Annotated in this window: 52 protein-coding genes and 1 pseudogene (2 of these 53 running past the window's edge); 28 read left to right on the forward strand and 25 right to left on the reverse strand. The window is 39.3% G+C overall.

The window, feature by feature from the left end; all coding sequences use genetic code 11:
- The 3 genes from gcvT to gcvP all read left to right on the forward strand — a co-directional run.
- A protein-coding gene (gene gcvT / locus HII17_RS05980; RefSeq protein WP_169074447.1) for a glycine cleavage system aminomethyltransferase GcvT crosses the window boundary here: on the forward strand, positions 1-1,036 show its 3' portion. 50 nt of this gene lie to the left of the window's left edge; 1,036 of the gene's 1,086 nt are visible here — the last part of the coding sequence; the start codon falls outside the window, past its left edge; its stop codon occupies positions 1,034-1,036.
- Between the two features lie 114 nt (positions 1,037-1,150).
- Entirely contained in the window at positions 1,151-1,540 is a 390-nt protein-coding gene (gene gcvH, locus HII17_RS05985; protein WP_169074448.1) for a glycine cleavage system protein GcvH, read from the forward strand.
- Positions 1,541-1,779: 239 nt separating this feature from the next.
- On the forward strand, positions 1,780-4,668 hold the full coding sequence (gene gcvP / locus HII17_RS05990) for an aminomethyl-transferring glycine dehydrogenase (RefSeq protein ID WP_169074449.1): 2,889 nt from the start codon (positions 1,780-1,782) through the stop codon (positions 4,666-4,668).
- 323 nt (positions 4,669-4,991) lie between these two features.
- On the opposite strand, the gene HII17_RS05995 is transcribed toward gcvP, so the two are convergent.
- The 8 genes from HII17_RS05995 to HII17_RS06030 form a co-directional block, all read right to left on the reverse strand.
- A complete protein-coding gene (locus tag HII17_RS05995; RefSeq protein ID WP_169074450.1) occupies positions 4,992-5,405 on the reverse strand; it encodes a nuclear transport factor 2 family protein in 414 nt (137 codons plus the stop codon).
- A gap of 65 nt (positions 5,406-5,470) precedes the next feature.
- Entirely contained in the window at positions 5,471-6,655 is a 1,185-nt protein-coding gene (locus tag HII17_RS06000) for an MBL fold metallo-hydrolase (RefSeq protein ID WP_169074451.1), read from the reverse strand.
- Positions 6,656-6,729: 74 nt separating this feature from the next.
- Positions 6,730-7,197, reverse strand: coding sequence for a nuclear transport factor 2 family protein (locus HII17_RS06005; RefSeq protein WP_169074452.1), 468 nt, complete (start codon positions 7,195-7,197; stop codon positions 6,730-6,732).
- Positions 7,198-7,335: 138 nt separating this feature from the next.
- A complete protein-coding gene (locus HII17_RS06010) occupies positions 7,336-8,517 on the reverse strand; it encodes a serine hydrolase domain-containing protein (protein WP_169074453.1) in 1,182 nt (393 codons plus the stop codon).
- Positions 8,518-9,132: 615 nt separating this feature from the next.
- Entirely contained in the window at positions 9,133-9,963 is an 831-nt protein-coding gene (locus HII17_RS06015) for a substrate-binding periplasmic protein (protein ID WP_169074454.1), read from the reverse strand.
- A gap of 122 nt (positions 9,964-10,085) precedes the next feature.
- The gene (locus HII17_RS06020; protein WP_169074455.1) at positions 10,086-11,033 is read right to left on the reverse strand and encodes a polysaccharide deacetylase family protein; all 948 of its coding nucleotides are present in this window, start codon (positions 11,031-11,033) and stop codon (positions 10,086-10,088) included.
- A 139-nt stretch (positions 11,034-11,172) separates the two neighbouring features.
- On the reverse strand, positions 11,173-12,129 hold the full coding sequence (locus tag HII17_RS06025; RefSeq protein ID WP_169074456.1) for a TolB family protein: 957 nt from the start codon (positions 12,127-12,129) through the stop codon (positions 11,173-11,175).
- Positions 12,130-12,267: 138 nt separating this feature from the next.
- Positions 12,268-13,455, reverse strand: a complete 1,188-nt coding sequence (locus HII17_RS06030; RefSeq protein ID WP_169074457.1) for a serine hydrolase domain-containing protein — start codon at positions 13,453-13,455, stop codon at positions 12,268-12,270.
- Between the two features lie 297 nt (positions 13,456-13,752).
- Between HII17_RS06030 and HII17_RS06035 the strand changes: the two genes are divergently transcribed.
- The 5 genes from HII17_RS06035 (at position 13,753) to HII17_RS06055 (ending at position 18,811) form a co-directional block, all read left to right on the forward strand.
- Positions 13,753-16,041 carry a winged helix-turn-helix domain-containing protein gene (locus HII17_RS06035; RefSeq protein ID WP_169074458.1) on the forward strand — a complete coding sequence of 763 codons (2,289 nt, stop codon included), beginning with the start codon at positions 13,753-13,755 and terminating at the stop codon, positions 16,039-16,041.
- A gap of 485 nt (positions 16,042-16,526) precedes the next feature.
- Positions 16,527-17,561, forward strand: a complete 1,035-nt coding sequence (locus HII17_RS06040; protein WP_169074459.1) for a WD40 repeat domain-containing protein — start codon at positions 16,527-16,529, stop codon at positions 17,559-17,561.
- Between the two features lie 142 nt (positions 17,562-17,703).
- Positions 17,704-18,081, forward strand: a complete 378-nt coding sequence (locus HII17_RS06045) for a hypothetical protein (RefSeq protein WP_169074460.1) — start codon at positions 17,704-17,706, stop codon at positions 18,079-18,081.
- Positions 18,082-18,159: 78 nt separating this feature from the next.
- Positions 18,160-18,432, forward strand: a complete 273-nt coding sequence (locus tag HII17_RS06050) for a polysaccharide deacetylase family protein (RefSeq protein WP_169074461.1) — start codon at positions 18,160-18,162, stop codon at positions 18,430-18,432.
- The gene (locus tag HII17_RS06055) at positions 18,419-18,811 is read left to right on the forward strand and encodes a polysaccharide deacetylase family protein (protein WP_169074462.1); all 393 of its coding nucleotides are present in this window, start codon (positions 18,419-18,421) and stop codon (positions 18,809-18,811) included. Before HII17_RS06050 ends, HII17_RS06055 begins: the two co-directional genes overlap by 14 nt.
- Before the next feature lie 488 nt (positions 18,812-19,299).
- On the opposite strand, the gene HII17_RS06060 is transcribed toward HII17_RS06055, so the two are convergent.
- From HII17_RS06060 to HII17_RS06070, 3 genes are all read right to left on the reverse strand, one after another.
- A complete protein-coding gene (locus HII17_RS06060) occupies positions 19,300-19,815 on the reverse strand; it encodes an NUDIX hydrolase (protein WP_169074463.1) in 516 nt (171 codons plus the stop codon).
- A 329-nt stretch (positions 19,816-20,144) separates the two neighbouring features.
- On the reverse strand, positions 20,145-20,909 hold the full coding sequence (locus HII17_RS06065; protein ID WP_235938663.1) for a DUF4097 domain-containing protein: 765 nt from the start codon (positions 20,907-20,909) through the stop codon (positions 20,145-20,147).
- A gap of 202 nt (positions 20,910-21,111) precedes the next feature.
- The gene (locus tag HII17_RS06070) at positions 21,112-21,735 is read right to left on the reverse strand and encodes a peptidylprolyl isomerase (RefSeq protein WP_328824480.1); all 624 of its coding nucleotides are present in this window, start codon (positions 21,733-21,735) and stop codon (positions 21,112-21,114) included.
- A gap of 166 nt (positions 21,736-21,901) precedes the next feature.
- Here HII17_RS06070 and HII17_RS06075 point away from each other — a divergent pair, with 166 nt between their 5' ends.
- The 4 genes and pseudogenes from HII17_RS06075 to HII17_RS19035 all read left to right on the forward strand — a co-directional run.
- A complete protein-coding gene (locus tag HII17_RS06075; RefSeq protein WP_169074464.1) occupies positions 21,902-22,369 on the forward strand; it encodes a CreA family protein in 468 nt (155 codons plus the stop codon).
- Between the two features lie 96 nt (positions 22,370-22,465).
- Positions 22,466-22,645, forward strand: a complete 180-nt coding sequence (locus HII17_RS06080) for a hypothetical protein (protein WP_211185270.1) — start codon at positions 22,466-22,468, stop codon at positions 22,643-22,645.
- A gap of 60 nt (positions 22,646-22,705) precedes the next feature.
- Complete coding sequence (locus HII17_RS19190; RefSeq protein WP_268969135.1) at positions 22,706-22,840, forward strand: hypothetical protein; 135 nt, start codon at positions 22,706-22,708, stop codon at positions 22,838-22,840.
- A gap of 24 nt (positions 22,841-22,864) precedes the next feature.
- Positions 22,865-23,293, forward strand: a pseudogene (locus tag HII17_RS19035) (cytochrome b); the annotation flags it as partial.
- Between the two features lie 49 nt (positions 23,294-23,342).
- Here the strand turns inward: HII17_RS19035 and HII17_RS06090 are convergent.
- Positions 23,343-24,923 carry an AbgT family transporter gene (locus HII17_RS06090; protein WP_169074465.1) on the reverse strand — a complete coding sequence of 527 codons (1,581 nt, stop codon included), beginning with the start codon at positions 24,921-24,923 and terminating at the stop codon, positions 23,343-23,345.
- Between the two features lie 343 nt (positions 24,924-25,266).
- Positions 25,267-25,923 carry an NAD(P)H-dependent oxidoreductase gene (locus HII17_RS06095; RefSeq protein ID WP_169074466.1) on the reverse strand — a complete coding sequence of 219 codons (657 nt, stop codon included), beginning with the start codon at positions 25,921-25,923 and terminating at the stop codon, positions 25,267-25,269.
- Positions 25,924-26,111: 188 nt separating this feature from the next.
- On the opposite strand from HII17_RS06095, the gene HII17_RS06100 reads away from it, so the two are divergent.
- The 4 genes from HII17_RS06100 (at position 26,112) to HII17_RS06115 (ending at position 31,187) form a co-directional block, all read left to right on the forward strand.
- Positions 26,112-26,450 (forward strand): zinc ribbon domain-containing protein YjdM, encoded by a 339-nt coding sequence (locus HII17_RS06100; RefSeq protein WP_169074467.1) that lies wholly within the window; start codon positions 26,112-26,114, stop codon positions 26,448-26,450.
- A 262-nt stretch (positions 26,451-26,712) separates the two neighbouring features.
- Positions 26,713-28,848: a TonB-dependent receptor plug domain-containing protein gene (locus tag HII17_RS06105; RefSeq protein ID WP_169074468.1), complete on the forward strand. Its 2,136-nt coding sequence runs from the start codon at positions 26,713-26,715 to the stop codon at positions 28,846-28,848.
- A 14-nt stretch (positions 28,849-28,862) separates the two neighbouring features.
- Positions 28,863-29,381: a TlpA family protein disulfide reductase gene (locus HII17_RS06110; RefSeq protein ID WP_169074469.1), complete on the forward strand. Its 519-nt coding sequence runs from the start codon at positions 28,863-28,865 to the stop codon at positions 29,379-29,381.
- Positions 29,382-29,546: 165 nt separating this feature from the next.
- The gene (locus tag HII17_RS06115; RefSeq protein ID WP_169074470.1) at positions 29,547-31,187 is read left to right on the forward strand and encodes an AMP-binding protein; all 1,641 of its coding nucleotides are present in this window, start codon (positions 29,547-29,549) and stop codon (positions 31,185-31,187) included.
- Positions 31,188-31,277: 90 nt separating this feature from the next.
- On the opposite strand, the gene HII17_RS06120 is transcribed toward HII17_RS06115, so the two are convergent.
- From HII17_RS06120 to HII17_RS06130, 3 genes are all read right to left on the reverse strand, one after another.
- Entirely contained in the window at positions 31,278-32,399 is a 1,122-nt protein-coding gene (locus HII17_RS06120) for a zinc-binding dehydrogenase (RefSeq protein ID WP_169074471.1), read from the reverse strand.
- A gap of 171 nt (positions 32,400-32,570) precedes the next feature.
- Complete coding sequence (locus HII17_RS06125; protein ID WP_169074472.1) at positions 32,571-33,740, reverse strand: nitrilase-related carbon-nitrogen hydrolase; 1,170 nt, start codon at positions 33,738-33,740, stop codon at positions 32,571-32,573.
- Positions 33,741-33,843: 103 nt separating this feature from the next.
- Positions 33,844-34,749, reverse strand: coding sequence for a haloalkane dehalogenase (locus HII17_RS06130; RefSeq protein ID WP_211185271.1), 906 nt, complete (start codon positions 34,747-34,749; stop codon positions 33,844-33,846).
- Positions 34,750-34,862: 113 nt separating this feature from the next.
- Between HII17_RS06130 and HII17_RS06135 the strand changes: the two genes are divergently transcribed.
- Both HII17_RS06135 and HII17_RS06140 read left to right on the forward strand, forming a co-directional pair.
- Positions 34,863-35,687, forward strand: coding sequence for a M90 family metallopeptidase (locus tag HII17_RS06135; RefSeq protein ID WP_169074938.1), 825 nt, complete (start codon positions 34,863-34,865; stop codon positions 35,685-35,687).
- Between the two features lie 293 nt (positions 35,688-35,980).
- Entirely contained in the window at positions 35,981-36,709 is a 729-nt protein-coding gene (locus tag HII17_RS06140; protein ID WP_169074473.1) for a substrate-binding periplasmic protein, read from the forward strand.
- A 32-nt stretch (positions 36,710-36,741) separates the two neighbouring features.
- On the opposite strand, the gene HII17_RS06145 is transcribed toward HII17_RS06140, so the two are convergent.
- From HII17_RS06145 to HII17_RS06155, 3 genes are read right to left on the reverse strand one after another with little or no spacing between them, the layout of a single operon-like run.
- Positions 36,742-37,794 (reverse strand): 2-oxoacid:ferredoxin oxidoreductase subunit beta, encoded by a 1,053-nt coding sequence (locus tag HII17_RS06145; RefSeq protein WP_169074474.1) that lies wholly within the window; start codon positions 37,792-37,794, stop codon positions 36,742-36,744.
- Between the two features lies 1 nt (position 37,795).
- Positions 37,796-39,694 carry a 2-oxoacid:acceptor oxidoreductase subunit alpha gene (locus tag HII17_RS06150; RefSeq protein WP_169074475.1) on the reverse strand — a complete coding sequence of 633 codons (1,899 nt, stop codon included), beginning with the start codon at positions 39,692-39,694 and terminating at the stop codon, positions 37,796-37,798.
- Positions 39,695-39,697: 3 nt separating this feature from the next.
- The gene (locus HII17_RS06155; RefSeq protein WP_328824482.1) at positions 39,698-41,500 is read right to left on the reverse strand and encodes an FAD-dependent oxidoreductase; all 1,803 of its coding nucleotides are present in this window, start codon (positions 41,498-41,500) and stop codon (positions 39,698-39,700) included.
- A 308-nt stretch (positions 41,501-41,808) separates the two neighbouring features.
- Between HII17_RS06155 and HII17_RS06160 the strand changes: the two genes are divergently transcribed.
- The gene (locus HII17_RS06160; RefSeq protein WP_211185273.1) at positions 41,809-42,495 is read left to right on the forward strand and encodes a cupin domain-containing protein; all 687 of its coding nucleotides are present in this window, start codon (positions 41,809-41,811) and stop codon (positions 42,493-42,495) included.
- Between the two features lie 84 nt (positions 42,496-42,579).
- A complete protein-coding gene (locus tag HII17_RS06165) occupies positions 42,580-43,167 on the forward strand; it encodes a hypothetical protein (RefSeq protein WP_169074477.1) in 588 nt (195 codons plus the stop codon).
- Here the strand turns inward: HII17_RS06165 and HII17_RS18955 are convergent.
- Positions 43,164-43,325 (reverse strand): hypothetical protein, encoded by a 162-nt coding sequence (locus tag HII17_RS18955; protein ID WP_211185274.1) that lies wholly within the window; start codon positions 43,323-43,325, stop codon positions 43,164-43,166. The genes HII17_RS06165 and HII17_RS18955 overlap by 4 nt on opposite strands.
- A gap of 331 nt (positions 43,326-43,656) precedes the next feature.
- Here HII17_RS18955 and HII17_RS06175 point away from each other — a divergent pair, with 331 nt between their 5' ends.
- Together HII17_RS06175 and HII17_RS06180 are read left to right on the forward strand one after the other, a co-directional pair.
- Positions 43,657-44,076 carry a peptidoglycan recognition protein family protein gene (locus HII17_RS06175; RefSeq protein WP_169074478.1) on the forward strand — a complete coding sequence of 140 codons (420 nt, stop codon included), beginning with the start codon at positions 43,657-43,659 and terminating at the stop codon, positions 44,074-44,076.
- A gap of 129 nt (positions 44,077-44,205) precedes the next feature.
- On the forward strand, positions 44,206-44,742 hold the full coding sequence (locus HII17_RS06180) for a DUF6817 domain-containing protein (protein WP_169074479.1): 537 nt from the start codon (positions 44,206-44,208) through the stop codon (positions 44,740-44,742).
- Positions 44,743-44,831: 89 nt separating this feature from the next.
- On the opposite strand, the gene HII17_RS06185 is transcribed toward HII17_RS06180, so the two are convergent.
- Together HII17_RS06185 and HII17_RS06190 are read right to left on the reverse strand one after the other, a co-directional pair.
- The gene (locus tag HII17_RS06185) at positions 44,832-45,092 is read right to left on the reverse strand and encodes a hypothetical protein (protein WP_169074480.1); all 261 of its coding nucleotides are present in this window, start codon (positions 45,090-45,092) and stop codon (positions 44,832-44,834) included.
- Between the two features lie 627 nt (positions 45,093-45,719).
- On the reverse strand, positions 45,720-46,325 hold the full coding sequence (locus HII17_RS06190) for a DUF998 domain-containing protein (RefSeq protein WP_169074481.1): 606 nt from the start codon (positions 46,323-46,325) through the stop codon (positions 45,720-45,722).
- Between the two features lie 220 nt (positions 46,326-46,545).
- On the opposite strand from HII17_RS06190, the gene hutC reads away from it, so the two are divergent.
- The 3 genes from hutC to HII17_RS06205 are packed head-to-tail and all read left to right on the forward strand — an operon-like array spanning position 46,546 to position 50,810.
- Positions 46,546-47,247, forward strand: coding sequence for a histidine utilization repressor (hutC, locus tag HII17_RS06195; RefSeq protein WP_169074482.1), 702 nt, complete (start codon positions 46,546-46,548; stop codon positions 47,245-47,247).
- A gap of 20 nt (positions 47,248-47,267) precedes the next feature.
- Positions 47,268-48,794, forward strand: a complete 1,527-nt coding sequence (gene hutH / locus HII17_RS06200) for a histidine ammonia-lyase (RefSeq protein WP_169074483.1) — start codon at positions 47,268-47,270, stop codon at positions 48,792-48,794.
- Positions 48,795-48,809: 15 nt separating this feature from the next.
- Complete coding sequence (locus tag HII17_RS06205) at positions 48,810-50,810, forward strand: urocanate hydratase (protein WP_169074484.1); 2,001 nt, start codon at positions 48,810-48,812, stop codon at positions 50,808-50,810.
- A gap of 127 nt (positions 50,811-50,937) precedes the next feature.
- On the opposite strand, the gene HII17_RS06210 is transcribed toward HII17_RS06205, so the two are convergent.
- Positions 50,938-51,423, reverse strand: coding sequence for a VOC family protein (locus HII17_RS06210; RefSeq protein WP_169074485.1), 486 nt, complete (start codon positions 51,421-51,423; stop codon positions 50,938-50,940).
- 142 nt (positions 51,424-51,565) lie between these two features.
- On the opposite strand from HII17_RS06210, the gene HII17_RS06215 reads away from it, so the two are divergent.
- A complete protein-coding gene (locus HII17_RS06215; protein ID WP_169074486.1) occupies positions 51,566-52,459 on the forward strand; it encodes a LysR family transcriptional regulator in 894 nt (297 codons plus the stop codon).
- Here the strand turns inward: HII17_RS06215 and ltaE are convergent.
- Complete coding sequence (ltaE, locus tag HII17_RS06220; protein ID WP_169074487.1) at positions 52,431-53,459, reverse strand: low-specificity L-threonine aldolase; 1,029 nt, start codon at positions 53,457-53,459, stop codon at positions 52,431-52,433. The two genes, HII17_RS06215 and ltaE, sit on opposite strands and share 29 nt — an antisense overlap.
- 7 nt (positions 53,460-53,466) lie before the next feature.
- Positions 53,467-54,567 (reverse strand): c-type cytochrome, encoded by a 1,101-nt coding sequence (locus tag HII17_RS06225; protein WP_169074488.1) that lies wholly within the window; start codon positions 54,565-54,567, stop codon positions 53,467-53,469.
- 217 nt (positions 54,568-54,784) lie between these two features.
- Here HII17_RS06225 and HII17_RS06230 point away from each other — a divergent pair, with 217 nt between their 5' ends.
- Both HII17_RS06230 and HII17_RS06235 read left to right on the forward strand, forming a co-directional pair.
- Positions 54,785-55,849 carry an efflux RND transporter periplasmic adaptor subunit gene (locus tag HII17_RS06230; protein WP_169074489.1) on the forward strand — a complete coding sequence of 355 codons (1,065 nt, stop codon included), beginning with the start codon at positions 54,785-54,787 and terminating at the stop codon, positions 55,847-55,849.
- On the forward strand, positions 55,846-57,671 hold the 5' portion of the coding sequence (locus tag HII17_RS06235) for an efflux RND transporter permease subunit (protein ID WP_169074490.1). 1,300 nt of this gene lie beyond the right edge of the window; 1,826 of the gene's 3,126 nt are visible here — the first part of the coding sequence; the start codon lies at positions 55,846-55,848; the stop codon falls past the right edge of the window. The genes HII17_RS06230 and HII17_RS06235 overlap by 4 nt, the downstream gene beginning before the upstream one ends.

Genomic DNA, 57,671 nt, shown 5'->3' on the forward strand with positions numbered 1-57,671 from the left:
AATGGTCGACTTCTACGGCTGGGAAATGCCAATTAATTACGGCTCACAAATTGAAGAGCATCACGCAGTGCGTCAAGACGCTGGTATGTTCGATGTATCACACATGACTATTGTTGATGTTAAAGGTGCTGATGCAAAAGCTTTCCTTCGTCGTTTAGTGATTAATGATGTTGCTAAGTTAGACGTGGCAGGTAAAGCGCTGTACACAGGTATGTGTAATCACGAAGGTGGCGTAATTGACGACCTTATTGTTTATTTCTTCACTGATACTGATTACCGTTTAGTGGTTAATTCAGCTACACGTGAAAAAGATTTAGCATGGATTGCAGAGCAATCAGCAGACTTTGATGTAACAGTAACAGAGCGTCCAGAATTTGCCATGATCGCCGTGCAAGGCCCGCAAGCTAAAGCAAAAGTAGCAACATTACTTAATGCGGAGCAAACAGCGGCTGTTGACGGCATGAAGCCATTCTTTTCAGCTCAAGCGGGTGATTTGTTCATTGCAACTACCGGTTACACAGGCGAGAGCGGTTATGAAATTGCACTGCCTGCAGAGCAAGCGGCAGATTTATGGCAACAATTATTAGACGCTGGTGTTCAACCTTGTGGTTTAGGTGCTCGTGATACATTACGTTTAGAAGCTGGTATGAACCTTTACGGTTTAGATATGGACGAATCTGTGACCCCTTTAGCTGCAAACATGGCGTGGACTATTGTTTGGGATGAAGAGCGCGACTTTATCGGCAAAGAAAAATTAGCTGAGTTACGTGCAGCGGGAACAGAGCCAAAATTAGTGGGCTTAATTCTAGAAGAAAAAGGCGTACTTCGTTCAGGCTTAAAAGTGGTTACTGAACATGGTGAAGGCGTGATTACATCAGGCACTTTCTCGCCAACATTAGGTCACTCTATAGCAATGGCTCGTGTGCCACGTGCAGTAAAATTAGAAGATACTGTGCAAGTGGAGATGCGTAAAAAGTTGGTCGATGTGAAAGTTATCAAGCCTTCATTTGCGCGTAATGGTAAAAAAGCATTTTAATATAGATCAAATTAGGTACAAACACGTTTGATCTGTGAAGTAATTCCTCTATATTTCTATGTGGATACTTCACTTAATAAATAGAATTTAAAGTTAATAATTAGGAACATAAAAATGAGCAACATTCCTTCAGAATTAAAATACGCAACATCTCACGAGTGGGTACGTAACGAAGGTGACGGTATCGTTACTGTAGGTATTACTGAGCACGCACAAGAATTGTTAGGTGACATGGTATTTGTTGAATTACCAGAAGTTGGTGAAAGCGTATCAACAGGTGATGATGTTGCTGTAGCTGAGTCAGTTAAAGCAGCTTCAGACATTTACGCACCAGTTACAGGTGAAGTATTAGAAGTTAACGAAGACTTAGAAGACTCTCCAGAGCTAGTTAACTCAGACGCTTTCGGTGACGGTTGGATGTTCAAAATTAAACTTGAAGATGAAGGTGAATTAGAAAGTCTTCTTGATGCTGAAGGTTACGCGAACTCTATCGACGAAGACTAATTTAGCGTCGCAAATCTTGTTTATGCGGCATTGTCTGTGTTCAGGAATGCAATCACATAGGTAACTATGCTCATGCATTCCTTCACTTTGACAGATTTGCCTAAACAAAAATTATCTTAGCTAAATTTAGCTAAAACAAAGATTTATATTAAGCCTTGAACTGTAAATGAAGTTTAGGGCTTTCTTTTTTAAATACGTATAAGCAATCGTATTAAACCATTTTTAAGTGAAGCTGTTTTATGACTACTCAAACTCTTAAAGATCTTGAGCAAACACAAGATTTTATCCGCCGCCACATTGGCCCAGATGAAGCTCAAACTCAAGCAATGTTAAATGAAATTGGTGCTGAATCTGTTGATGCCTTAATTGACGAAATCGTACCAAGTAATATTCGTTTAGCGGACTTACCTGCAATTGAAGAAAGTAAAACAGAAGTTAAAGCATTAGCTGACTTAAAAGCAGTCGCTAGCCAAAATGTGGTCAACGACACTTACATTGGTTTAGGTTACTACGGTACTCATACACCGAACGTAATTTTACGTAACGTATTAGAAAACCCAGGGTGGTACACGGCATACACGCCTTACCAACCAGAGATTGCCCAAGGTCGTTTAGAGTCGCTTCTTAACTACCAACAAATGTGTTTAGATTTAACAGGTTTAGACTTAGCATCAGCGTCGTTACTTGATGAAGGTACAGCAGCTGCCGAAGCAATGGCACTCGCTAAGCGTGTATCGAAAAACAAAAAATCTAACTTATTCTTTGTTGCTGATAATGTATTCCCGCAAACAATTGACGTTGTTAAGCAACGAGCAGAAATGTTTGGGTTCGATGTAATCGTAGCAGCACAAGAAACTATTGAAGAGCACGATGTATTTGGTGCATTACTACAATACCCAAGCGCTTCAGGCGAAATTACCGACATTACTGCGCAAATTGAAGCAGTACATGCGAAAAAAGGTATCGTAGCCGTTGCTGCTGACATTATGAGTTTAGTGCTGTTAAAAGCACCAGGCGAATTAGGGGCTGATGTTGTAATTGGTTCATCACAACGTTTTGGTGTGCCAATGGGCTATGGTGGTCCTCACGCAGCATTCTTCACTACATCTGACAAGTACAAACGTTCAATGCCAGGCCGTATTATTGGTGTATCTAAAGATACGCGTGGCAACAACGCACTGCGTATGGCAATGCAAACACGTGAGCAACACATTCGTCGTGAAAAAGCCAACTCGAACATTTGTACGGCACAAGTATTATTAGCCAATATGGCTGCGTTTTACGCGGTATATCATGGCCCGCAAGGTCTAAAAACAATTGCTAACCGTATTCACCGTATGGCGGACATTTTGTGTTTAGGTACGGCAACCAAAGGTGTTCAAGCGGATCACGCTAACTACTTCGATACATTAACCTTCACAGTAGATAATAAAGATGAAATCGTTGCACGCTCAATTGATGCGGGTGTTAACTTCCGTACTGATGTAAACGGAAAAATTGGTGTATCAGTTGATGAAACAACAACACGTGAAGACATCGCAACGTTATTTGATGTGATTTTAGGCGAAGATCATGGCTTAGATGTAGCTGACTTAGACGCTAAGATCGTTGACTGTGGTCATTCGTCAATTCCAGCAGAATTAGTGCGTGAATCTGAATTTTTAACGCACCCGGTATTTAATTCTTACCATAGCGAAACTGAAATGCTTCGCTACATTAAAAAATTAGAAAACAAAGATTTAGCGCTTAATCATTCAATGATTTCGTTAGGTTCTTGTACTATGAAATTAAATGCAACTGCACAAATGATCCCTGTATCATGGCCAGAATTTGCAAACATGCATCCATTTGCACCGCTTGACCAAGCGCAAGGTTATACGCAAATGATCAACGAATTAGGCGACTGGTTAGTAGAGCTTACCGGTTACGACAACATATCAATGCAGCCAAACTCTGGTGCGCAAGGTGAATACGCTGGTCTAATCGCGATTCACAAGTACCACGAAAGCCGTGGTGATGCACACCGTAACATTTGTTTAATTCCATCTTCAGCACACGGTACTAACCCAGCTTCAGCGCAAATGGTTGGTATGAAGGTTGTGGTTGTTGATTGTGACAAAAACGGTAACGTAGACATGGCTGACTTAAAAGCCAAAGCTGAAGAAATGAGCGAGAACCTTTCTTGTATCATGATCACTTACCCGTCAACACACGGTGTTTACGAAGAAACAATTAAAGACATTTGTGACATTATTCATGCTAACGGTGGTCAAGTATACCTAGACGGCGCGAACATGAATGCACAAGTTGGTATTACTTCACCTGGTTTTATTGGTGCTGACGTATCGCATTTAAACTTGCACAAAACATTTGCTATTCCGCACGGCGGTGGTGGCCCAGGTATGGGCCCAATTGGTGTTAAATCTCACCTTGCGCCATTCTTACCAAGCCATGCGCTTGTCGATTTTGATGAAAGTATTACCGGTAACGGCGCGGTATCAGCGGCACCATTTGGTTCAGCAGGTATTTTATGTATTTCATACATGTACTGTGCAATGTTAGGTAAGCAAGGTGTGACTGATTCAACTAAGTATGCAATTACCAATGCAAACTACTTAGCGAAGAAGTTAAGCGAACACTTCCCAATTCTATATACTGGCGCGAATGGCCGCGTAGCACACGAATGTATCGTTGATATGCGTCCACTTAAAGAAGTATCTGGCATTACTGAAATGGACGTGGCAAAGCGCTTAATGGATTACGGTTTCCATGCGCCAACGATGTCATTCCCAGTAGCAGGCACGTTAATGATTGAGCCAACTGAATCAGAAGGCAAAGCTGAATTAGATCGTTTCATTGAAGCGATGACCTGTATTCGCGATGAAATTCGTAAAGTAGAGCAGGGTGAGTGGACGGTTGAAAACAATCCGCTTCACAATGCGCCACATACCTTAGCTGATATTACCGATGCTAGTTGGGATCGCGGCTACACAGTAGCTGAAGCGGTATTCCCAGTACCAGCTGCTGCAGCAAATAAATTCTGGCCAACAGTAAACCGTATCGATGATGTCTACGGTGACAGAAACTTAGTATGTACTTGTCCTTCGACAGATACTTACCGAGATTAGTTGTAGTTGTCAGTCGGGAATTAAGTTTGTGACTGGCTGCGGCAATTAAGAAAAAATGAAAAGCGAGTATTACGAAAGTGATACTCGCTTTTTTGATCCGTTGGTGATTGATGCTATTGCTTTCTAGGTCTCATTTGAGCGTTCAAGAGGCTGTCGATTCCAACCACTATTATTCCCTTAATTATCTATAGCGGCCTTTTAGGTAGCCCTTTGTAAGTTAGTTTGTTTTAGGCATTGATGCAGCAACTCAGAATGTAAGATTTTTAGACTTGTAAAAATACAATAAATCAACGCAGGGGAAATTTTATTGTATGGTCTTAGCGTTAATTTAGTTTTTGTTTTGTGAAAGTTTTGTTAGTAATCTTCCAGCCTGCTTCGAGTTTAAGTAGAAGTAAATAGTCTGTGAATAAGGTCTTGCCAGCTTTTATAGTAGCCTTAACCACAGCTGCGTTGCCAGTAACATCTATTGATACGATATTACCGATACGCCCATTGGTTTTACCTGGTTTAAAACGTGAAATATAGTCCGCTCCCTGCCACCTAACCAGTTTGCCTTCTTTTACATGCTGCAATTCTAAGCTATCTGTAAATGCTTCACTTAGCAGATGGGGTTTTCCTTTGGATGAGCCATCAAAGTATTTTTGTATGACGCCTGCAATTTTTTGATGTTCTGGATTAGCAAAACTACTGACACTGACCAAAAGTAAAGTTATGGATAAAATGACCTTATTTAACATCTTGTACTCCTATTTAAGTTGTAAGTATTGATTATTTGTATTTAGCATTTTTATAAGTGCTTCTATCATCTTTGTGCACTACTAAGTTTTTTATGTATAAGATCCGGGATTCTTTGTTCGTAATAACTGCCTTTTGGCATATGTGGCGAAAGGCCAGTTACTTGGCCACTCACAGAAAAGTGAAACAGCATGTGAGAAGAATCTGTACGACCTTTAAGTTCGAATTTTTCAGGTGATAGCGGATTGAGTGCAAAATTAAATTTACCTTCTTGCATCACAAACAAGAGGCCGTCGTTAAAACTAACATTGAGAATGTTACCGTCATGTGCTTGATATTGACCTTCATAATCTTGCAAGTCTTTACTGTCGATATCATAGACTGGCTGAAATTCTAGCTCGATCAATTGCGAGATATTATATTTTATTAACTCTGGCTGAACGCGGTAGATAGGGTAGATAGCTACCGCATCTAACAACTCTTGATCTTTTGTCATGTCAGCTACCGACATACCGTCACGATATTTTTCACCGACTATGCGAGCAAAGTTGCTTAAGGTTTCCCCTGCCTGTTTTAACTCTTTACGTTGACTGAAAAGTTTTAAATCTTTGTGTCCCGAAACAATTAATGTTTTATCATTGGCAATATCATATGCCTTGTTAAACCCATCTATGTGTCCTTGTACGCCGTGATAACCCGTGTACACTAATTTATTAGTACGAAAAGCATCACCTAGTAACATCACATTACTTTTTTCTAAATAAACAATAGTTTGAGCATTGTTATGGGCTAACGTGTGATGTGCAGTAAGCACTTCATCACCAAATGACATTGAAAAATAATCATCAAACAAAATATCTGTACGTGCTTGAGTGTATTTCAGCGCCTTATGGCCAATCAATTCAGCACCGCGCTCTTTAAAATAATCATTGGCGTTATAGTGAAAATAGTCAGAAGCGGGGTTAAAAATGTGAGTGATAGACTTATCTGTTAATTCTTTTATTTTTGCCTCAAGACTTGGCGCCACAGGTTCCATTTGCGCGGTAATTAAAAGAACTCCTTTATCCCCGATAACAATTGCGCTGTTGATAAATGATGTTTCACTATAGGCGGCAGATAGCACGTAAACCTGCTCAGTAACTTTTTCCGACGCTATTTCATATTGCTCAATTTTTGTTGGCGTCGATGCCACTGCTGAACGCGATAGAGTCAATAGGAAAGCTAATAATATTAGGCAAACATTTTTCAACATAATAGTTTTGTCCTTTTACGAGATAGAGGGGCGAATGCCTTCAATATTGTATTTTGTGTAGACACTTTTCGGATTTATTCGTGGTATTTACGAATAACAGCTACCTTTCCACCTTCCATTTCTAACACTTCCATCATTGTTCTTGTGTATTCAATTGACTGGTTATTTTGAGGGTGAACGCCTTTGGCATGGTGTTTATATCTTATTGCTATCGCGGATTGATTAAATATAAAAACGTTCAGTAGCTCAGCTTTGTATTCGGTGTGTGCGCCAAGGTAAAAAGTCATGCCTTTACGTTTAGCCTCTTTGCCATCAGGATAGCGGGTGTCGTCAACATCCCAAGGTAAATGAGAGTGACCTACATCATTAGAAAGTAAATCTAGGTACTCATCTAGCTCATTTTTAGTCGCATTCGGCATTTGCGTCGCAACCATTTTATCGAAGTACAATTTGGCAAAAGCATTTAGATCAATAGAAGATTCATTGGCTAATAACTTCGGTGGAAATAGCATAACTAGTGAGATAAGAAGTAACCATTTCATGATGAAATTCCTTTATCGGTCGTGTATCGCTTTAATGACTGTTTTATTAATAGCAAGGTTTATGAATCCCAGTAGGCAATATATTTCTCTAAGCCTTTAAGCCCCATAAGATTGGTTGAATCTTATGGGGCTTACTACTTATAAGAAGGCTGGTAGCACATATTTTGTAATTTGGTCAAAAATGACGTCTTCTGCGTCTTGGCCTGTAATGACTATTACTAAATCAAGCTCGTTAACCAAAATTATGCGGTTTCCACCAGCTCCCCACGCTAAGCTTATGTCGTAGTTTTTGTTATTTAACGCTGTATTTGTGTGATACCAAAAGTAACCATAAGAAAAATCTTCTGGATGCCAACTTTCTGTCGCTTTTGTATGTGCTCTAAATGCAACCATTAAGTAGCTTTCTGAGAGAAGTTGCTCATTTTCCCACTTTCCTTTGTTGATAAGCATTTCACCTATTTTGAGCATGTCGCGGGAAGTTAAATCAACGCCACTGTCTGCTACTGGCATTCCTTTCGGATCTAATTGCCATTTATAGTCTGTAATGCCCATTTTGCTGAAGAATTCTTTTTCTACAAACTCTTTAGCAGTTCCTGGTACAACAGCTTCAAGTACATGCATTGCCAAAATAGGATCAGATCCTTGATATTTAAACACCTGAGATTCTTTGGTTACTGGCTGAGTAAAGTCTAGAAAAGCTTGCACTTCAGCAATGCCTGAATACTTCTCTCGGTTTTCTCTGAAATCTTTGAGTTGCTCATCACTATATCTAAGGCCCGAACGCATTGATAAAAGGTGATGCAGGGTAACTTTGTCTATACCAACAGCCAGCTTACTGGTATCTACGTCCTTGAAAAAGCTCACCAAAGGCCTATGCAAATCAGCCATAGTGACATAACCTAGTTGCATAGCTCTAGCTACCATTAAACTCGTATATCCTTTGGTCGCAGAAAATTGAAAATGGGGTAAATCTATTCGACCACTATTGAAATAAGATTCAAATAACAACTTACCTTTATGGCTAATAAGCAAGCTATCGTATTTTCCATGCTTATTTTCAGCTAACTCTTTAACTAACGTTAAAATTGGGGTTTTGTTACCGCCATCAATACCAAGTTTCCCTACCTTTAAATTACCTGTTAATTTTTCTGGTGCGATGTTGATAAAGGCCTTTTCTAATGGTGCTATATCCCAAAAGTCCATTTTAACCTCTTCCGCAGTGGCTTTTGGAGCCTTAAGCTCAGTTTCATTTGAAAACCCCTCAACCGAAATAAACAGTACCAATACAGTTAGTAATTTGGCTCGATAATTTGCGAACATGTTAACTCCTATAAGATCGAAAATATTCTCGCGATTGGAAACTTATATTTAATTTCAAAAAACTCATTACCAAAACGCAAATAAAGTACACACAAGGTACATTTGAACTGCCCCATACCCAACTTAAATCATATTAAATGTTCTAAAATGAACTGTTAAGTATCTGAATTTATTGGTTTATATGGTTTTGAGGGAAAGTGCGTTTAGGCGTCGTTTGCGTGAGAGAAAAAGTAAATGTTAATCAGCACTGTTCAGTTGTAATCTATAGTAGCAGCTATAACTTTTCGGATATGTCTTTGCATAACAGTCATAAATACTAATTAGGACGAAAGGTAGCCTGTCCTATAACGAATACCCTCCAAGGCCCTGACGAGCAAAAGTTAATTGACACTAAAAGTATGCAAGTGCTTTTACTTCTCATACAAAACAAAACAAAACAAAACAAAACAAAACAAAAGAAAAAGTATTAGGAGGTAATGATCGTCAGCCAACGTTTATCAAAACGATACTCAATGTTGGCTATTGATTGAAAAGCGGACATTAGAAATAGTTCGTTATTACTCTAGGAGTGCGCTTAGATTATTATAACTTTCTATTTTTTCGTCATATATGTTCTTAGTTAATTTTATATTTCTTTAATATCTCTTCAATGACTCCATTTGAAAGGAGCTTCTTCATTTGAGCATCGAATTCATCGACTAAGCTCATAATACGTTTTCTTTTTTTAAGGTCAGGCGTAAATGCCATATATATATTAGCTTTGCTGACACAACCTGCCTCTCTTATTTCTGACTGCAAGTCTAACTGGTGTAATTCATAGTTTGTTGTTTGCTTGGTAAATACAAAAGCATCAAACCTTCCTTTCATTAATTTCTTGGCGCTTTGTTCAACAAATCTATCCAAATAGGTTTGAAATTGAAAACGTTCTCGGTTGTTACTCATAAACGAATTAAGCTCTTCAATAGAAGTATCTCTTGCGATACCAATATTTAGATTTTTTAGGCTGTTTACATCGCGAAAATTCCAGTTGCTGCTTTTTAAAACAAAGAAACACATTTGCTGCATACCGACTGCATTTTGGGGATATATTAAGTCAGGTGCTTCTTTCTTAGCGGGGGATAGAAGTGCATCATAAGCTCCTTCCCTTACTGCTTTTATGGCTCTTGACCATGGGAAATAATCTACTGTCACAAGATAGTGACTACTAGGATAAATCTTACTTACAATTTCATTAATATAACCTGGGTGTGGTTCATCAAGACACAGCTGTGGACACCAATCGATCGAGGCTATTTTGATGGTGATTTTTGACGTTTGTTTGTAGGACGCTGTTTTTTCCATTGCCATAAGATTGAAAGCGAGCAATGAAATACTAGTAGCGGCTATCAATAAGCGTAAACTTTTCACTTTTCTTTGTTTACCTTTATATGGAATGCTAGCTGCCAAAACTCTTCAAAGCATGACCTATCATCACTATAAAAAAAGCTAGATGACAGACTTATCAATAATTGGAGAAATCTCTGTTTTATGAATGTCCTTCCTTGTAACATACTTAATTCCTTGGCGTCTTAATCAGTGTTCTTAGTCACTTGATATATTGAAAAAAGTTTATCGATAAACTCGGTATTTTCGCTAGGGTGTCGCAATTTTCTTTTTTCTACACCTTGAGAGTCAAGAATCGCCGCAACTCTGCCTTGTTTATTAAAATGGAACTGTGCTGGTTTATAAGCTGATGATATTGGATCGTCAAAAGCTTCTTGAGGCGAAATTATCTCCCATCCCTGACTTCTAATATGCTCGATCATCTTGCCTAAATACAAAGCAGCAAGCTCATTTTCATGTAGCAACAACACATGCTTTGGTGAGCGTTTTAAGTGCTCTTTAGCCAAGTCATCGTAAAATTGAATGCCAGCCCATAAAGTTTCTACGTAAAGCTGTCCTAAATTGTCATAATTAATATTTAGGCCTGCTTTTTGTGCCGCTAAAAATTTTGAGTTGATATACCAATCGTAATTGTCAACGGTGACATAGCCAATTTTATAGTTATGTTTTGCTAAATGAGCGTGTATGGCTGTTCGTTTTTTTGCTGTCTCACCGTAATGAAGAAATGGAAATCGATGGTACTTCAATACGCCTTTGAAAGACTCCAATATACTGTTAGCTTTATCAAAATCTTCTAGATATTTTACAACGCTATTTTTATTTGCCGATAGGTGGCTATGACTATGGTGTGCTAAATGAAAGCCTGCATTTGCGTATGCAGCAAGTCGCTGCCTATCAGTATTAGAATTGATGTTTCCTGTAGTTACAAAAAACAAAGCATCATCAACTTGGTTATCAGTTAAATGAGCAATAATTTGATGAGTTTTTTGTAGCCCACTCATGTTTTTGTTACCAACTAGTGGCGCATCATCAAACGTAATAGCAATTTGTTTGGCGAACGAAGCATTTATCGAGAGTAAAAATAGGCAAGCAGCTATTAACAACGAATGCTCTTTAGAGACTTGTTTATTCATCTAAAATAAGAATTCCTATATTTAATTAAAAGCAATTTAATTAGCTGTTACTTGCAAGTTTATGCTTATTAAGTGGCTATTTTTAACTAAAACGATAACGACACCCTACCTAGACAATATAGAAGATATTCGTTACCAATTATTGATGGTTAATGTTACCCACTAAGGCTTCTAAAACACTACTGTTTACGCCAAATAATCCAGCTGCTTGAGAAGCGTTTTCTACCACTTTTTCGATCTGTGAACCGTCTTGATTCGCTTTGTAAATATCGTAAAATCCATGAACATTTTGTGATGAAAATAAAACTTTCGAACCATCTAACGACCAAGCGGGATCCCACTCGGAAATATAGTTTTTAGTTATACGTCTTTGATTACGGCCATTAATGTCCATAACGTAAACTTCTTGATTACCATCTCTGTTTGCCAAATAGGCTATATGTTTGCCATCAGGTGAAATTTTAGGGTGATAATTATTGGAATCGTCATTGGTTAGCTGGGTTTTCTCAGTACCATCAATATTCGCAATACTAATCTGATTTGGTTCTGTCATAGTTTGGTAAAGCAACCTGCCATCTGGCATAAACTCTGGAGAGCTACCTTTTAATGCTTTTATTTGTCGTTTATTAGTGCCATCGGCGTTCATCAGCCAGATCTCTCCGAGGAATTGACCGTCATCCCCTCTGTACTCTCTTGCAAACGCTATCATTTGGCCATTAGGTGACCATGTTGGCGAACTGTCCCATACGTTTTTCTTATGAGTTAAACGGCGAACATTTTGTCCATCTAAATCTACTGTATGTATTGACCACGTTTTGTACTTGTCGTACTTGCCGTAAAAAGCTAATTGTTTGCCCGAAGCTGAAACTGCAGGGTAACCGTCACTTAACGTCGCCCCAACGATTTTGATACGCCTTTTGCCTTCTTCATCGCTTATATAGATTGACTTATTTTTGTCTTGAGCGGTCTTTGATCCGTAAACAATAGAAAAAGGGAGTTTAGCTTCAGCGTCGTTAATTTTGCAGCCTGCAACTAAACTCACTGCAAAGACCGATAACAACGTAACTTTTAACTTTGAGTACTTATTATTGTGCATAGATAACCTCTAATCACTTACGCGTTAAGATGAAATATAATATATTAGAAAATCAAACCTGAGGTTTAGCTGATTTTTGTCTGAAAATTGGCTGCAGGTAACTAATCACTCCTTAATTAGATTACCTGCCTTTGTTAATTAGCCATTGATGAAGGCTGGCAATATTGCTTCAATCAGCGGTTCAAATACCTTGTCTTCCATATCTTGACCAGTAATGACGATGATTAAATCAAGAGCATTAACTAAGATAATGCGGTTTCCCCCACCTCCCCAAGTAAGAGTTACGTTGTATTTTTTATTATTTAATACGATGTCCGTCTGATACCACAAATAACCATAATTAAAGCCCTCTGGTTGCCAACTTTCTGAAGCTTTTGTTATCGGCTCGAAAGCCGCAGCTAAATATTCTGCCGAAAGAAGTTGCTCATTTTTCCACTTTCCATTGTTGGCAAGCAATTTACCTGTTTTGAGCATGTCACGAGAATTCAAATCAAAACCGTTGTCCCCAATAGGCATTCCTATCGGGTCTAATCGCCACTTATAGTTAGTAATGCCCATTTTGCTAAAGAACTCTCTTTCGACAAACTCTTTAGCCGAACCTGGTACAACAGAGTTAATAACATGCATAACCAGAATAGGATCTGACCCTTGATATTTATATACCTGAGATGCTTTGGTTACTGGCTGACTTAATTCAAGAAAAGCTTGTATCTGAGCTGTCCCCTTATACTTATCTCTGTTAGTCCTGAAGTCTTTAAGTTGTTCGTCACTAAATCTAAGACCCGAACGCATTGAAAGAGCTTGATGCAAAGTGACCAGTTCCGCACCAGCAGACAAATTGCTGGTATCTAAGTCATCGAAAAAGCTTACTATTGGCTTATGCAATTCAGCCATTGTGACATAACCTAATTGAATTGCTCTTGCTAGCACTAAGCTAGTGAAGCCTTTGGTAACAGAAGATTGGAAATGAGCTAAATCTATTCGCCCGCTATTGAAATAAGACTCGAATAATAACTTATCTTTATGGCTAATCAGTAAGCTATCGTATTTTCCATGTTCATTTTCCGCTAACTCTTTAGCAAGCTTTAAGATAGACGCTTTGTTACCGCCATCAAGACCAAGCTTTCCTACTTTTAATTTGTCTGTGAACATTTCTGGCTCAGTGCTGATAAACGCCTTTTCTAATGGTGGCAAGTCCCAAAAGTCCATTTTAACCTCTTCCGCTGTGGCTCTTGGGGCCTGATGTACATTCTCAGCGGAGATTAATCCAAAAGAAGCAAGTAAAAACGAAGTGGCCATTACTTTCTTTTTAAATCTTGTAAACATATTTACTCCTACAACACCAATAATTTTCTAACGCTTTAAAAGTCAATTTGATGTAAAAGCTAGCCACCAAATCGAAGATAATGTAGATGCAAGGTACTCTTTAACCACACCCCCTCCAACTTAAATCACATTAAATGTTCTTAAACCCATCCTTAAACGGCTGAATTTCACAAACTTTTAATGTGTTGAAGATTTTTTACCAAGATGCGACAAGGTGTCGTTTGCATAAGGTAAAAAGTGAATGTTAATTAGTACTGTTCGGTTATAATCCATTGCAGTAGAAATTATTTTTCGGATATGTCGTTGCATAACAGTCAGAAATATCAATTAGGACGATGGATTGTCTGTCCAATAACGAATACCTTCCAAGACGCTGACGAGCAAAAGTCAATTGATAACAAAAGCATGCAAGTGCTTTTATTTCTCATACAAAACTCAGGGCAAAATGTAACCAAAGAGCAAATTATTGAGCATGTATGGAATGAGAGTGTTGTCAATGAAGAAATATTGTCTGTAGCGATCAGTAAAATTAGAAAGGCATTAGAAGATAAAGCTCGTCAGCCAACTTTTATCAAAACGATACCCAATGTTGGTTATTGTTTGATTGCTGAAGTAAAACCGCTCGTTGAAAATACGCAACCACAAGAACCACCTTTAAATAAATTCAACCAGCAAATTAACAACCGCAAACCTTACATTATTGCTAGTACGCTAATTTTACTTGCCATCATTTTTATCGTTAGTTTCTATCGAGTGGATCAAGAACCGGAGAATCATAACCTTGCAGCTATTCGATCAATTGCGGTAGTGCCTTTCGAGGACTTAAGTGAAAAAAAAGACAGTATATATTTCATCGAGGGGCTCTCTGATGCAATAATCAATCAACTCTCTCAATCGAAACCTTTAAAGGTTATTTCTCGAGATTCTTCTTTCAATTTCAAGGGAAATAAAGATCCACACATAATTGGTAACTCACTAAAAGTAGAAGCAATATTAGACGGTAGTGTTCAGCAACTAGCAGAACACGTAAGGATAAACGTACAAATAATTAGCACGTTCGACGGACGCTTGCTCTGGGCTAAAAGCTTTGATAGCCAAAATACAAATGTATTTAACTTACAAGATCAAATAAGTCGAGATATTCTGCAAGCTATTCAGCCAACCTCACAACCTGAGGTTACCGTTAACACGAAGATCGACAGCCAAGCTTACGAATGGTTCTTAATGGCTCAGTATCATTGGCGACAAAGAACCCCAACCTCACTATCAAAAGCGGAGACTTATTTTAACCATAGTCTCGAGTTAGAGCCTAATTACGTAGACGCACTCATTGGGCTAGCTATTACTTATGGACAATTTCATTATTACGCAAATTGGACGGCGAAAGAATCGGTAGATAAAGGACTTCCTTATATAGAGCAAGCATTGGCATTGGCACCAAACTCGCCGTCTGCACTAGCAGCTAAAGGAATGCTATTGACGATAATGGCTGGCTACTCCAAAACCCCTCTACCTATCTTGAATGAAGCACAAGACATGTTTATACGTTCATTAGCATTAGAAGATAACGCAACAACACATCATTGGTACAGCTCATTACTCAACCAAATGGGAGAAGAAGCGTTAGTCGTTAAACATATAGAACGAGCCATTGCTTTAAACCCACTCTCAGCATCATTAAAAAGCATCTATAGCACATATTTAGCAATCAGAGGCAGGTTAGATACAGCGCAAAAAATGCATCGAAGAGCAATGATCTTAGATCCAGATAGAGTGTCAAATATTGTTGATTCCACCCATATATTTCGCAACACACCAAGTTCGATAATCGCCATCGCAGAATGGCACTTAAATAATAGTGACCTTTTTGAATTTTGCTCCAGTGACGAATATTGTGAACAGGTTGTTTTTTCCTACTTAAGTATCGAACAAACTGAAGAAGCCAATAAAATTTTGGCACGCATGACATCAAAACACGAACACTTTAAGCATTCATTAAAGCTAATAGATTACGGCTTAAAAGGTGAGTTAGCTAACGCAGTATCTTTACTAGATCAATTAAGTAAAAACCACCCAAATAACTATAAATACAAATACAGTTTAGCTATTGCGCAATATCGAGCAGGTTCGTATGAGCAAACCAGAGCTTCATTGTTAAACCTTTATCCTGACTGGCGTAATGCCCCCGCAGTTGACGTGACAACTGACAATTATCTAGCTTTGATACATTATGGCGCAACATTATTGAAGTTGAATGAACAAGAATATGCCAACGTTGTACTAAATAATGTCGAGCAATTTCTTCTTTTAGATAAGGTTCACGACAAAGCACAAGCAGAAATGGCGCTAGCTCAATTAAATGCTCAGCTGCATAACCTAAGTAAAGCTACAAAGCATTTGCGTAAAGCGTTAAATCATGGCTGGCTTGAAACCTTTGATCGAGAATGGTGGACTTTACAATACGATCATCTATTGAAACCTTTACAGCATCAAACTGAATTCAAAACTTTGGTACAGGAGCATCAAGAAAACGTAAACAAACTAGTGAAACAAATTAGTTTAAAACTGGAAGATTTGAAACGTTAAAGCATTATTTCTTTAACTTACTACTCATGTCGTCACCATTATCAAGTCATTTAAGTCAACAAATATATTGTGTTAATGCCCATTATTTTGCTCTGTTTATTAGTTTGAAGTTGAACGGCCTTTCTGAGCAACTTGCCGAAATTCTGTGTTGAACGCTCACCAGTCATACGAGCATTATATTTGTGAAGTCCGCTTCAAACATTTGTCCAAAAGTCATTCTTGCTGCTATCAACTATACACAAACAACCCAAGTCGAAACTACGTTTTATCCAGCTTAGGCAGATAGGTTATATATACTTACAGGTCTCAATGCCTATCTCCTTAATGGCAGATTTAATAAGATTTAATGTTTTTTAAGTTGGTTATAACATGCATCAAAGGTAACTTGCCGGAGCTTAAATAGTCGTTTGAATTAATTTCTACACAACAAGTTGTGATTAAAATTCGATGAAAATATATTTTTGGAGAAACTAATGAAATTACCTTTGTTTAAATCTCAAGGCTTTATGATTGCAGGGCTAAGCACCTTTTGTACGTTGGCGAGTCAACTTCCCGATCCACAAAGTCTGAATAAGCACTACAATTGCAACGTGACAAAAAATAGCTTTTGTCGGGCTGATATTCATCCAAACAATAGATTAATGGTAACGGGCAGCGATGATAGGTATGTTAAATTGTGGCGAAAAAGCACAGGTGAAGTCATTTCCAAACTCGAACATGAATATGGTGCGCCGGCAGTAGAGTTTAGTTCCGATGGAAAGTATCTAGCAACCGGCAGTTACGACAACCATGTTCGCCTTTGGAGACTTTCTGACAATCAATTGATTAATACTTTTCCCGGTGATGAGGGGTTTATAACAACTGTAACGTTTAGTCATGACAACCAATTAATAGCGAGTGCTAGTACGGATGATAAGGTTCGGATTTGGGACATAAAAACAGGCGATACGAAAGTTCTTTCTGGACATCAAGGAGATGTTTGGGGATTAATTTTTAGTCATGACAATAAATATATCATCTCAGGAAGTGAAGATGATTCAATTTTCATTTGGTCTACCGAAACAGGTAAAAAAGTCAGAGAACTAAAGGAACATTCTGGCGCAGTCTTACAATTTGCGTTAAGCAAAGATGGACGCACCCTTGCTTCGGGCGGCGATGATCACTCAATCAAACTTTGGGATACAAAAACTTGGCAACTGATGGATACTATAGAAGGTGGTTTTTACTCGGTATATGCCTTAGCTTTCAGCCCCAATGGCAAAGTACTTGCGAGCGGAGGGCGAGATAGGGGGGGTATAGGTGAGTTTTTTCAATATCATTTTGACAGAGTGAATGATGACAATGAACCAACAGTGTTCTTTTGGAATGTAAAAACTAAACAATTGCTGCAGACAATGAGTGATCATAGTGACGATGTTAACAAGATTACCTATAGCGATGACGGGCAATCTTTTACCAGCTCGAGCGTTGACGGTAATGTAAATGTTTACAGTGTTGTGCAGCTAGGAAATGAACCTTAATGAAAGATCTTCAACTGCGTCATAGAGCTTAGAAGGTAATATGACACTCTTATAAGATGAGGCTTGCGTAATATCCTAGATACTAGAGTAATTATTTATATGCGTCATGAACATCAACTATTGGATTTGAATCAGGAAAGAAATGAAATATCAATGCTGTGTTTGTATATCCAAATTTGAAGGAAACCAAATTAAAGATGGCTTCAATAATGGTGTAAAAGAAGGTTTCTTATGCCCTGTGTGCGGCACTAATATCAAAGACGATATGTGTGGTCAGACTGTATTCGTTCAAAAAGCAAAAGGCACATTTTTATTTTACGTAATATTATTAATAATTTTCTTCTTAGACACTAAAATCGAGCAATATTTAAGTACTCCACTGGATGCCAACAATTGGCTAGTTCTTAGTGCTCTACTTGGGTTAGCTGTTTCTATTTATGTTTTTGTTAATCGTAATTTGCTTAAAGAAACTAATATTTTAACAACACAGAGAGTGAGCACTAAGAGAAAATCAATATAGATTTAGCGGAAATTTATTTAACTTGAGTTTATGAGATAGGCATCCTCAAAAGTCTTCTAATTAAGTTAGGAAATAATAATGAAATGGGCACAGACCTTGGCGATTGCAGTTAGTGTGCTTTTGTTAATCCCTAGCTATTCAAAGCAAATTGCTATTACCTTCGATGATGCCCCACTTGATGGAAGTCACATCATGACGGGAGAAGAAAAAACGAAGCTAATTAAAAATCACTTAAAAGAAAATGAAGTATCAGACGCTTTATTCTTCGTTACGACAGGTCATATTAATACCGAGTCGGATAAAAGAGATTTTAAACTTACACTGAAGCGGGTTTTATTTGGCACATCATAGTCACAATCACTTATCTGCCAAAAAAGTTGAAACTCAGGCGTATTTAAATGACTTTAATAAAGCATACTCTATACTGCATACATATGACCGGATGTTGAAGTTTAATCGCCATCCATATCTACATTTTGGGCAGGGTTCAAATAAACGAAAAGCTATTGCACCTCACTTACAAAGTAAAGGTTATGAGTTTGGTTATATCACTGCAGACAATTACGACTGGTTTATAAATTCTAAATTAATTAATGCTCAAGCTATTGGTTTGGCAGTTGATTATGAAAAGTTAGGTCAGTTGTATGTTGATACATTAATGAAAAGTATTAAGTTCTATGACCATTTAGCACTTAAAATGTTCGCCCAAATATGTATTTTCATTGCATGAAAATGAAGTAGCGCCCTGTATTTAAGTAAGTTAATTCAAGAGTTAAAAGAAAAGGCGAGGAAAATTATTTCACCACGAGAAGCTTATACAGACCCGATCGCGAAGCACTATCGGCCAGAGAGTTCTGAATTTAATAAACAAGGTAGAATCGCTTCTATTTTATATTCACAAGGTGTTCCTAAAGAGAATTTACGTCATAAGAGTGAAAATAAGGATTAGCTTGATAAGATATTTGTTGAGTATCAAGTATTCAAATAAGGTAATTTAAAATGCGGTCATTATTATTCCAGTGTTTACCTTTAAATAGTTTTGTTGAGAAATGATTTGCTTGAACGTCGGCTATCTTGACTAGTTTGATGAAACTGTCATGAAGCCGTCCTGCTCAAAGTGGCACCTAGCGGAAGTTAATATTTAAGAGAGAACTAATAGCAATGCTCTTGCTAAGTCAGTTTGTTTTTCTTTCAACGATAAAGCTACAGAGCAACTTTTCACAGTAACTCTTGTTCAATAAGCTTTAACAAATAGGTTTCACGCTCAATAGACATACCTTTTTTGTCACTTGAAGCGATGGTTTGTTCATTATGAGCAATAGCCTGATGGATATTAACCCATTCAGGGTGCATACCGTTGTCTAGCTCGTGCATTTCTAATTCTGGTTCTAGTAATTCATCATCAATGTCGCACACAAAGCAATATGACAACATATGCACAATGTCGAAGTCTGCTTTGTACCAAGGCCGATATTCTTCATACAGCCCAAACTCACGAATATTCGTTACATTATGTGCGCCCGTTTCTTCTTTTAACTCACGAATAAGTCCTTCTATTTTACTTTCACCTTCATCTATACCGCCACCAGGCAAGCTGTAATCATGATAACGTTTTGTGTACAGCAACAATATATTTTCACCATTTAATACTATGGCGCGGGTAGCTTTTCGCGTAAAGCTATTGGCCGACAGATCATTAATTGCAGGGTGAATGGTTGATTTGATTAATCGCATATTGATACTTCTTAAATTCAATATAAAGGTATTAGGCGCGGTATTATACGCAAGTTACCTTGTATAAATAAAACTCGCTTAATTGGAGCTTTTCTGAACTTCAGGATTAGGTTTGATGGCAACGCTATTATGATAGCGAATTCAATAGGTAAGAGTTAGTTCTTGATGTTAAGAGTTAGCTTATTTGATAGTGCTTTTAATACTAAATGTTAAATTTAATGAGCACAGGTATCTTACTATCTAAGTTATTAATTTGCGTTAATGGGCAGAGTAGTGTGGTTGAAAATATTAACGAATTTTCGGGTAATATACGCTGCCCATATGATTGACTAAGAGTCGATATCAGTTTCGCCTTCAATATCTGAAATTGATAAACCACCCGAGCCAGCGTCTATTATTTTCAAAGCACCAGCACGTTTTACGCTAATGCCGCCTGAACCATCGTCAATAGTGACTTTACCTGATACGTCTTTTACAGATAACGAACCTGATCCATCATCAATTTCAACATTTCCAGTTACGTTTGAAACGACTAAACTACCAGAGCCATCTTCAAGTTCGATATTGCCTTGCACACCAGTGATCGTTAAACCACCTGAACCATCGTCAATTTTAACATTGCCTTTGATGTTCTCTATTGTTGCAGAACCAGAGCCATCTTTAAGGTTTAATGCATTGCCAATATTTGATACTTCAATTTCGCCAGAGCCATCATCAATGTCTAACATTAGGCTATCAGGCATTATAATAATCAAATCAATTTTAGGGGAAGAGCCGTACCAGCTGCCATTATGTGAATGATGCTTTGCTACTAAGCGAGCAGTGCTTCCTGATTGGTCTAATTCTAGCGTGTAGTTTTTGTCTTCGGTTGTGCGGATATTTGCTTGTACTTGTATTTCCGTTGATGACGCGTCTCCTCTAATTTCTAAAGAGCCTGCACCTGCTTCAATGTCGAATTTATTCAAAGAGCCAGCGTCAAGTGATAAGTTCTCTTGCAAAGTTACATCAGCACTTTTTGCATTTACCTGTATCATGCAGCCACTCAACACCACAGTTAAAATTGATAGAGAAAGTAAATTTGCCATGTTTTTCATTGTAATTATTCCATATTGTACGTTTTGTTTACTTATTGATTATCAAATATAAGGCCAACTTGTAACTAATTGATTAATAAGTAACTTGTATTTTGTCATTTGTTACCAAATGGTGGTTTTTACTAACTATTAGTCGTAAGCAAAGTACAAATGGTTTAAATGAAACTTTTTAAATATTTTTTGTAAGCTACTTTGAGGGGGCTTATGGCTCCGGTTCTTCATCAAGAATTACCATTCGGATGATGGTAATTTTGTTTTTAGGCACTGTTGGATAACCGAGCTCTGGGCTAACCCCCACTTCTACTTCGCCAATTGCTTCCACTATTTCAAGCCCTTCTACTACTTCACCGAAAACGGCGTAGCCCCATGAGTGGCCTGGGTTTAAATTAGTATTGTTATTTAAATTGATAAAAAATTGGCTAGTTGCTGAATGAGCGTCTGACAATGCTTTTGCCATGGCAATTGAACCTATTCTATTTTTTAAACCGTTGCCTGATTCATTGAAAATAGGCTTAAAGGGCGTTATTTCTGTGTAGTCGTTTTTATAGCCGCCAGCTTGAACAAGGTAATCTATCTCTACACGATGAATAATGGTTTTATCATAATCAGTGCTAATAACGTAACTTAAAAAGTTATCGACGGTAATTCTTGCCTTCATTCGGTCCAATTGAAGAATGAAATTACCCATTGAGGTTTCAACACGTACTTTAGGAAACAAATTGCTTGGCTGTACATATTGGCCTTTAGGTGATGCTGCTACTGAATGTAATGATAAAAATGCTGTAAATATAAATGTCGTAGCTATAAATACATAGTTTTTGAACACGCTTCCATCCTTTTTCTGTCGTTACAATTCGACAAGTAATTATTGAATAATCGATAGATTTTATCGAAAGGTAGCCGCTTTTGTTACTATTTTTATTAGTGCAGTATATCAGCACTTAAGTTAACCTATTCGCCAAATCAGCGAGACATTATTTTTGGAAGTTAAAATGAGAAAACTTATAGCACTAGTAACTCTTATGGCATTAACGGCTTGTAGTGAAGACGCAGGGAAGGTCAGTTTAGGGCTATTCACCACAAAAGATGTAGTAATTAAAGCTGAGCAGGATCCAAAGATCCCAGGAGTTACTTGTCATATCAGCCATGTGGAAGCTGATTTAGACTTTTCTGATCCTTCAGATATGTCGATAGCGTGTCTTCAAACTGGACCTATTCTGGCTGAACATTTAGCTAAAATTGATTTGTCCAAAAATGGTGAAGTTGTTTTTCGAGAGTCAAAAAGTATTTTATTTAAAAGCTTAAAAGTACGTCGAATATATGACGGCAAAAGTAAAACCTTGATGTATCTATCATACTCTACCAAAGAAACAAGTGGCAGCCACCATCATGCGTTGTCTACGGTGCCACTATATAATACTCAAGCATGGGATTGGGCAGAGCAACTTAAAATAAATTAACTGAAGATAAGTATTTTAAAAAGAAGCTTACTACTTCATTTGGCTTTATATGCGACAGGTGATTGTTACTTTATGCTGTAAAAGTAACTCGATTACATGTTCCAATTTACCCAATATATGGGTTATTTAAGAGAGTTATATCAATATCAAGGAGTAGCAGCTACTGTAGCTCTAGACTATATCAAATTGCATTATTATGGCAGTCACGAGACCATTAACCCGACCAGAATAATGCCTGCAGGCCCGCTCATTGATTTTAATGAACCGAATGGCTGAGAGCAGGTATAGCAACTAGCGGTTACTGTGCATTTACGATTCTAATTTTAAGGAACCATAATGAGTTTTAAAAACACCAAAGAAAATTATGGGCTAATTGCTAAGGCACTGCATTGGCTGACTGCTTTATTGTTTATAGGCGCTTATGGCAGTTTTTATTATCGACAGTGGTTTACTGAGGCTAAAACGCCGTAAAATTGGAATGCACTTCAGCTTCACCTATCAATAGGCGTGTCTATTGGGGTGCTAGTGTTATTAAGAATTATCTGGCGGATGATGAGTATACAACCTGCCGATGAACCTGGTACACCAACAGAGCATAAAGCAGCTAAAGTCGGGCATTACTTGCTGTATGCAATGATGATAATTATGCCTGTAACAGGTTATTTAGGTACAGGCGCCAATACTGATTTTTTCTTTTTATTTGAAATAACCAAATTTCCCGATACTTGGATATTTTCGCAACTTGTTGATTTAGGGTTGGTTGTTGATTTTAAAACGTTTGAGAAGCCAATAGACTTTATTCATAAAGACGTTCTTGGTGCTTGGTTAGTATGGATGTTAATTGCGGGTCATATAGCTGCAGCGTTGTACCATCACTATGTAAAAGGAGATCGCACGTTAACTAAGATGACACTTAGTAAGTGATTGTTCTAAGGCTATATATCTATAGATATATAGCCTTAAGTATTGCTGACTAAGGCGTGTAGTAAATTGGAGACGCCGGACCTACAGGTAAGCCAAACGCAAAGACCCAGATATAAAACAATGCGACCCAGCCGACAAAGAATGCCATTGAGTAAGGCAACATGGTGGCCACTAATGTACCAATGCCCATATCTTTTTTATATTTCGTAGCAACCGCCAATATCAAACCGAAATAGCTCATCATGGGGGTTATCAGGTTTGTGACAGAATCACCTATACGGTACGCCGCTTGAATAGTTTCTGGTGCGTAACCAATAAGCATTAACATAGGCACAAAAATTGGCGCAGTTGCAGCCCATTGTGCTGATGAAGAGCCTAGACTTAAGTTAATCAGGGCACACATAAAAATGAATAGTACGAATACTTCTGGGCCGGTTAAGCTTAATGCTTGTAAAAGTTCAGCACCGTTAATTGCCATAATGGTGCCTAAGTTGGTCCATTTAAAGAAAGCAACGAATTGTGAAGCAAAAAATACTAGCACAATGTACAAACTTAATGAGCTCATGCTTTTGCTCATCGCGTTAATAACATCAACGTCATTTTTCATTGTGCCAACAACTTTACCGTAAACAAAACCAGGTATGGCAAATACGATAAAGATAATAACGACTATACCTTTCAAGAAAGGCGAACCAGCGACAGCACCGGTTTCTGGGTGACGTAAAATACCATTTTCAGGTACTACGGTAAGGGATAACAGGGCAGCTAGTACTAAAAAGCTAACACCTGCCCATTTTAAACCTTTCACTTCAAGAGCAGATAAGTGCTCAATGTTTGAATTTAGTACTTCGCTAGCGTCATCTTCATTGTATTTACCTAGCCTAGGTTCAACTACTTTTTCGGTGATAATTGTACCTAACCCTGCAATAAGGAAGGTGGATATAATCATAAAGAACCAGTTAGCTTCAGGGCCTACCTGGTAGTTAGGGTCAATAAGTTGTGCAGCCGCCGAGGTAATGCCGGATAATAGCGGGTCGATGGTTCCTAGGAATAAATTTGCACTATAGCCACCTGAAACACCTGCAAATGCTGCTGCTAAGCCAGCAATAGGATGACGGCCAAGGCTATGAAATATCATTGCCGCTAGCGGAATAAGTACGACATAACCTAGCTCTGATGCAGTATTCGAAAGAATAGCTGCAAATACCACCATAAAAGTAACAAGGCGTTCAGAAGCTCCCATTACCATACCACGTAGTGCGGCTGATAACATGCCAGAGTGTTCGGCAACACTTACACCTAACAAGGCTACAAGCACTGTCCCAAGTGGTGCAAACCCGGTAAAATTAGTCACTAAACCTGAGAATATTTTTTGTAATCCTTCAGCGCTTAATAAACTTACCACTTCAATTACACCGTCAGGATCTCGACCTGCCGATCCTATTGGTCGAGGGTCGATTGCACTTAACCCAAAAAAGTCAGCGACGCCGCTAAATACAATGATGAATAAACAGAACATTGCGAACAATGTGATGGGATGAGGAAGAAGGTTACCTAAGAATTCAACCGTTGATAAAAAACGGTTAAACCAGCCATTTTTTTGTATTGGCTGACTAACATTTGCTGTCATAAATTAACGCCTTGCAGTCGCGAACAGATGTAAATTCTGTTTCTAATTTTGTTGGATATATTTTTTAGAGCAGCAAACATATCACTGAACTCCTTTAATTTGCAAGGCTTGTACCGTATTACAAGCTGTCGTTGTAACACGAGTTGTACGTTTTCAGTAAGCAATAGATTATTCGACGACCTTGTTATGCTCTTTTGCTTAGGTCGTTGTATGGTTTTAACAATATGTAATTGAAAATGAGCTATTTATAATGTGATATGTTAATTGATCGAGAAAAGCCACAAGCTATAAATGTAGATTATGGCTTAAAAGTTACGTTGCACTGATATGTTGTTGCTGGCGTTTATAGCACGCTAATGATGTCTTCGCGTGCCATGCGTGCTTTAGGTAGACCGTAGTTCCAATCTTCTTCGTCTTTACGGTAGCCAAGCGCTAAACCCACTTCACAAATATGGCCGTCTAGTTCATCTTTGAATATCTCGCCGATGAGCGCTGAATCAACGCCTTCCATTGGTGTTGACGCAATACCGAGGCGAGCAAGGACATGTAATATATTACCTAACGCGAGGTAGACCTGTGCTTTAGTCCAGCTGCCGTTATAACCAGTGTCATCGGTATTTGCTTCGGCAAAAGCATAAGCGCCCATAAATGAATCATACATATCGGCAGGCAAGTGACCAGAGCTTACTTCAGCATCAACACGCTTGCTAAATTTCTCTTTAGTAAAGTTAGGATCGTAAGCAAACAGAATTGTGTGCGATGCTTCTTTTGCATGTGGTTGATTAAACTGATGTTTGTTCGCATAGCTGTCATGAAGACGCTGCTTAGCTTCATCACTTTCAATGACAATAAACTTCCAAGGTTGCGAATTAATTGATGATGCAGATAAACGAAGTGCCTCAAGAATTATATCCATGTCTTGGTCTGAAATACGCTTGGTGGGATCATACTTCTTCGCGGTATATCGTGTATGAAGGTCTTTTATAATCTGGTGCGTCATCTTGTATCTCCAACAATTTTTATGAACTAATCAAGTATGTGCGCACTATACTTTGTATGAAGGTAAAGATAATCCACCTTGTAATCAAAACAGTTTATAGTTTTTATTGATAATAGCGGCGGGTTCATTTTATTGGTGGCAATTCGCTGATAAAATACGGTTAATTTCTACCAAAAAGTTTAAAACACATGAGTGAAAGTCTGCCAAATTGTCCAAAATGTGAATCAGAGTATGTTTACCAAGACCAGTCGTTGTTGATTTGCCCTGAATGCAGTTATGAATGGAATCCCCAAGAACCTGATGAAGATGAGTTTGTTGTTAAAGATGCTAATGGAGCGCAGCTTATCGATGGTGACAAAGTTACGGTGATTAAAGATTTAAAAATAAAAGGAAGCTCACAAGTCATTAAAATCGGAACTAAAGCCTTGGTAAGGCGCGTTCTAGATAAGAAAGATCATGAACTAGACTGTAAAGTCGATGGTGTTGGTGAAATGATGGTGACTGCTAAATTCGTTAAAAAAGCATAATAAACGAATGTTAAAAAGCTACTTAGATAAGTAGCTTTTTTGCTTTTATTGGCAGTATATTAACCTGCATCTAACTGCTTCCTTACTAGGTTATCGCGCTAATTATCACCAGCTTAATGCTAACTACCCACAATAAACTTATGTAATAAGTAGATTATTAGCATTTAATTGATGTCGATCAATAAAATGCTATTGATAATCATTCTTATTTAGATTTAAGATCATGCTTTAAATTTAAGTTACGAATGTTATTGAGTTGTAAATGAAATCCTTGTCTCCTATATCACTAGCTATTGCAGCTAGTTTCTCCCTTGCAACATCAACGGTTACTTTCGCAGAGCAAGCGACTGTTGATAACCAAGATATTGAAGTAATTGAAGTGCGTACTTTGCGTCAAAAGCTCGATCAAGCAGGTCGTTTGAAAGACGTAATCCAGCAAACTGAAATTCTAGACGCGTTAATGATCGAAAATAAAAACGCGTTAAGCCTAACAGCTGCCATTAATAATGAACCTGGCGTTAATGTATCGAATGAATGTTCTATGTGCGGTGTTAAGCGCATTATGCTTAATGGCATGAAAGGTGAACACACAACAATTCTTGTTGATGGTTTACCTACACATACACTTATTTCTGGTTTTTATGCGGTAGATGCAATTGCAACAACGGGTGTTGATCGTATAGAGGTTGCTCGTGGAGCGGGTGCGTCTTTGATTGCTCCTGAAGCTATTGGTGGTACAGTTAACATCATTACCAAAGAAGCGTATGAAAATACTGCAAGCTTTGATTTTGCCAAAGGTTCACATGACTTTACTGCAATGAAAGGCATGGCAACAGGTGTGTCAGAAGACGGTAAAACCGGTATTACTTTTATTGGTCAATACGACAAACAAGATCAGGAAGATCATGACGATAATGGCGTAAGTGAAGCACCTTTTATTGAAAACTTATCTTTTACCACGTTATTGACTCAAGACCTATCAGACTCGAGCAATGTTCAAGTACGTTTGTCAAAAGTGCAATCGGAAATTTTTGGCGGTCCGGTTATTGGCGACAAGGTAAAATCTATTGGTGCTGCAATCGCTGGCTATGATCAAATAGAATCAGAGCAACTGTTTGTTGATGACGATGTACGCAATGAATACATTGGTAAGCCATGGGAAACTACAGAATGGATTGATACTTCTCGTGATGAAGCTTATGTCAAATATTTATCAGAGCTAAGTGATAGCACGGTAGCGGAATTTGCCGTGAGCTATGCCAAGCATGAGCAAGACTCTTTTTACGAAGGTATTGATTACCAAGCAGAAGATACGATGTGGTACGTGCGAGGTAAGTTTGATATGGAATTGTCAGACGAGCATTTCATCACTTTTGGTGTTGATAGCCGTCAAGAAGAAATGCGTTCATCAACCGAAGCTCTTGAAGCTGTTGAAGCGTATCAAAGCGACGCGTTTGACTACAATACGGCGGGTATTTTCTTCCAAGATACTTGGACACCCAATGATAAAGTAGAAATTGCTATTGCTATGCGACTTGATCAAGTGGAAGCAGACTTTGTAGATCCAGAGAAACCAGGTACGGAAATTGATGAAACGTTCTTTGCGCCTCGCCTAGACTTACGCTATTTCCATACTGATGAATTAACCTCACGCTTTTCAACGGGCCGAGGCTATCGCGCACCATTATCATTCTTTGAAACTGACCACGGTATTCTGGACGCTGAACTTGGTTATCAAATTGATATTGACTCATTAGAGGAATCAGTATCAGCCAGTTACTCGTTAAATTACGACACTCAACAGCTTGCGATAACTGCGTCAGTTGCTCACTCAGAAGTAGATAACCTTGCAAGTCTAGAAGAAACTGCTGAAGGTGTACCACTTCTTACACAGCTAGATGAAAGTGCAGCTGTGACCACTTATGACATTACTGTTGGTTATAATATTACAGAGCAATTCACGGTAAACCTTGGTGTTGAAAAGTTTAATTATGATGATGCGTTTAAATCTTCATATGCTATTGCGCCAGTTGAAGAAAGAGCCAGTATAGAATTGCAATATGAAAAAGATAACTTAAAAATATTCTGGACGACGATTTGGTTCGGAGAGAAGGACCTAAGTGAATATGGGTACGAAGGTTTTGACAAACTAAATGATCCAACTAGCGCTAAAACGTTAACTGGTGATGCTTTCTCAACATCAGATTTGAAACTGCAGTACCAATTAACTGAACAAGTGAAACTGTACGCGGGTGTTTCAAATATCTTCGAAGAAACACAAATAGATAATGGTGATTCCCCATTGTTCTATGATGCAGATGGTGGTTACGATGTTGCCTATATATACGGCTCTCTACACGGTAGAGAAATGTATGCAGGCATTGAAGTGTCATTATAAAAAGGGCTAATTTAATGTTGCTCAATCAAGCATTAATTAGGCTCTCAAAAACAATCGTGCTGGCTGTGCTCAGTGCGATTGTTTTACCTAATTCTTTGTCTGCTAAACCTGTAGCGCTAACACCTTTTGATTTAAAACCTATTAAAGGTACCCAGCTTGTAGCTCATCAGAAAAACAAAGGTATGGCAACGGTAACTATGATTTACCAACCAGACTGCAGCTGGTGTAAAAAACAAGGGCAAACGTTAGCTAAAGCGTTTGAACAATGTAGTAACTCGATAAATGTAGCGTTAGTTGGTACAAAAGGGAGTAAAAGAGTACTTAAAAAAGAATTAAAACATTATCACCAAGACATTCCTGCCTTTATTGCTGATAGAAAATTTTTGCGTGCTATTGGTGGCTATCAGGCCTCTCCGACTACTTTAATATATGACGCTAATGGTCAATTAATTGCTAATAAACGAGGCTTTATAGCAAAGGAAAAGTTAGCCGATGCTATAGTAATATTGTCGCAAGGTAATTGCGTAATATAACTGACGAGTATAGTTGCTTAAAATAGTACTGCCACATATATGTGCCAACTAAGATATTTGCTGAAATATGTGTATCACCCATCGGTGATATTGCAAATACTCGCATTAAAAATCGTTTAGCGGTAAGCTCTTTTTATCATTAAAAAATAATAAAAAGGGATGTTTATGGCTTACCAGTCAAATGTCGAATACTTATTACATCACGTTACGCAACAGAAAGAGCATGTATATTTACATCAACCTGTAGAAGGACAGTGGCAAACTTTCACTTGGGGTGAAGTAGAACAACAAGCTCGCAAAATTGCAGCAGCGATCAAGTCGCAAAACTACCCTGCGAAAAGCCGAATTGGTATTTTGTCAAAAAACTGTGCGCAATGGTTTATTGCAGATTTAGCTATCATGATGGCTGATATGGTTAGCGTCCCAATATTTTTTAATGCTAATGAAAAGTCAATTAGTCACATTATTAAACACAGTGAGCTCAAAGCGATATTTGTCGGCAAGCTTGATGAATTGGAAAGTAGTAATGCAGGCATTCCCGAAGATGTTTTACGTATTTCATTCCCATACCCGACAATACCAGCGAATGCGAATTGGCAAGAATGGTTAAATGAGTTCGAGCCGCTTGATGATATCTATTTGCCTAAAGCTGAAGAGAACGCGACAATAATCTATACCTCAGGCAGTACTGGTGTTCCGAAAGGAGTACCATTAACTCATGCCAACATTATGTCAGCCGCGGTGTGTGCAGTGGATGAAATGAAGGTAAAATCAACAGACCGTTTCATGTCGTACCTACCGTTAGCACATATCACTGAGCGTAGCTTGATAGAAGGTGTTTCAATGGTTTCAGGGTGTAGCATATATTTTGTAGAATCACTTGATACCTTTATCGACAATGTTAAACACGCTAAACCTACGCGCTTTATTTCAGTGCCAAGACTTTGGCTAAAATTTCAGTCAGAAATATTGGCTAAAATACCGCAGCGCAAACTTGAATTTCTACTTAAAGTTCCTTTTGTCGGCCAACTTATTTCAAAGAAAATACGTAAGAATCTAGGCTTTGAATGCGTTGAACGATTTGGCTCTGGCTCTGCACCAACGCCACCGTCGGTTATTCACTGGTATCAAAAGCTTGGTATTTGTTTAGAAGAAGGTTGGGGGATGAGCGAAACCTCAGGGCTTTCATGCGGTAATAACCCGTTTAGCGAACAAGACATTGGTACCATTGGTCGTCCACTCTCGTGTGTGGAAATGAAACTTTCGGATGAAGATGAAATCTTAATCCGAGGAGAAGCGGTATTTAGTGGTTACTATTTAAACCCAGAAGCTGATGAAAATGCTTTTGCCGATGGTTGGTTTAGAACCGGTGACAGAGGTGAGGTGACTGATACTGGGGCGTTTAAAATTATTGGCCGATTAAAAGAAGAGTTTAAAACCAGTAAAGGTAAATATGTCACTCCTGCGCCAATTGAAGGCAAGCTATGTGCATCGAGTAATATCGAGTTGGCTTGTGTAACTGGGGCTGGGTTAAAACAGCCTGTTGCCTTAATAGTGCTTGCCGAATCGGCTAATTCAAATAAAGAAGGTTTAGCGACGGAGCTTAGCCAAACCCTCGCAGAGGTAAACAACACATTAGAGCGCCATCAACATTTAGACTATCTATATGTATGTAAAGACATTTGGACGATTGAAAATGGATTGTTGACACCGACATTGAAAATAAAGCGCGGTAGTATTGAAGATAAGTACGGGGCAATATTAACCGATGATTTAACACCCGCAGGCGGTGTTATTTTCGAATAACGGCTCTCTCTTTACTCATATCGCTTAAAGCATAACGCTAAACGTAAAATGCCAGTTACGTTTAGCGTTATAAATTCGACGCTTATAATATTAGTCTTTAAACGGCGTCACTAAGTATTTTTCACCGGTTTTCTTTGCATTATATTGTGCGATATTTTCAGGCAACAACACTTCTTCCAAATTAAGGGATTTAGTGTATTGTGATGCAAATGTAGTGGTGATTTCATCGGCGACTTTTTTGTGTAGCTCAGCTAATCGTTCTTTGCTTAGTTTTGCTAAAGCGTAAGACATTAACCAGCCGCCAATACTCCACGTCATACCGTAAGCACGATTAAGAATCGTAGGTGAAAAATCTAGTCCGCCGTATACGTACACTTGTTTGTTGGTCATTGAACCGTAGGTATTAAGCCCTTTTGCATCTTTACTGCCTACCGCTTCCATCACATTTAAAATGTGGCTCACTATCTCTCCGCCACCGATGGCATCAAAGGCTAGCGTAGCGCCTGTTTTGTCAATGGCTTGATATAGCGACATTTGGAAATCATCATCACTTGAATTACAGATGATTTTGGCACCTAAGTCGCGCAGAATTTGTGCTTGTTCTTCACTGCGGACAATATTAACAATTTCTATATCTTGCTCGATACAGAGTTTGTTTAGCATTTGTCCTAAATTAGATGCCGCAGCAGTATGTACTAAAGCAGTGTGTCCTTCTGAGTGCATGGTTTCAATCATGGCAAGAGCTGTTAGCGGGTTGACAAAAGAAGAGGCGGCTTGCGTTGCTGTTGTACTGTCGTGATGTACTAAACATGCTTGAATAGGTATACAGGCGTACTCGGTAAACGTTGCGCCTGTTAATACTGACACTGTTTTTCCTAACATTGCTTGTGCTGCGTCACTTTCACCTGCGGCGATGACCGTACCTGCGCCTTCATTGCCAATAGGTAGTACTTGGTCGATTCGAGGTTTTACGCGAGCAAGCAAAGGTTTATATACGGGGGCTGTTAGTTCAGTTTTTTCTGGATTAAGTGCTGCTTTATCTAAACTTGCGGGGCCAAACATTGGCCACATATCTGAAGGATTTATCGGCGCCGCTTCAATTTTAACAATGACTTCGTGAGCCTTTGGTTCAGGTACGTCTACATCGTTTAGTGAAACTTTTAGTTGTGCGTCTGAGCTTATCAGGGTGAATAGTTGTTTGCTAGCTTGCATGGTCTTTCCTTCTACGCCTTTATCATTGTTGTGACAGATAAGTTAGCACTGCTGCATCAGGCGTCAAGACTTGCGAGTGATTAATAAGCCACGCTTATTAATCACTATTGATAAGGGTTATCAAGCAATCAATCAAATTAAACACAAAGGCCATTACGATGGGAAAACTAACTAATCAATTTCCCAGCTTTTTCCTTTTATCCAACGGCTCTTTTCGTCGAATAAATCTTTCATTGCTTTGCCTGTTTCTGGCAATTGCTTTCGCGGTAAATCTAAGTGGTTGATCGGAATTTCTTGTTGGTAGTTGTCCAAAATAGGCTTTGCCATTTCATAGGCAAAATTAGGAATACGTCGGCCTTCTCTAAATTGAGCAATTGGAATTTGCGCGGTAATAATCCCTTCTTCAAATTCACTTTTTTCTTCAGCTAGTATTTTGGCTTGTGGTGACACAATGATTGACTCACCCGCTGGGTAGTTCATTTCAGCAGGAAATATAATGTTCGACATAGCTGAATAAAAGTTATTAATTCTGGCCATGGCTAACACATCTTCTTTAGCGTAGAGAGTAGCGGTGCGCAGCATAATTTCTGTACCTCGCATAGCAAAAGCTGCAAATATAAATGGGTCCATTTGTACGGTGCTAACGGCTATGTTGCCATATTCAGTGCGTACTACCGGAAATTCTTCTTCTGCGCCGTACATAGCACGATATTTATCTCGCACTGCCTCTATAGTTGTGGTGGTAATTTCTCTATCAGGGTATATGCGTTTTATATTGCGTGCTTTCCAGAATTTTTTAACGATATTGCCATCACGTCCAATCATGGTATTTATGCTTAATATATGACCTGGCCAATCTTTGTCTTTAGCGTAACTACCAAAAATTAAGTAAGTATCACAAGCTTTGGCTACTTGCCCGAGAACTTCGGTTTCTTTGCCAGGAATGTCTAGCGCAAACTTTAATTTCTCGGTGCGGGTACCTGGGTCGTATCCGGTAAGAGGGAATTCATGGAAGAGTAATATGTCCGGTTTTACTGCCATGCTACACGCTTTGTTAGCAAGCTCGACCATATGGTCTAAATTGTGTTGAATGCCATGTTCTATGGAAGGAAATTTTTTAAGTGACGCAACGCCACTTTGTACTACGGTTAAGTTAATAACTTTTTTTTCCAATGGCTTAACAGCATAACTACCGTCAGTATTGACTAGCTTCGGTGTTTTATTGCTTTGCGTATTGGCCGCGGACGCCGTTTGTTCATTTACTTTTATCTGATTTTCTTTGGCTTGGTTACAACCAGAGAGAGTGGAAATTGTTACCAATAAAACCAATAACTTATTCATTTTAATCCTTAGCAATACAATAGAAAAACACAGTTCTCAACTGTATGCCAATGTGGAACTTTTGAATTGATAATTATCAGTTTGTTTAATCTTTGCGCAAATATTATGTTGTTTTGGCGTCGTTACTGCCTAGCAACCGGTTAACGGCTTCAGCAAATTCTCTAGGTGAATCTTCTTGAAGAAAATGACCGCCAACCAATGTTTGGTGTGGCAAACCGTCACAACCAGGAATTCGTTGTTGTAAATATTTGTCGCCCCCCCGAGTGATCGGGTCACCATTACTGAATGTGGTCAAAAATGGCTTTTGCCATTGTTTTAGTACTTCCCACGCTTGAGTGTTGGCATGTGAAGCTGGATCATCTGGTGTTACTGGTACTAAGGCAGGAAAGGCGCGTGCACCAGCTTTGTACTTTTTATTGGGAAAAGGCGCATCGTAAGCACGTTTTTCGTCTTTGCCAAGTTTTTTAAAACTACCAGAATCGATAATTCTTGCAATAGGAAACCATGGGCTATTGAGCGCAAAGGCTTTCCATATTTTAAACGCTTTTGGTGGCGACTGCTCGCCTGTAGGTAATCCACCATTACCAATTACAATAGCTTTAAAACGGTGCTCGTTTTCAGCGGCCAATCTTAATCCCAACAAAGACCCCCAGTCTTGGCACACTAAGGTGATATTGGTTAAGTTCAGCTGTTCAATAAATTGCTTCATCCAGTCCATATGGGCTTGATAGCTATAGTCTGATTGATGAATTGGTTTATCTGATTTCCCGAAACCGATTAAATCTGGTGCTATTACACGATGGCCAGCAGCTGCGCAAATTGGGATCATATGTCGATATAAATATGACCAAGTCGGTTCGCCATGCAGCATTAATACAGGATCGGCATCGGCAGGCCCTTCATCGACATAATGCATTCGCAAGCCTTCAATAGGTAAATAATTTGGCGAAAATGAGTAATTAGGTAAATGTTTGAATTGCTCTTCTGGCGTGCGAATAAAATCGATCATTAGCGGGAATTCCTTCACTCATTATTATTTTATTTACCCAAGCTAACAAAGTTTCGCTTGAAAATTAACCTAATCATTCCAATTTAATAACTAAGGAACCACAGTGGCTATTTATATTGGAATATTTTTTACCGTTAGTGATTGCAGCATTACTTATAGGTTATTCGGCAGGAAAACCCTACTGGCGTGAGCATCAACGAAATAAGATTAGGCAACAGCCGTTTAAAAAAGAATGGCGACAAGTACTGCAAAAGCGAATGCCATATTTTAGGCAAATGCCAGCAGATTTGCAGCTGCAGTTAAAACAACATATTCAGGTTTTTAAGGTAGAAAAGCATTTCGTCGGCTGTAACGGTGTCGTGATTAATGACGAAATTCGTATTACAGTAGCAGCGCAAGCTTGTTTATTGCTATTGAATCGTAAAACTGATTACTACCCTAAATTAAAAACTATTTTAGTTTACCCAAGTGCGTTCATTAAAGAGCATCAAGGGTTGAATGGCGATGGTGTACATTTTGTTCAAAAAAGTACGTTAGCAGGGGAGTCTTGGGATTTTGGTAAAGTGGTATTGTCTTGGCAAGATACTGTAAAAGGTGCTGATATTCCTGATGATGGACGTAATGTCGTCATTCATGAATTTGCTCACCAATTGGATCAAGAAAATGGTCGAGCCAATGGCGCTCCCATTTTAGGAAGATCGCAAAATTACCAGGAATGGTCGACGGTTTTTAACGAGCAGTTTGAACGGTTAAAGCACTCAATTGCAGTAGGAATTCCAACGCTTTTTGATAGCTATGGCGCGACTAATCCTGCAGAGTTTTTTGCTGTTGCTAGCGAAGTGTTTTTCGAACAACCTTACGCTTTAAACCATGGTTATCCCGAACTTTATCAACAACTAAGTCAGTTTTACTTTGTAGACCCAGTACACTGGAGTTAACTATATACCGTTAGTAAATTAGCCAATAAATTACCCTAAATTCAATACAGTGACTAAGCTTAAAGTAGCAAAATAACTTGATTGTTCGGTATTTATGTCAAAATTATTCGTAGGGTTATTGTTTTTGAGTTCTACTTCCGCATTAGCAACAACAACCGCGACGGTTACAGCTGTATCTGATTATTTATTTAATGGGGGTTAGCCTTGGTTATGAGGATACGGATTTGGATACTTATGGTGACGCAGTATTACTGCTTTCGCTATCAAAAACCTTTGATTTGTAGAAGTATATTATGAAAATAGTGATGTTTGTTCTACTCGTGTTATGTGCTTCCTCTTCGTTAGCAGCGAAAGTGCATTTAACTTCACTTTCTTGGCCCCCTTATTCGGATGAATTTATCAAAAATCAAGGCGCTTCTGTTGCCGTAGCAAAAGCAGCATTCGCGATTGAAGGGCACGAGTTAATTGTGAGCTTTTTTCCTTGGTCACGAACAGTTAATTTGGCCAAACAACAACATTCAAAATATGCAGGCTATTTTCCAGAGTACTTTTACGAAACCTCCGAATTTTTATTTTCTAAACCAATGGGCAGCGGACCGTTAGGTCTGTTACAAAATAAAGACGAGCCAATCAACTACTCATCTGTCAAAGATTTGATTGGTAAGAAAGTTGGCGTAGTACAAGACTATGTTAATACTAAGGCATTAGATGATTTAATTGCCAATGGAGACGTAAAAGCCGAAGCGGTACCGTCAGATGTTATTAACATTAAGAAAGTGGCAGCAAAAAGAGTCGCCGTAGCTGTAATTGATCCATACGTTTTTGAACATTTGCTTGCTACAGATGACTCATTAGTTGGTGTTAAGCACAAAGTTGAAATGCATAAGCAATTATTAGAAATGAAGCAATTGTTCGTCGCATTTCGTAACGACGAACAAGGAAGGAAGTGGCAGAAAGTATTTAATCAAGGGCTTGCTAAAATCGATGTAGAGCGCATCATGTCAAATTACTTGGCGCATTAATCGATTATAACCAACAATGCAAAGAACTATCCCTATCGAAAACTCTCATTAATCGATTGAAGTGTCGCATTGCCAGGGCAGAGCACATCTTCTTTCAAAGAGTTAAGTGGCTTACAACTTGTTCCATACATGTCATGTAAGTCTGTCGGGTCGGTATCAACATAAAGCAAACCTGTCAGTATTTCACCTCGCTCATTATGATCCTTAATTGCTTTAATCGCAGCGCGACGATCGCATGGGTCAAAACCTTTAATGGCTTTAGTTAAATGAATGACTGAACCGTCATGCAGTGTCACTTCTTGACTTGAACCTTGCTCATAAGTGGTGGTGATCTCATCTTTCATCGGTACAAAGTCAAGCGCTGAAGTGGCTTCGTTATGCTCTCGAACAAAGTCATAACTTTTCTTTGAACCGGCGTTGTTGTTAAAGGTCACACACGGCGAGACGACATCAATAAAAGCGAAGCCGCGATGCGACATTGCTGCTTTCATTAACGGTACCAATTGTTCCTTATCGCCGGAAAAACTGCGTGCAACAAAGGTGGCACCAAGCTCTAATGCTAAATTCACTAAATCGATGGGTTGATGTTCGTTAACCATACCAGATTTGTTCACTGAATCGATATCTGTGGTGGCCGACATTTGGCCTTTAGTTAAACCATAACAACCGTTATTTTCAACGATATAAAGCATATTTAAGTTGCGACGTACGACATGAGCAAATTGCCCTAAGCCAATTGATGCTGAGTCGCCATCGCCAGATACACCAACATACTTTAGGTCGCGATTGGCTAAGTTTGCACCGGTTGTCACGGACGGCATTCTACCGTGTACTGAATTAAACCCATGAGAGTTACCCAAAAAATAGGTAGGTGTTTTGGATGAACAGCCAATTCCAGAGATTTTTGCAACTTGGTGGGGTTCAATCGACATTTCAAAACAGGCTTGAATTAATGCCGCGCTAATTGAGTCGTGTCCACAGCCTGCACAAAGGGTCGATAACGCTCCTTCGTAATCTTTAGAGGTATAGCCCAAGTCATTAGTTGGCGCGTCAGGGTGACGAAAATCGGGGCGAAGGTACGTCATATTATTTTCCTCCTTTAGAGCTTGAAGCGGAATTAGCGGCTTTTTTACTGGTGTTTTCGGTGAATAATCGCTGCTCAATTTGCCGACAAATATTCATCGCTGTAATTGGCATACCGTCGTAACTAAGTAATTTAATCAACTTGCTTGGTAATGCGTCTAGTTCGTTGACTAGCAAAGTCCGCATTTGTCCATCGCGGTTTTGATCGATAACGAAAACCTGTTCATGATCGTTAATAAATTGCTCAACGGTTTGGTGAAATGGGAAGGCAAGTAATCGCATTCCGTCAATAAATACCCCTTTTGCCGCTAAGTTATCGAGTGCTTCATTAGCAGAAGCATCACTGGTGCCATAATATATAAGACCAATATCTGATTTTTTATTGGCATTTTTAGCTAGTACCAGCATTGGTTTAGGGAGTATTTGTTTAGCAGTATTAAATTTGCGATTTAAACGATCGACATTGTCAACATATACGTCGCCATCTTCACTGTATACCGCATACGGATCTCTAGAGGTGCCGCGTGTAAAAAACGCACCTTTAGTTGGGTGTGTGCCAGGATAAGTTCGGTAACAAATACCATCACTGTCGACATCGTTGTAGCGGCCAAAACGTTCACCCTTTTCAGTAAGTGCATCTAGTTGCTCGGCATTTAACACTTTGCCTCGGTCATACTCTCGGGCATCGTCCCAAGTAAATGGCTCACACATATGATCATTCATGCCCAAATCAAGATCCGACATCAATATGACTGGAGTTTGTAACCGCTCGGTTAGATCAAACGCTTGTGCCGTTAAATCAAAACACTCCTTAGGAGTTGAAGGAAACAACAACACTTGTTTAGTATCGCCATGTGAAGCATAAGCGCATGACAATACATCCGGCTGTTGCGTGCGTGTTGGCATGCCTGTTGACGGACCTGCACGTTGCACGTTAATTAATACCGCTGGCACTTCAGCAAAATAGGCTAATCCGAGAAACTCACTCATCAACGAAATACCAGGGCCGCTGGTCGCAGTAAAACTACGGGCGCCGTTCCATGCCGCACCTATTACCATACCAATGGCTGAAAGCTCATCTTCCGCTTGAACAATGGCGTAGTTTTTCTGGCCTGTGCCCGCATCTATACGTAATCTTGACGCGTATTTGTCAAACGCTTCGACCACAGATGTTGATGGCGTTATCGGATACCACGCGGCAACCGTAGCACCCGCATAAACAGCACCTAAACCCGTTGCATTGTTCCCGGTAGTTAGAATTTGGTCTTGGACTAAGTCACGTCGCTCAACGCGGATATCAAGCGGACAACTAAAGTGTTTATTCGCGTACTGGTAGCCTAATTCCAACGCATGAATATTAGGGGCGATAAGTTTTTGTTTGCCTTTAAATTGATCGCCAACTAAGTCTGACAATACGGTAAATTCAATATTTAGCAATGCTGCCAATGCGCCGATATATATAACATTTTTAAATAGCTGACGCTGACGTGGGTCGGTATATTCTTGACGGCATATATCAGTTAACGGTACCCCAATATAATGAATGTCGTCTCGTACATAGCGAATATCAAGAGGCCTAGTAGAGTCATAAAAAAAGTAGCCACCAGGGCGTACCGCTTGCACATCTTTTGCCATGCTTTGTGGGTTTACCGCGACCATTAAATCAATGCCGTCTCGGCGGCCTTGGTAACCTTTTTCACTAATCCTTACTTCGTACCAGGTTGGCAGCCCTTGAATATTTGATGGAAAGATATTTTTGGGTGTTACCGGTATCCCCATTCTGAAAATCGCTTTAGCAAACATATTATTGGCACTAGCAGAGCCAGTACCATTAACGTTGGCAAATTTGATCACAAGCTCGTTGATCGCCTTTAAACTTGGAATTTTTGAATTACTACTCATCGTTTAGTCTGCCTTATGTGCTAAGTTGTCACAGGCGGTTGCCTCGTTATAAGTAAATTGCTGTAAATCCCAAGCGGCTGTTGGACAGCGTTCTGCACAGAGCCCACAATGCAAGCACAGATCTTCATCTTTCACCATTACTCGGCCCGTTGCTAAGTCTCCAGAAACATAAAGGGGTTGTTCCAGGTTTTTAGCAGGAACGGTTAATTTATTGCGCAATATTTGCTCATCTGCTTCTTTACTCGTCATGGTTAATACTTTGGTTGGGCACACATCGACACAGGCATCGCATTCAATACATTTTTTCTCGGTAAACACGGTTTGCATGTCACAATTTAAGCAACGTGCGGCTTCTGAAATAGCGCGTTTTTCATCAAAGCCAAGTTCCACTTCGTTGTTTAAGTTTTTCAGTGCTTCTTGTAACTCCATTAACGGTACAATATTGCGATCATCATTACTTACTTGGCTGTCGTAACTCCATTCATGAACCCCCATTTTTTGGCTAAGCAAAGTAACATCGGGAGCAGGACGCTGTTTTATGTCTTGGCCTTGGCAATGTAAATCAATTGAAATAGCTGCTTGGTGACCGTGGGCTACGGCTGTAATGACATTTTCTGGTCCAAAGGCTGCATCACCGCCGACAAAGACATTCGGTAATGTTGTGGCAAAAGTCGTACGGTTAACTTTTGGCATATCCCATTTATTAAAGGCAATACCGATATCGCGCTCTATCCATGGAAAACTGTTAGATTGACCTACGGCAATTAATACATCGTCACATTCAATAATAACTGGTGGTTCATCGAGAGGCACTAAACTGCGATTGCCTTGGTCATCAAATTCCGCTTTCACTTTTTCAAAGCGCATAGCGGTTAGCTTACCGTCTTTGATAATAAATTCTTTCGGTACGTGATTATCCAAAATTGGAATACCTTCATGCTGAGCATCTTCTATTTCCCAAGGAGATGCTTTCATGGTGGCAAAGGGGCTACGCACAGTCACTGTGACTTGCTCCCCACCTAGGCGCAATGCTGTGCGACAACAATCCATCGCCGTATTACCGCCACCTAGTACAATAACTTTCTTGCCAATAGCGTCGGTATGTTTAAATGCCACATTAGCTAACCATTCAACACCAATATGAATATTTGCTTCACCTTCAGTGCGACCTGGTAAATCTAAGTCTCGGCCTTTAGGAGCACCAGTGCCGATAAATACTGCATCATAATCATCGTCAAGTACGGCTTTTAGTGAATCTACCCTTTTATTGAAATGGGTGCTGATACCCATATCCAGTACGTAATTTACTTCTTCATCGAGCACTTCATCAGGTAGTCTAAAGCTTGGGATTTGGCTGCGGATCATGCCGCCACCTTTAGTTTGCTCATCAAATAAGGTGATATCGTAACCAAGTGGAGCTAAATCGCGAGCAACCGTCAGCGACGCTGGGCCGCCGCCGATTAACGCAATACGTTTGCCATTTTTCTCTTTTGGAATATCGGGAAGTAAGGTGCTAATTTCATCTTTATTATCTGCTGCCACTCGTTTTAGTCGACAAATGGCGACTGGCTCTTCACTATCGTCTAGTCGGCCACGTCTGCAGGCTGGTTCACATGGCCTATCGCATGTTCGTCCTAAAATGCCGGGAAATACATTGGATTGCCAATTAATCATATAGGCTTCGGTATATTTACCTTGTGCAATTAAACGTATGTATTCGGGAACGGGGGTGTGTGCAGGGCACGCATACTGGCAATCAACAACTTGATGGAAAAAATCAACGTTTTCTTTCTTCTTTATATCCACATTGGCACCTTTTTTATTGGTTTTTATATCCATGCGATAGGAAAATTTAACGGTATTTAATTGCTTCTCTCAAAAAGAAATTTTTGATAAAGCGTTTGTTTTATTACAACCATGAATCCGTATGTCTATAACATAACACTGATTGACCAGTATTTGTCCATAACTCGTTTGATATTTAGACGATTTAAAGGTGTTTTTAAAACTTTACGACAGATTATATTTTTATTGTTGTATCTTTTAATGCGAGGGCGCTAGTGCTATTAATGTCTTTAATTTATTAACTTCACAAGACAATTGCGGTTTACCTAATGACGACAGTTACACATCTTAATATGGATTTTGAACAACGTGTGGTTGTAAATACTAATGTTCAAGGTTGGCTCGCGAGTCCAAAAGCAGGTGTATGGCGCAAGCCACTAGCCAGAGAAGAGGCAGAGCAGGGCCATGCAACGAGTATTGTAAAATATGAAGCTGGTGCGTCGTTTTCTGAACATAATCACCCATTAGGTGAAGAAATATTGGTACTTGAAGGAGTATTTTCAGACCAAACTGGTGATTACCCCGCAGGCACCTATATTCGTAACCCTAAAGGCTTTATACATGCGCCGTTTTCAACTGAAGGTTGCACTTTGTTTGTCAAACTTCATCAATTTCAGGAAACCGATAGCGTACAAACTCGTATCGATACTAATATCGCTCAATGGCAACAAGGCCAAGGTGGTCTTGAAGTTATGCCGCTTCATGAACATAAAGGCGAACATGTTGCGTTGGTGAAGTGGCCTACAAACGAAATTTTTAAGCCTCATCGACATTTTGGTGGCGAAGAAATTTTAGTGCTATCAGGAGAGTTTAAAGATGAATTTGGTAGTTATCCTGCAGGTACTTGGCTTAGAAGTCCGCATATGAGTCAACATCACCCGTATGTTGAGCAACAAACCATTATTTGGGTGAAAACAGGGCACTTACCTTTTGACCCTCACAGAAATTACACCTAAGACGCAAAAAATTTTAAGGTTAACCAAACTATTTTTAAACTGATATCGACAATATAAGTAACAACAAATTTATGAGAGTCGATTATGAAAAATTCAACCAAACTATTCACTTCAATTTTTACCTGTGGCGCTATCACGTTAGGCTACTTATCGTCAGTTTCAGCACATGAAGGTAGCCACATTATCGTCTCTGGTGATGACACGATTCGCGTTTATCAAAAAAATAACAATGGCAATACCAACTATGTAGTCAATGGTAAAGAATTTACCTGGAATGATCTTTCTGAAGACCAGCAAAGCAGAATTAAAGCGGTAGAAAGTAAGTTAGCAATTGCAGAAAAAAAATTAGCTAAACAGGAAATAGCGATTAAAAAAATTACTAGCCAAATGGAAGAGAAAGCCGAATTGTTGGAAAAGGAAGCACGTAAAATAGAACAAGCCTTTGTTAAAGTATCGAAACATAAAATGAATTTTAACGATCTAGAAAAGGCGATGCGAGAATTAGAGCTAAGCACACGTGCTAATGAAATTGCTCTTAGAGCCAAAGAGTTAGAATTAGATAAATTAGACGATAAACTTGAAGCTATTGATTTATCTATGGTTGAGGAAATTGAACAGCATGCCGATGAGTATGAAGCTGTGTTAATGGAGATAGCGAAAGAGCTTGATTAGGGTTTTGCTTTTATTTGTAAAGAGACCTTATCTTTACCAGATAAGGTTTTAAGCATGCGAAAATTTAGCATTGCACTTGAAGTTTTGGGCTGTTCTGAGCGAGGAACGGACTGTTGCTCTCTAGCTAATCTAGGAAGTGCTTTTCTAATTCCTGCCAAAATGTTGCTCCTACCAATACGCTTTTTCCAAAGTTTTCCGTCGACTATCACTTTATAGCAATCGACCCGAACAGTTTTATACGGTTCAAGTTTATAAGTAATCGGTACCCCACTATCGTAATCAGTGATTTTGATTACTCTTCTTAGTTCAGGAATGCTTTGTGGCTCTACAAGGCTTACTTGTTCTATATCAGAATTTCGATTAGTGTATGATTTACGATAACTTTTTGAAGCTTTATTAGTTTATCTATACATAGGTCATCTCCTACCTTGCAAGGTAGGAGACCTTGTAAGGTCTCACTAATAAGCTGTTATATAACTAAGGAGAGTTATGAGTAGTCCAAACATTTTCAAAGACCACGCAAGAAAATCATTCTCCTTCTTAATCGATTTATACGGATTCCGTGAGCAAGCTTTAGATAAATTAGATAATGAGTTCTCTGTTAACTTTATTACCTCAAAGACTAAAATCGTCATTGAGGGAATTAACTGGGGACTAAATTCTAGAGTTGCTATAGGTAGTTCTATTGGAAAGTTTGAGAACTATGATTTAGGAGATGCTCTCACTGTTTTTTGCCCCGAACATTCTTTAAATGAAACAGACTTTAAAAAAAGCCAAATTGAACAATTATCACTTATGGCAAGTCTGCTAAAAGAATGTGTCGAACCAATTTTACTAGGTGATCATTCATCTTTTCCTAAGTTAGCAAAAATAGTAAAGAAAAGAGCAAAAGAATTTAGTAGGCTTTAGCGTAATCGTTATATAACAAGCCAATTAAGTGCGGGACTGCTAAAGCTTGGCTCGGTTCCGCTTCGCTACACAGTTTAGCCAAGCATTTATCAGCCCCTTATTGGGGCGTTAGGCTACTTAAGGGTTTGCGTGAATTCAAAGTTTGAGAAATTAAGTGAGTTAGGTGCCGGAGAGTTTGAACATCTAAATGGTTCATTGATTAAACACCTTAATAGTACATACCAAATACTAAAAAAGTGGGGAGCTTCGCAAGAACTTTGCGACTCAGGCTTATATCATGCCGCATATGGTACGGCTGGCTTTGTAGCTCAAGTTGCCCCATTATCGCAACGAAATGAAATAGCCAAGCTTATTGGAAAAGCTGCTGAAGAAATTGTTTATTTATATTGTTCTTGTGATCGGGACTTTGTCTTTAGTGGTTTTGAGCCAAGAGCTGCCATCAAGTTTAGAGATCGTTTCACGAAAAAAGAATTTGAATTAACTCATGAGCAAGCTCAACAGTTTTGCGAACTTACAGTTGCAAATGAGCTTGAGTTGGCAATCGATAGTACAGAGTTTTTAAGAGAACATGGGCAAGGCTTATATAATTTGTTTACTAAAATGAAACCGCTACTAAGTAAACCTGCAAATGAAGCTGTTACACGAGTACTAGGCTCAGTAGCCTAACAAGCGCATAGGGGGCAAATATGAAGCATGCTTAAATGGTGTACTGACCATAAACTGCTAATGAAATTTTGCTTAATTTGAACTGCCTATTACGAGCTAGCGCTCTCTATAATTTTGTAGCCATTGGCTTCATGCTCATTGATACATGCTTGAAATTTATTCTCTAACTTTATTTCATCAAACCAGCCAAGTGCATACGAATGACATTTAACTTTCATTTTTTCAGAATTAATTAATATGGCTTCTTTTTTTAATTCGGCAAAGCCCAGTGAATATGCAAGTTCTACAAACTTTGAATTTACAAAATACCCTAAAACAACGACAGCTAAAACTATTATAACTTTCTTCAAAACAACTCCAAAAATTGATTATGTAAATTGGAAAATAACGCCTTAATAAGGACTGAATATGCTTAGCTAAACTTTGCAGTGACGCGGAACTGAGCCAAGCATTCATAGTCCCGCACTTTATTGCCTTGTTATGTTTTAAATAAACAAAACTAGAACTGCACCACCTAATGCCATAATTCCATAGTATTCGGCACCTTTATCGAACTTTGTAAGTAAGCCGAAATAAACATAGGTCACGCAGAACATTATTAATCCGCCAATAATCAATGACAGTACCCCAGAACCTGAGAATAAACTAATTATCAATATAGGGATACAATACAGGAGTGTGGGTGAAAGCGGCTCCAATTTAACGTCGTGGAGTTTTAGCGCCCCGATTAGAAACAGTATTTTAAATAGCATCCGTACCTCAATAAAACATAACGCCTCAATAAGGGGCTGATAAATGCTTGGCTAAACTATGTTGCGGAGCGAAACTGAGCCAAGCTATTGCAGTCCCGCGCTTAATTGGCTTGTATGGGAGAAATTTTCAGCGATAGGTAAATGATAAAAGTCACCAGTTTGCCATTTTTCAAACCATTCTTTGATTAATGTTTTCATAGGTACCACTCTTTAAAATATTGATTGTTATACCAAGTTTAAAGAATATATACATAGCCAAATCAATTGTATGCCATAGGATATACGCTGATGTAAACCGGGGTTAGTGTGCGCTTTGACTGCGTTAGCCATTGCAAATAAAAAATAAACAGCTGCAATAACTGAAACCACGGAAAAAACTCGGAAGGAGATAGGAGTAATTTCTGTTGTAGGGCTAAAGGCAGTTAAAATAGGCGCTACAACTAATGACAGTAGCATGATAAATCCAGCCCAAGAATGTACTTTACAATTAAAGCTTGGATTTTTCGTAAATGGGTCTGCATCCATAGGGAAATAACCAGCTACCCATGTGCCAATTCCATGAATAATAACAAGCCAGCCGGAAATATTAATTAACAGAGAAGCGTTAGGCAGTTGAGCTAAATACCAGCCAAATATACAAAAAAGAACGCCAAGCGGATAATTGTTAATTAAAGGAGAGAGTTTTTCTGTTGGACTACCTGTAGCACCTAATTCGCTGCAAAACTGCTTGGAATGGCTGTATCCTGAATAAAAAAGGCTAGTGATATAAACACCTAGTAAGATCCAAATCGTTGCAATAAATCCTGAATACATTGCAAACTTTTCAAACATTGTCTGACTCCATCAGTTAATAATCCCCATATTATTAGCTAACTTAGCATATAACAAATACGCCATGCATAAAAGATAAGTGTACTTTTTTCAAAAGGTTACCATGAGTTAGGGAGTTATGTGATATTTGTGTGTTTTGTCTTTGCTTGTATATACAGGGACTTTGTGGCAGACTTGAATTTTGGTTGTATATACAAGCTTAAGTTGCGCAGGGTTGAAAGTGTCATTACCTAAATTTGATGTCATCAAACAACACATATTGAACAAAATTGAACTGGGTCAGTGGCCTGAGCACCATAAGGTTGCTTCAGAAAATGAATTGGCTGAACAGTTTGGTGTTAGCCGTATGACCGCGCGCCGTGCCTTGCAAGATTTAACCGATATTAATGTGTTGGTAAGAACAAAAGGCGTAGGTACTTTTGTAGCCAGTTTAAAGTCGCAATCATCGCCGTTAGAAATTAGAAATATAGCGGATGAAATTCATGGTCGTGGGCATCAGCATCAAGCAAAACTGATACAACTTAACGCAACGTTTTTACCGCAAGCGCTACAACCATTGTTTGGCTTAACGTTAGAGGAAAAGATCTTTTACAGTGAAATTTTGCACCTTGAGAATGGCCAGCCTCTTCAACTGGAACAACGTTATATCAATGCGCATATTGCACCGGACTATTTAGCTCAAGATTTTACGCAAATTACCCCACACGAATATTTATCTAAAGTTGCGCCGCTAACTGAAGCAACTCATGAAATAGAAGCTATTATTGCTACATCAGAAATTAATCGGTTGTTGGACATTTCAAACCAGCAACCTTGCTTACAAGTGAAACGCCGCACCTGGTCTTCTCAGGGCGTTGTGAGTTTCGCCATTTTGACAGCGCCAGGTGATAAGTATCGCTTGGGTGGTCATTTAACTTTTTAAAGAATCTTTAGGAGAATAACGTGACGTTTAAATATGGTATCGATCGACTGGATCTTGACATTGTAAACGGCATTGCCGACGGCGAAATTAAAGCTGAGCTTTGCCAAGAAGCGCTTAATCAAATCAACAAGAGTCGCCAAAATGTTGAAAACATGGCGAGTTCTGATAAGCCTGTATACGGCATTAATACGGGGTTTGGTCCGTTATGTGATACGCAAATTTCACCGGAAGAAACACACTTATTACAAAAGAACTTATTAATTACGCACGCGGTTGGTGTAGGCGAGCCGATTGACAAAGCGATTTCAAAGCTAATGTTGATCACTAAAGTGCATGCGTTAAGCCAAGGCTTTTCTGGCATTCGTCTAGAAGTTGTTGAGCGAATGTTAGCTTTCATTGACCTTGATTTAATTCCCGTTGTACCTGAACAAGGGTCGGTAGGGGCTTCAGGTGACCTAGCGCCGCTTTCTCACTTATTTTTACCGCTAATTGGTGAAGGTCATTTTTGGCAAAGTGGCGAAGGACAAAACGGTGAAATGTTACCAGCAGCTAAAGTACTTGCTGATAACGGTTTAGCACCACTAGAGCTACAAGCAAAAGAAGGCTTGGCATTGATTAACGGTACGCAATTTATTCTATCGCACGCGATTACCGCATTAACCAAAATGCGTTATTTATTAGATCTTGCAGATTTAGCTGGTGCAATGAGCATCGAAGGGATGCAAGGTAGTGAGTCACCATTTAGAGCAGAATTGCATAACACTCGTGCATTTGTTGGTAATTTAGAAGTTGCCGCTCGTATGAGAAGCTTTTTCAAAGATTCACAAAATATGGCTGATCATGAAGAGTGTGATCGCGTACAAGACCCATATTCATTACGTTGTATACCACAGGTTCATGGTGCTTCACGCAACGCTTACTACCATTTAAAAGAATTAGCTGAAATTGAAATGAACTCAGTAACTGATAACCCAATTGTTATCAGCAGTGAAGAAGCAATTTCAGGCGGTAGTTTCCATGGTCAGCCACTTGCTATGGTATTAGATTATGCGTCAATTGCAGCGGCAGAGTTGGGCAACATTGCTGATCGACGTTGTTATTTATTGCTAGAAGGCTTGCATGGCTTACCTCGACTACTCACGACTTCTGGTGGTTTAAACTCTGGCATGATGATCCCGCAGTATGCGACGGCCGCTTTAGTCACAGAAAACAAATCGTTGTGTTTCCCTCCGTCAGCCGACAGTGTGCCAACGTCTATGGGCCAAGAAGATCATGTTTCTATGGGTAGCATTTCAGGTAGAAAGCTTAATCAAATTTTAGGCAATTTAGATAAAATTTTTGCAATAGAATTAATGTATGCGGCACAAGCGATCGAGTTTAGACGTCCAAATAAATGCTCTGACGTGATTGAAGAAAACTTCGCGTTAATTCGTTCTAAGGTAGCTAAGCTTGAAGAAGATCGATTATTAAAGCCAGATATTGATGCCATGATTGAATTAGTGAAATCTCAGTCATTTACCGTTAATTTTGATCAACCGTTAGATTAGTAAAGGAGAGTCGAGATGAGCTTTAAAGAAATAATCAAACAAGGTATTCCAAGTGAGTTACCACAAGCTAAGCCTTACCCTGCCGATGCTAACCGAGCGCCAAAACGTAAAGATATTTTAACCAGTGATGAAAAACAGTTGGCGATTAGAAATGCACTTCGTTACTTTCCAAAAGAGTGGCATCAAGAGCTAGCGCCAGAGTTTGCCCAAGAGTTGAAAGACTTTGGCCGTATTTACATGTACCGCTTCAAGCCAAGCTATGACATGAAAGCACGCTCGGTAAGTGACTACCCGGCTAAATGTCAGCAAGCTGCAGCGATCATGTTGATGGTTGATAACAACTTAGATCCTGCGGTTGCACAACATCCAGAAGAACTAATTACATACGGCGGTAATGGTGCCGTTTTCCAAAACTGGGCACAGTATTTATTAGCAATGAAGTACTTAAGTGAAATGGAAAGCGACCAAACACTTCATATCTATTCTGGCCATCCAATGGGGTTATTTCCATCGTCAAAAGATGCACCGCGCGTTGTTGTGACTAACGGTATGATGATTCCTAATTACTCAAAACCAGATGATTGGGAGAAGTTCAACGCGTTGGGTGTAACGCAATACGGACAAATGACAGCTGGTTCGTTTATGTACATTGGTCCGCAAGGTATCGTTCACGGTACGACTATCACTGTGATGAACGCATTTCGCAAAGTACTTGAAAAAGGTGAATCACCAAAGGGTAAGATCTTCTTAACTGCTGGTTTAGGCGGCATGAGTGGCGCACAACCTAAAGCAGGTAATATCGCAAACTGTATTACTGTTTGTGCTGAAGTAAATGCACATGCGGCAACTAAGCGTCATCAGCAAGGTTGGGTTGATGAGCTTATCGATAATATGGATGAGCTTGTTGCGCGTGTTCGCAAAGCGCAAGCAAATGAAGAAGTTGTGTCAATTGCTTATATCGGTAATATTGTTGATGTGTGGGAAACCTTCTTTGAAAAAGAGATTTATATTCATTTAGGCTCAGACCAAACATCACTACATAACCCGTGGTCAGGCGGCTATTATCCAGTAGATATCTCTTACGAAGAATCAAATCGATTAATTCGCGAAGAGCCAGAGTTATTTAAAGTTAAAGTACAAGAAACACTAAAACGCCATGCTGATGCGGTTAACAAGCATACCGCGAAAGGGACGTATTTCTTTGATTATGGCAATGCATTTTTACTTGAAGCATCACGTGCAGGCGGCGATGTTATGGCTGAAAACGGCATAGACTTTAAGTACCCATCGTATGTACAAGATATCTTAGGCCCGATGTGTTTTGACTATGGTTTTGGTCCATTCCGCTGGGTATGTGCCTCTGGCAACCCTGCAGATTTAGATAAAACTGACGCGATCGCGGCCAAGGTGCTTAACAAGATCATGGAAGAATCACCTGAAGAAATTCAGCAACAGATGCAAGACAACATTACGTGGATAAAAGATGCCAAGCAAAACAAACTAGTGGTTGGCTCACAAGCGCGTATTCTTTATGCTGATGCACAAGGTCGTATTGAAATCGCTAAGGCATTTAATGATGCGATTAATCGTGGCGAGATTGGCCCTGTTGTTTTAGGTCGTGATCACCATGACGTAAGTGGTACAGATTCTCCGTTCCGGGAGACTTCAAATATATATGATGGCAGCCGTTTTACTGCTGACATGGCGATACATAATGTGATTGGCGATAGTTTTAGAGGTGCAACTTGGGTATCTATTCATAATGGTGGTGGCGTTGGCTGGGGCGAAGTAACAAACGGTGGTTTTGGTATGTTACTTGACGGCTCTGACGATGCTGAGCGTAGACTTAAATCGATGTTGATGTTTGATGTTAATAACGGTATTGCGCGTCGTAGTTGGGCGAGAAATGAAGAAGCTAACTTTGCCATTAAGCGTGAAATGGCCCGTACACCTAAGTTAAAAGTTACACTGGCTAACTTAGTAGATGACGATATTTTAAATAACTTATCGCTGTAGGTTTATGTAAGCTTGGGCAAGTTAATGCAACTTTAGCGCGAGTTAGTGAAACTTTAAGAGCTATTCCACCTTATCTGGAATAGCTCTTTTTATTTGTAAGGCATAAATCTTAATACTTACACTAACTTTATTCGTAATCAGTGGCGTAAGTTTCCTGATACGTATGAGAATAAAGCTCAAATAAGTTGCCGAACGGGTCTTCAAGGTAAACCATTTTAGCTGGCTTGCTATCATCTTCTGGATGATAACGCATAATGTCCATTCTCACCTTACCGCCATAAGCTTCGGTTTTTTCCATAACCCCTTCAAAGTCATCTGTTTGTAAGCAGAAGTGAAAAATACCTAGTCGAGAAAAATCGACTTCGTGACGTTCATCGCGCTCTTTCATTTCGAAAAGTTCAACACCAATACCGTCGGTTGTGACTAAATGTGCAATGTTAAAACCTTTAAAGCCTTCACCAAAAACAGCAATACACATTCGACCAATGGCGGTTTCTCTTTCTTCAACAACCTTGGTGTTGTTCATAACGATCTCTAGACCAAGCACCTTAGTATAAAATTCAACAGCTTGGTCCATATCGCCAACCATTATGCCTATATGATTCATTTTCATTATTTGCTCCACTATTTGTAAATTAAGTGCGTTATTTATTTGATGGAGCTATTTTAGGTAACAGGATTTATTAAATAAAATTATTAAATATAATAAAGTTAATAATATTTTTTTATGGTTATAATTTTGTATTGGGACAATTATGCTTAATCCGGTTTGGTTAAATACATTTGTAATGCTTATTGATATCGGTCACTTTACGAAAACGGCCGAGAAACTATTTATGACTCAGCCTGGCGTGAGCCAACATATTGCAAAGTTGGAAGCTGCGTGTGGCCATTCACTAATCAAAAGAGATAAAAAAAGCTTTGAGCTTACCGAGCAAGGAAGATTGGTATACCTATATGGGAAAAAGCTAGTCGAGCATGAACAGACTTTATTAGAGCAGCTAACGTTTGATGACCCGTATAACGGAGACTGCACATTAGCGTGCTCTGGCTCGTTAGCCTTGGCCTTATATCCAAAGTTACTAACATTGCAGACTCAATACCCAAAACTTGTCATTAAGCTAAAATCTGCGCCTAACCATCAGATATTAAGTGAAATTCAACAAGGTAGTATAGATGTTGGTATTGTCACTGATTCACCCAACAAAGCGTTGTATGATGTTAAAGAGGTTGCACGAGAAGAATTATGTTTAATATTACCTAAAAGCGCGGTAGTAACCGATGATATTGGCGGTTTAATATCTGAATTAGGTTTGATTTCTCACCCTGATGCTGAGCATTATTTGTCGCTTTATTTTGCCCAAAGCCAGGAAAAATCTTTTGCTAAAACATCGATTAAAAGTATGCCAATCACCGGTTATATTAATCAAATTAGCCAAATACTAATGCCGGTAGCACAAGGCTTAGGGTTTACGGTATTACCGAAAAGTGCTTTTGATGCATTTACACGTAGCGAACAGATACAAATATTTACGCCAGAGCAGCCGGTTATTGAAACTCTTTATAAAATCAAGAGAAAGAACAGGCAATTGCCTGCCCGATACCAGATTCTTGAGCCTATTATTCAGAGCGCATTAGTAAGTGTTTAAGCTGCTCAATAAACACATCAATATCGTTTTTAGTAATGCCTAAATGCGTTACTAATCGCATGTGAGTGTCAGGTGTGATTAATGTATGCTGCTTTGCAAGTTGTTGAGCTAGGTTGTTAATGTTTATAGAGTCTGCAATTTTGGCAAAAAGCATATTGGTTTGAACGTTTTCTATATTTACGCTAAAGCCATCTATTTGATTAAGTTGCTCTGCTAAATAACGTGCATTGTCGTGGTCGGTTTGCAATCGAAGGACATTTTCACTTAACGCTATTTTAGCTGGAGCTGCTAGTACGCCAACTTGTCGCATGCCGCCACCTAGCATTTTACGCCATCGTTTTGCTTGTGAAATAAGCAAGTTTGAACCTAAAAGTATTGAGCCAATTGGCGCCCCAAGCCCTTTTGATAAGCAAATAGAAACACTATCAAAATATTGTACAATTTCTTTAATATCAACATTTAACGCGGTTGCGGCGTTATAAACACGGGCACCATCTAAATGCAATGACAGCTGATGATGGTGAGTAAAATCACGCGCCTGTCGCAAATAGTCAAGCCCAATGACTTTGCCATTGATTGTGTTTTCTAAGCTCAGTAGTTTGGTGCGAGCAAAATGGGGATCGTCAGGTTTAATCGCAGCTTCTAGCTTCTTAAAGCATAAGCTGCCATCTTTTTCATTCTCTATCGGCTGTGGCTGAATAGAACCGAGCACAGCTGCACCTCCACCTTCAAAGCGATAGTTGTGGGCTTGTTGACCACATAAGTATTCGTCGCCACGCTGACAATGCGCCATTAATGCGAGTAAGTTGGCTTGTGTACCTGAACTACAAAATAACGCTGCTTCAAAACCATGACGCTCTGCCGACCATTGTTCTAGTTCATTGACTGTTGGGTCATCGCCATAAACGTCATCACCGACAGATGCGTTTGCCATGGCAGTTTTCATTTTTTCACAAGGCTGAGTTACGGTGTCAGATCTAAAATCGATTACTTTCGTCATTTGATTATTACTTTTCGTTAATTTTTTCTATGTCGCCACGTTGAACAGGGTAGCCTAAATGCATCCAACCGAAAATGCCTTCCCACAGCACCGCTGTGCGCGTGTAGCCTTTGTCTCTTAGCTTATTAATGGTGTAGTCTGCTGCAGCCCGTGGACACGAACAATAAGCAACAATTTGCACGTCTTTTGGAATACCAGCAACGGTTTCATCTAGATCTGCATAATAAGGGAAGGGAATTGCTCCTTCAATGTGGGCGGTTTGCCATACAGAAGGTACGCGGGTATCAAGCAATACCATGCGCTTTTTTGATGCTAATGCCGCATTTAAATCTTTTGACATTACATATAAACCGTCTTTTAATTTAAAGTTAGGATCGTCGCCAGTTTTGTTAACGATGTAGTCTTCAGGCTCAGGTAATGCTTTTAATACGGGCTTTTCTTCTTGCAGGCCTAGTGCCTTACTACGAATAAATGCTGTAACGTTATTAATATCATCTGCTGAAAGCTTATCTTTAAAAGACTGCATTGGTGTATCTTGACGGCCTTCTTCTATTGCATGACGAATAAATTCATCTGTGTTGTGAGCAAGAGCTGATTGGTTAAATAATGCTGGAGCGCTAATACCTTCGCCATTTTCACCATGACATGCGATACATTCTTTTTGAAATACTTGTTCGCCTCGCGTGATATCGCCTAGTACTGGGTTTGTACTGAATTTAAGGCGATCATGGCCTGCTTGAGCCCACAACCAATAGGTCAAATCCCAAGTTTCGTCTAAGGTCATTGGCCCGCCAACTTCGTCAAGGTAACCGCCCATTGCCGTGCCTTTTCTGCCATATTGCATCGGTCTAAGCACCTGATGCGCAACACCTGATTCCATTAAACTTTTACTGCGCAGTGATGGTGCATGATCGTTCGCATGACCTTCTCGGTCTTTACCGTGACATAATGCGCAATACTTTTGATAGTTATTTGCTGCTACTTCAGCTTGAGCTTCGGTAAGAGTCCGTGGATCTCTAATTGTTTCTCGAGTTGACTCTGCCACCGAAGTGATAGGTATTAGGTAACTGATGAGTATGCTGAAAAGTATAGGCTTAGCTAATGTCATGGTTGAGTTTTTTTTAGTAATAATTACCAAGAGTAGCTAGCTTGAGTAATGGAATCAATCTCAATGCTAAAATAGACAAACCTCGTAACAACTCAATAACTTGTATCGAAAAGTTAATTGTCGAAATGACAGGTATTTTGTCGTAAAGAAAGTGCAAATTTGTGACATATAATTTACTCTAATGATAATAATAATCATTAATAAGTAGATAAATCACATGAAACGACTTTTGCATGTATTGGCCGGTTTGATTTTTATGGCCTCAATTTCTGCAGCCGAAGTAACTAAGGTCGATGTCATCTATCCGCAAGCTACTCAACAGCATCAGATGTTGACGCTAACCGGAACAGTTGAAGCGAGACAAAACGCTAATTTAGCACCACTACAAGCAGGTGTAGTTGAGAAACTTGCTGTAGAAATAGGTGATAAAGTTGAGTCTGGACAGCACTTGCTTTCATTAGACGCTAAGCTAGCTGAATTGTCTTTAGCGCAACATAAAGCAAGTTTAAAAGCTAGCCTAGCGAGCCAAACAGAAGCAGAGCGGCTATATCAAGAAGTCGTGACCTTATCTAAGAAACAACTCGTTGCTGAAACGTTAATGGCTGAGCGCTTATCGGCTTTGGAAGTTGCCAAAGCAAATTTTAGCCGTGCCCAAGCGGCACTCGCTCAACAACAAGAAGTACTGGCTCGTCATCGTTTATATGCCCCCTTTTCTGGTGTGATTGCTGAACGCCATGTTGATTTAGGAGAGTGGGTTACTCAACAAAGCCCTTTATTCACGCTAGTTGCGCAATCGAATTTGCGCGTTAATCTGTCAATTCCTCAAGAATATTATAATCAGCTAAATCAATCTGAAGCCATTGAAGTACTTATTACGCATGACTTTGCCCAAAGTGTGACAATTGCTGCGACGCTAGATCGTTTAGTCGCAGTTGCTAACGATAGCAGTCGCACAATTACTGGTTTAGTTGAGTTACCTGAAAACCTAGATTTAGTGTCAGGAATGTCTGTTACCGCGCAAATTCAATTACCGGCTAGCGATCAAAATATCGTGTGGTTACCTAAATCAGCAATAAAACAACATCCAGACGGCGGTCGAAGTGTTTTCACCGTAGAAGGCAGCAAAGCAAAGCATGTGTTAGTTAAGGTTGTGAAGCAGCAGGGAAATAAAATTGCCGTATCAGGCGTTAATGCCGAGCAAGGAATTGTTGTTAGCGGTGTCGCATTGTTAAAAGACGGCGACTCATTAACCGTCACGCGAGTTAATGGTGATAATTTATGATAGCCGCAGCAGTTAATCGTGGTGTATTAGTTACGGTTGTTGTTTTAATTGCAACCATTCTTGGTTTGGTATCTGCGCTTAATATTCCCGTTCAAATGATACCCGACTTGGAAGTACGTACCATCACAGTACAGACTGGCTGGCCAGGTGCTACGCCACAAGACGTTGAAAAAGAAATACTCATTGAACAAGAAAGGTATTTACGCAGTTTATCTAACTTAAAGCGCATGGTGTCGCATGCGCAAATGGGCTCAGCGCGAATCGAATTAGAGTTCCCGTTTGGTGTTGACGCTAATGATGCACTTATTCGCGTTAATAATGCACTGAGCCAAGTGCCGACTTACCCTGAAAATGTTGACCAGCCGCGTTTATATTCCAGCTCGTTTTCTGGCAATGCTTTTATGTACTTTGTTTTAAAACCACAACAGGGTAACCCTTTAGGATTAGATGTCGATTTACTAAGAGATTTTGCGGAAGATTTTATTCGTCCGCGAATGGAAAGCGTTGCTGGTGTCTCTGAAGTGGGGGTGAGTGGTGGCGCTCAGCGTCAAATTCAGATTAAAGTCGATGCTGCAAGACTCGCGCAGCGTGGCATTAGTTTACCTGAACTGAGAAGTGCGATTAGAAGTCGAAATAAAGACACCTCAGCCGGTGATATTGAAAGTGGAAAAACGCGTTATTTATTGCGTGTTATTGGCCGATTTGAACAGTTAGAAGAACTGGAAAATCTAATTGTAAGTCGAAAAAACAACGCTAATATTTTGCTTAAAGATGTTGCTACGGTCACTTTAGATCATTTTGAAACGCGTGGTATGTCATTTACTGATGGTGAACGCACGGTAAGACTTTCTGTACGCCGTGAAAGTGGCTCGAACGTCTTAGCAATAAAAGAGGCAATGCTGCCGCTTGTCGAAGATATTAACCAAGAGCTATTAGCACAGAATGGCTTGGAGCTCATTCTTACCAGTGATGATGTAAAATATGTAAAAAGCTCACTTGAAAATGTTTGGACAAACCTTGGCTTAGGTGCATTGTTGGCAACACTCGTCATGTACTTTTTCTTACGCTCAGGAAAGGCAACATTGGTGGGGGTGTTAGGTATTCCTCTTTGTACAATTGCTGCCTTTTTTGCTTTGATGATGTTTGGCCGTACGATTAATGTTATTTCGCTTGCTGGCGTTGCCTTTGCCATAGGAATGACTGTCGATAATACCATCGTAGTTTTAGAATCTATTGTACAAGCCAAACGACAAGGCGTTAGTAAAATTCAGGCGGCGATTAACGGTGTAACCGAAGTATGGCCTGCGGTACTAGCGTCAACTGCGACAACAGTATTAGTATTTGCGCCAATACTCTTTGTTCAACAAGAAGCAGGACAGCTCTACTCAGATATTGCTATTGCAATTTCAGGTGCAATTATCGCATCTATGTTAGTTGCCATATTTGTCGTGCCTGTAGCTTTATCGCACCTTGGGAAAAAAAGCGATCTTAAGCAAAGCAAAGAATTTACCTTATCTGATAAATGGTTACATTTAGCGGAATTTTTCACCCGTACTAAGGCTCAAGCTCGTGCTTCAGTAGCGATATTCGTTATAGCAATATTAGGTAGTGCATATGCATTAATGCCGGCAGCGGAATACTTGCCTGAAGGTGAGGAGCCAAAAGCATTTTCTATGATGATTGCACCACCAAGTTATAACTTAACGGAAATGGAGAAGATTGGCGCGGAATTGCGAGAGCACTTTGACCAATATGTAAATGCTGAAGGGGAAAGCTTTGCTTCGGGACAAACCGATATGCCACCACTTGCTTACTATTCAAT

Source organism: Thalassotalea algicola (assembly GCF_012932965.1).
Classification (GTDB): domain Bacteria; phylum Pseudomonadota; class Gammaproteobacteria; order Enterobacterales; family Alteromonadaceae; genus Thalassotalea_F; species Thalassotalea_F algicola.

Excerpts from the sequence above, each read along its gene's own strand:
- HII17_RS06025 (WP_169074456.1), bottom strand. The coding sequence starts at position 12,129 with ATGCACAATAATAAGTACTCAAAGTTAAAAGTTACGTTGTTATCGGTC.
- HII17_RS06075 (WP_169074464.1), top strand. The coding sequence starts at position 21,902 with ATGAGAAAACTTATAGCACTAGTAACTCTTATGGCATTAACGGCTTGT.
- HII17_RS06190 (WP_169074481.1), bottom strand. The coding sequence starts at position 46,325 with ATGTTTGAAAAGTTTGCAATGTATTCAGGATTTATTGCAACGATTTGG.
- HII17_RS06225 (WP_169074488.1), bottom strand. The coding sequence starts at position 54,567 with ATGACATTAGCTAAGCCTATACTTTTCAGCATACTCATCAGTTACCTA.
- HII17_RS06105 (WP_169074468.1), top strand. The coding sequence starts at position 26,713 with ATGAAATCCTTGTCTCCTATATCACTAGCTATTGCAGCTAGTTTCTCC.
- HII17_RS06210 (WP_169074485.1), bottom strand. The coding sequence starts at position 51,423 with ATGAAAATGAATCATATAGGCATAATGGTTGGCGATATGGACCAAGCT.
- HII17_RS06110 (WP_169074469.1), top strand. The coding sequence starts at position 28,863 with ATGTTGCTCAATCAAGCATTAATTAGGCTCTCAAAAACAATCGTGCTG.
- HII17_RS06090 (WP_169074465.1), bottom strand. The coding sequence starts at position 24,923 with ATGACAGCAAATGTTAGTCAGCCAATACAAAAAAATGGCTGGTTTAAC.
- HII17_RS06030 (WP_169074457.1), bottom strand. The coding sequence starts at position 13,455 with ATGTTTACAAGATTTAAAAAGAAAGTAATGGCCACTTCGTTTTTACTT.
- HII17_RS06145 (WP_169074474.1), bottom strand. The coding sequence starts at position 37,794 with ATGACGTACCTTCGCCCCGATTTTCGTCACCCTGACGCGCCAACTAAT.
- HII17_RS06010 (WP_169074453.1), bottom strand. The coding sequence starts at position 8,517 with ATGTTCGCAAATTATCGAGCCAAATTACTAACTGTATTGGTACTGTTT.
- HII17_RS06065 (WP_235938663.1), bottom strand. The coding sequence starts at position 20,909 with ATGAAAAACATGGCAAATTTACTTTCTCTATCAATTTTAACTGTGGTG.
- HII17_RS06150 (WP_169074475.1), bottom strand. The coding sequence starts at position 39,694 with ATGAGTAGTAATTCAAAAATTCCAAGTTTAAAGGCGATCAACGAGCTT.
- HII17_RS06215 (WP_169074486.1), top strand. The coding sequence starts at position 51,566 with ATGCTTAATCCGGTTTGGTTAAATACATTTGTAATGCTTATTGATATC.
- gcvP (WP_169074449.1), top strand. The coding sequence starts at position 1,780 with ATGACTACTCAAACTCTTAAAGATCTTGAGCAAACACAAGATTTTATC.
- HII17_RS06050 (WP_169074461.1), top strand. The coding sequence starts at position 18,160 with ATGAAATGGGCACAGACCTTGGCGATTGCAGTTAGTGTGCTTTTGTTA.
- HII17_RS06115 (WP_169074470.1), top strand. The coding sequence starts at position 29,547 with ATGGCTTACCAGTCAAATGTCGAATACTTATTACATCACGTTACGCAA.
- HII17_RS06000 (WP_169074451.1), bottom strand. The coding sequence starts at position 6,655 with ATGTTGAAAAATGTTTGCCTAATATTATTAGCTTTCCTATTGACTCTA.
- HII17_RS06035 (WP_169074458.1), top strand. The coding sequence starts at position 13,753 with ATGTCGTTGCATAACAGTCAGAAATATCAATTAGGACGATGGATTGTC.
- HII17_RS06020 (WP_169074455.1), bottom strand. The coding sequence starts at position 11,033 with ATGAATAAACAAGTCTCTAAAGAGCATTCGTTGTTAATAGCTGCTTGC.
- HII17_RS06230 (WP_169074489.1), top strand. The coding sequence starts at position 54,785 with ATGAAACGACTTTTGCATGTATTGGCCGGTTTGATTTTTATGGCCTCA.
- HII17_RS19190 (WP_268969135.1), top strand. The coding sequence starts at position 22,706 with ATGAGTTTTAAAAACACCAAAGAAAATTATGGGCTAATTGCTAAGGCA.
- HII17_RS05995 (WP_169074450.1), bottom strand. The coding sequence starts at position 5,405 with ATGTTAAATAAGGTCATTTTATCCATAACTTTACTTTTGGTCAGTGTC.
- HII17_RS06165 (WP_169074477.1), top strand. The coding sequence starts at position 42,580 with ATGAAAAATTCAACCAAACTATTCACTTCAATTTTTACCTGTGGCGCT.
- HII17_RS06205 (WP_169074484.1), top strand. The coding sequence starts at position 48,810 with ATGAGCTTTAAAGAAATAATCAAACAAGGTATTCCAAGTGAGTTACCA.
- HII17_RS06175 (WP_169074478.1), top strand. The coding sequence starts at position 43,657 with ATGAGTAGTCCAAACATTTTCAAAGACCACGCAAGAAAATCATTCTCC.
- HII17_RS06005 (WP_169074452.1), bottom strand. The coding sequence starts at position 7,197 with ATGAAATGGTTACTTCTTATCTCACTAGTTATGCTATTTCCACCGAAG.
- HII17_RS06130 (WP_211185271.1), bottom strand. The coding sequence starts at position 34,749 with ATGATCGATTTTATTCGCACGCCAGAAGAGCAATTCAAACATTTACCT.
- HII17_RS06125 (WP_169074472.1), bottom strand. The coding sequence starts at position 33,740 with ATGAATAAGTTATTGGTTTTATTGGTAACAATTTCCACTCTCTCTGGT.
- HII17_RS06095 (WP_169074466.1), bottom strand. The coding sequence starts at position 25,923 with ATGACGCACCAGATTATAAAAGACCTTCATACACGATATACCGCGAAG.
- HII17_RS06140 (WP_169074473.1), top strand. The coding sequence starts at position 35,981 with ATGAAAATAGTGATGTTTGTTCTACTCGTGTTATGTGCTTCCTCTTCG.
- HII17_RS06120 (WP_169074471.1), bottom strand. The coding sequence starts at position 32,399 with ATGCAAGCTAGCAAACAACTATTCACCCTGATAAGCTCAGACGCACAA.
- HII17_RS06160 (WP_211185273.1), top strand. The coding sequence starts at position 41,809 with ATGACGACAGTTACACATCTTAATATGGATTTTGAACAACGTGTGGTT.
- HII17_RS06045 (WP_169074460.1), top strand. The coding sequence starts at position 17,704 with ATGAAATATCAATGCTGTGTTTGTATATCCAAATTTGAAGGAAACCAA.
- gcvH (WP_169074448.1), top strand. The coding sequence starts at position 1,151 with ATGAGCAACATTCCTTCAGAATTAAAATACGCAACATCTCACGAGTGG.
- HII17_RS06080 (WP_211185270.1), top strand. The coding sequence starts at position 22,466 with ATGTTCCAATTTACCCAATATATGGGTTATTTAAGAGAGTTATATCAA.
- HII17_RS06100 (WP_169074467.1), top strand. The coding sequence starts at position 26,112 with ATGAGTGAAAGTCTGCCAAATTGTCCAAAATGTGAATCAGAGTATGTT.
- ltaE (WP_169074487.1), bottom strand. The coding sequence starts at position 53,459 with ATGACGAAAGTAATCGATTTTAGATCTGACACCGTAACTCAGCCTTGT.
- HII17_RS06060 (WP_169074463.1), bottom strand. The coding sequence starts at position 19,815 with ATGCGATTAATCAAATCAACCATTCACCCTGCAATTAATGATCTGTCG.